Consider the following 57,671-nt stretch of genomic DNA (forward strand, 5'->3'; position numbering starts at 1 on the left):
GTCTGAAAAGACTGGGGTTCTTTTGTTTATAGATACCACGTGTTCGCCATGCGGGCTCGGTTCGTCGCCTTTCTTTGTTAATGTCCATTTCTATTATTTTGGGGCAGTTTTTTTAACGAGATTTTTTTAATTAAATTAGTATTTTAATAGTTTGAGAATTTTATTGACTTGTTTTCATGCTACTAGAATTGTAATGGTTATGTTACCGTTAAATTCATAGGTAAATTTTCCATAGTTAAGTTTTTTCGAAATCAAAAATGTACTTTTGTAAAATTAAAATTTTTATTATGAAAAAAATATTTTTGTTTTGTGTCTTTATTCTTATGTCAAATTTGCAAGCGCAGCAAAGACCCAAATTAGTAGTTGGTATCGTTGTGGATCAAATGAAAATGGAATATTTATATCGTTTTTCGGATGATTTTTCATCAAATGGATTTAAAAGATTAATGGATAAGGGGTACACTTTTCATAACATGCATTATAATTTTGTACCCACCTATACTGCCCCTGGTCATGCCAGTATTTTTACTGGAGCTACACCATCTACTCATGGCATTGTAGGGAATGATTGGTTTAATAAAGCGACAGGAAAGGATTTGTATTGCACTGACGATGCCTCTGTGAAAACAGTTGGGGATGGTTTAGAAAATGAGGGGGCTATGTCTCCAAAAAACCTTTTAAGCACCACCATCACTGATGAATTAAGAATGGCAACAAATTTTGAAGGCAAAGTAATCGGGTTGAGTATCAAAGATCGTGGTGCCATTTTACCAGCAGGTCACTTTGCCAATTGGGCTTTTTGGTACAGTAAAACAGGAGCCTTTATTTCAAGTACTTTTTATGGTTTAGCATTACCGGATTGGGTTACAGAATTCAATGAAGAAAAACGATATATGAATTATATCAATAGAGGCTGGGATTTATTTAAGCCGGTTGCTACTTATAATGAAAGTCTTGCAGATGATAATCCATATGAAGGAAAATTGGATAAAACTAAAAGACCTGTTTTTCCTTATGATTTGAAAGAAATTTATAAAGAAAAAGGGGCTGATATTTTACGTTCTACTCCTTTTGGCAATGATATTTTAGCTGACTTGGCGATGAAAGCTATAGAAAACGAATCCCTCGGAAAAGATGATATAACAGATTTTTTGACTGTTAGTTTCTCTTCTACTGATTATGTTGGTCACACTTTTGGGCCTCGTTCTATGGAGTTGCAAGATACTTATTTACGTTTAGATGAGACTATTGCTCAGTTTTTAACCTACTTAGATAAAACGGTTGGAAAAGATAATTATTTGCTTTTTTTGACTGCTGATCATGCAGGCGCCGAAAATCCAAATTATTTAAAAGATAATAAATACAATGTAAAAAACATACCTTCTAAAGATATTGTTGCAGCATTGAAAAAGTTTTCTAACGAAAGTTTCGGTGCTGATTTAGTTTTGGATTATTCTAATTTTAATCTGTTTTTTAATACAGAAATTATTAATAATAAAGGATTGGATATGAATGTTGTAAAACAAAGTTTTAAGACGTTTTTGATGACACAGGAGCAAGTTAAAAGAGTGTATACTGAGGAAGAAATTTTAGCTTCTTCCGGAGATGATTATTTTTTGAGTTTTATTTCTAAGGGATATGATCCGAGACAAAATGGTGAAATTGTGGTGTTAGATAAGGCGGGTTACATGCAGTATCAAGCTACCGGAACTACGCACGGAACACTTAATAGCTATGATACTCATGTACCGTTGCTTTTTTATGGTTGGAAAGTTCCTAAAGGGGAGTTGCATGCTAAAAAGTACATTACGCAAATTGCTCCTACACTTTCACAAATGCTAAAAATTCCTTTTCCAAATGGTACGGAGTCTGAAGTGTTAGACACACTTTTAGATGACGATAAATAAACCTAAGTCGAGTTTAATAATAAAACGCCCGTCTTTACGATAAAGACGGGCGTTTTTTATTTTACAGGATTTTCAGAGTCTTGTTTAGGCTAAAATTTATTTTGTGAATTGCCTTCAAAAGGATTTAGTACAGTTGCGCCAATTGCAAATAAAGAACCATTCTTGAAAAATTTCCGTCTATTCATTGTTTCTTTTTTTTGTAAGAATTCCAAATGTAAAGAAACTACTTCACGCAGTATGTTAAGGATTGATTATTTTTTTGGAATGAAACAGGTTTCAAATGGCTATGGGTTTAATAATAAAAAAATCCCATTTGCATGGACAAATGGGATTCCTATTTTAGACTGTCGCTGCTATGGGTAACGGAATCTGGTTTTTAAGTAAATCTTCAAAACTTTCGTGGGCACGGATTAAATGGCCTTCTCCATTTAGCCATAAAACCTCTGCAGGCTTGTATCTGGAGTTGTAATTTGATGCCATTGAGAAGCAGTAGGCTCCGGCGTTTCTAAAACATAAAATATCCCCTTCTTTGATTTCTGAAATCCTTCTGTTGTTTGCAAAAGTATCCGTTTCACAAATGTATCCTACTACGGAGTAAAAACGTTCTTTTCCTTTGGGGTTAGAGATGTTTTCGATATGATGTTGCGATCCGTACAACATTGGTCTGATAAGGTGATTAAAACCACTGTCTATTCCAGCAAAAACAGTCGAAGTGGTTTGTTTTACTACATTAACTTTAGCTAAAAAGAAGCCAGCCTCGCTAACTAAAAATTTGCCGGGCTCAAATATCAAGGTTAATTCTTTTCCATATTCAGTACAAAACGCATTGAATCTTTTGGATAGTTTTTTGCCTAATTCTTCGATGTCCGTTTCGATATCGTCTTTTTTATATGGCACTTTAAATCCACTTCCAAAGTCTAGGAATTCAAGATTTTTGAAGTTTTTAGCCGCATCAAATAATATTTCGGCAGCATATAAAAAGACTTCGATGTCTAAAATATCAGAACCAGTGTGCATGTGAATGCCTACTATATTCATTTTGGTGTTTTCTACAATACGAACAAGGTGTGGCAATTGATGAATCGAGATTCCAAATTTACTATCGATATGTCCTACAGAAATATTTGTATTTCCACCAGCCATTACGTGTGGATTGATTCGAATACAAACAGGTACGTTAGGATGTTTAGTCCCAAATTGTTCTAATATTGATAAATTATCAATATTTATTTGAACTCCCATCGCGTTAACTTCTTCAATTTCTTCGAGAGAAACTCCGTTTGGAGTATAAAATATTTTTTCGGGTGCATAACCGGCATGAAGGCCTAATAGCACTTCTTGAATAGAAACGGTATCTAGACCAGCTCCCATATCCTTTAATAATTGGAGTATTGCAACATTTGACAATGCTTTCATGGCATAATTGATGCGTAATGTATCTACTTTAGAAAAAGCTTTAGTTAATCTATTGTATTGAGATTGTATTTTTTCGGCATCATAAACGTATATTGGACTGCCAAATTGTTCTGCTAATTGTAGTAAGTCTTTTGATTGCATGGTTATTAATTTTCAGCAAATTTATTACTCTTTATTTAGTCCTACAAGCTAATAACTGAATTCTAACAAATTATAACAAAAAGTTATAATTTGAACATCTATTGTTGATTTAAAAAAAAATAACCCTTGACAAATTTTTCTGTCAAGGGTTACAAAATGGTAGCAAGAATTATAAGTTGGGTAAATCACCATTTCCTTTGGTAGGTAAATTGGTATACCCCATCAAGTATTTATCGACTTCTCTGGCTGCCTCACGACCTTCAGATATTGCCCATACAATTAAAGATTGTCCTCTTCGCATGTCACCTGCAGTAAATATATGAGGAACATTCGTTTGATAATTTGTTGCTTTATAATTGCTTCTCATATCAGTTTCTAATCCTAATTGATCACTTAATGTTTTTTCAGGACCCGTAAATCCGAGTGCCAATAAAGCTAAATCACATGGCCAAATTTTTTCTGAACCTTCTTTTTCTATCAATTCAGGTCTTTGTCCCGCTGTCATTTTCCAAGCCACTTCAACGGTTTTTAAACCTACAAGTTGGCCGCTTTCATTAGAAATGAATTCTTTGGTATTGATCAACCAGTTTCTATTACACCCTTCTTCATGAGAAGAGGACGTTTTTAATTGCAATGGCCAAAACGGCCAAGGGGTAGTTTCACTTCTTCCAACGGGTGGTTTAGGTAAAATCTCAAAATTAGTCACTGATTTAGCTCCATGTCTGTTTGATGTTCCCACACAATCAGAACCAGTATCTCCGCCACCTATAACGATCACATCCTTACCGGTAGCCATTATTTGACCTGGAATTACTTCACCATATAGTGATTTAGTTTGTTGTGTCAAGAAAGTCATTGCCTGCACCACTCCTTGACTTTCTATTCCTTTGGTAGGCAAACTTCTTCTTTCTGTGGCGCCACCGCATAATACGATTGAATCAAAAGCGTTCAATTCTTCAACACTATAGTTTACGCCAACATTTATATTCGTTTTAAAAGTGATTCCTTCAGCTTCTAAAACAGCAACACGTCTGTCGATAATTCCTTTTTCTAATTTGAAATTTGGAATTCCGTATCGTAGTAATCCACCAATGGCGTTGTCTCTTTCAAAAACGGTAACGGTGTGTCCTGCACGATTTAACTGTTGTGCTGCTGCTAATCCAGCAGGACCGGAGCCAATAACGGCGACTGTTTTTCCTGTTCTAACTTCTGGAGGTTGTGGTTTGATCCAACCTTCAGCAAAACCTCTTTCGATAATATTTTTTTCAATATTTTCAATTGCTACTGGCTCACTTATAATTCCTAACACACATGACTTTTCACATGGAGCGGGGCATAAACGACCCGTAAATTCAGGAAAATTATTGGTTGATTGTAATATTTTCAAGGCACCTTCCCATTCTTCCTGATGCACCATATCGTTAAAATCAGGAATTAAATTTCCCAACGGACAGGCGCTGTGGCAAAAAGGAATCCCACAATCCATGCACCTGGATCCTTGTTCTTTAATTTTATCTTTTTCTAACTGAATTGTAAACTCATTGTAATTTGATACACGCTCTTCAACTAGTACAGTGCTTTCATCTGTTCTATTATATTCTTTAAATCCTCCTATCTTTCCCATAACTATAGTGCTAGTAGTTCTTCAATTTTTTTTTCTTCGGCTAATCTTTCTAATGCCTTTTTGTAATCAGTAGGCATCACTTTGACAAAATGGTTGAGTTGGTTTTCCCAATCTTCTAAAATTCTTTTTGCAAGTGGACTATTGGTGTACAATGAATGATTTTTTATTAAACGTCTCAGTTTAGTAAAGTCATCATCTTCTAATGTTTCAAAAGCGACCATTTCCATATTACAAAGAGTAGCGTCGAATTTTTTATTTGGATCAAAAACATACGCAATGCCACCGCTCATTCCTGCTGCAAAATTTCTTCCTGTTTTGCCAAGGATCACCACTGTTCCGCCTGTCATATACTCACATCCATGATCTCCAATTCCTTCAACAACAGCTGTTGCTCCCGAGTTTCGAACACAAAAACGTTCTCCCGCCATACCGTTAATATAGGCTTCGCCACTAATAGCGCCATACAGTGCTACATTACCAATAATGATGTTTTCTTCTGGTTTAAAAGTAGCAGTAGGAGGAACTTTAATAATTAGTTTTGCACCAGAAAGTCCTTTTCCTAAATAATCATTACAGTTTCCATGTATTTTAAAGGACAAGCCATTAGTTGCAAAAGCACCAAAACTTTGACCTGCTGAACCTGTGAAATCTACCAATATGGTATCATCTGGTAATCCTTGTGCACCATATATTTTTGAAATTTCATTACTCAATATAGCGCCAACGGAACGATCTGTATTTTTAATATCAAATGTAACTCTCGTTTTCTCTTTCCTGTAAATGGATGGAATAGCGGCTTTTATGATGTCAAAGTCAAGCACGTGTTCTAGTGCGTGATCTTGTGTTGTAGTATTGTGGTTTGGAACCTCTTTTGCTTTTTCAGGTTTGTACAAAATAGCCGATAAATCTAATCCGCTGGCTTTATAATGCTTGATGGCTTTATTGACATTTAATTTTTGAGATTGACCCACCATTTCCTTTAAGGTTCTGTATCCAAGTTGCGCCATGATTTCTCTTAACTCCTCAGCAATAAAATACATAAAGTTAATAATATGTTCCGGTGTTCCTTTGAAATTTTTTCTCAGTTCTGGATCTTGTGTCGCAATACCTACGGGGCAGGTGTTCAAGTGACAGGCTCTCATCATAATACAACCGGATGCGACTAAAGGAGCAGTCGCAAATCCAAATTCTTCAGCTCCAAGTAAAGCTGCAATAGCTACATCACGTCCTGTTTTCAATTGTCCGTCACATTCTAATACGACACGGCTTCTTAAATCATTCAAGATTAAGGTCTGTTGTGCTTCGGCAAGGCCAAGTTCCCATGGAATACCGGTGTGTTGTAGTGAAGTTAATGGTGCAGCTCCAGTTCCTCCATCGTATCCTGAAATCAAAATCACATCGGCTTTTGCTTTGGCAACACCGGCAGCGATCGTTCCAACGCCCACTTCTGAAACTAATTTTACATTAATTCTGGCTTCACGATTGGCATTTTTTAGATCAAAAATTAATTGGGATAAATCTTCAATAGAATAAATATCGTGGTGTGGCGGCGGTGAAATTAATCCAACATAAGGCGTAGAATTTCGTACTTCGGCAATCCAAGGCACTACTTTTTCGCCGGGTAATTGACCACCCTCTCCGGGCTTTGCCCCTTGAGCCATTTTTATTTGAATCTCTTTGGCATTCGTCAAATAGTTGATAGACACTCCAAATCTTCCGGAGGCAACTTGCTTGATAGCACTATTTCTAGAATCTCCATTTAAGTCTTTTTGGAATCGTTTTGGATCTTCTCCACCTTCTCCAGAGTTGCTTTTTCCACCAATTCTATTCATAGCAATTGCTAGATTTTCATGGGCTTCCTGACTGATTGAACCATAGGACATGGCTCCAGTTTTGAATTTTTTTACAATTTCGGTCCAAGGTTCGACTTCATCAATTGAAATAGGATCCAGATTATTGAACTCAAACAAACCTCTAATTGTCATTAGATTTTCACTTTGGTCATTAACCATGTCAGAGTATTCCTTATAACTTTCAGGACTATTTAAACGTACCGCTTGTTGTAATTTAGAAATCGTTGTTGGATTAAACATGTGTTTTTCTCCTGATCTTCTCCATCTGTAAATTCCGCCAATTTCCAGAGGCAGTAAATTACTCACTTTCGAATTTGGAAAAGCTTTCTGGTATCTTTTTTTGATTTCTTTTTCGATTTCCATTAGACCAATTCCTTCAATTCTGGAAGGAGTGTAGGGAAAATATTTAGAAGTGAATGTTTTATTTAATCCCAAAATTTCAAATATCTGTGCTGCTCTGTACGAATGTAGCGTAGAGATACCAATTTTATTCATGATTTTCAGGATCCCTTTTGCAATCGCCTTATTGTAATTTTTAATGGCGTAATCTGCTTTAATACCAGTAATGAAACCTTCATTTACCTGGTTGTGAATAATTTCATTCACCATATAAGGATTGATTGCACTGGCACCATAACCAAATAATAAGGCAAAATGATGCGGCTCTCGTGGTTCTGCAGATTCAATGATGATTCCAAACTTAGAACGAGATTTCAGGATGTTCATCGAATGATGAATATAGGAACAAGCCAATAGCATTGGGATTGGAGCCATTTTTTCGCTTACTCCTCTATCCGAAATGATTACAATATTACACCCTTCAGAAACGGCTTTGAAAGTAGCTTGAACTGCTCTTTCTAAAGCGCGTTCTAAACCATTTACTCCTTTTTCGATGTCGTATAAAGTTGTAATTGTTACTGATTTGAAATCAGCATGATCAATATTTTTTACTTTATCTAAATCCTCATTTGAGATTACTGGATTTTGAATTTTTAGTTTCTTACAATGTTTTGGAACAATGTCAAATATGTTATAATCTCCCCCAATAGCCAGGCTAATATCAGTAATGATTTCTTCGCGAATACCATCTAATGGTGGATTGGTAACCTGAGCAAATAACTGTTTGAAATAGTTGTACAAAAGCTGTGGCTGATCTGACAAAACCGCTAAAGGAGTATCATTTCCCATAGAACTTAATGCCTCTGCCCCTTGGATTCCCATAGGATTTATGATGGTCTTTAAGTCTTCTAGTGTATATCCAAAGAGTCTTTGTCTGGTCTCAAAATCAATATTTTCTACAGGAATTTGATTATGAGTATACGGTATTTGAGATAATTGTACTAAATTTTCATCCAGCCATTGCTGATAAGGACGTTTTGTGACAATTGCATTTTTGATCTCGTCATCTTCTATAATCCGGCCTTCATTCATGTCCACGAGAAACATTTTTCCGGGTTCTAAACGACCATGTTGCACTACATCTTCGGGTTTAATATCAAGAACACCAATTTCTGAAGACATAATTACGAAACCACTTTTAGTCAATGTATAACGAGAAGGACGCAATCCATTTCTATCTAACAAAGCACCAATAACATTACCATCAGTAAAAGGAATAGAGGCTGGGCCATCCCAAGGTTCCATGATGCAAGCATTGTATTCGTAAAAAGCTTTTTTATCGGCGGACATCGTCTGGTGTTTTTCCCACGCTTCAGGGACAACCATCATCATAGCTTCCGGCAAGGAGCGGCCTGTCATCAATAACAGTTCAATTACCATATCCATTGAAGCAGAATCTGATTTTCCTTCTAAAATGATTGGAAATAATTTTTTGATATCGTCACCAAAAACATCACTTTTCATCAATTCCTCACGAGCACGCATGCGACTAATATTTCCACGTAGTGTATTGATCTCACCATTGTGGCACATGTAACGGAACGGTTGCGCTAATTCCCAAGATGGGAATGTGTTGGTAGAAAAACGTTGATGAACCAAAGCTAATCGGGTTACCAAATCGTCATCTAATAAATCCGTATAATACCTACTGATGTCTTCCGGCATCAATAATCCTTTATAGATGATTGTGGTGGTGGAACAACTGGAAAAATAGAACATGTGGCTTTCTGAAATCCTTGAATTTTGGATCGCATGTTCTGCAATTTTTCTCGCTGCAAATAATTTAGCATTAAATTGTTGTTCCGTTAGGTCTAAGCCTTTTTTACCCACAAACACTTGTTTCACGGTTGGTTCTTTCTCACCGGCAATTCGTCCTAAATTAGTGGCATCAACCGGTACGTCTCTCCATCCTAATATTTCTAAATTTTGATCGCGTATCGAAGTTTCGAAAGTCGTTTTACAAAAAACAACTTGGTTTTTACTTTTGGGCATAAAGACCATTCCTACGGCATATTGTTTTGTCTCGGGGATTTCAAAATCACAAACTTTCTTAAAAAAATCATGAGGGATATCAAATAATATTCCCGCTCCATCTCCCGTTCTGCCATCTGAACTCACCGCACCCCGATGTTCTAATTTGATTAGAATATCCAATGCTTTGTGTATAATATCATTTGATTTGATTCCATTTAGATTACAAATGAATCCTGCTCCGCAATTGTCGTGTTCAAATTCGGGCAAATAAAGGCCTTGTTCTTTAACTTTCATGCTTAATATTTTTTATACAAAATTAAAGATTTAGTAACATATAATAGGTGTAAAAGTTAAAAACGGCTTGTTTTTACAGTTATAGTAGAAAAAGGTTAAATAAAACATAATAATAGGATTTTAACGCATTCGATTTGATTTTTCTACAACGAGAAAACCAAATAGAAGCCGATGGATTGATAGTTTTGAAAGAAATATTTTACTGATCATTTTGCTTTTGAATTTATAACAAATTTGGAGTTAATCTTTATATTTTTTTATTTTGAAAGGAGTTGTAGTTTTGTTTGGACTATTGAAATTTAGACACCATTTAAATCAAAAAAAAAATAACAGTTACGTTTAATTTTGCTATTTTTGTGGCACTTTTATTCTGGAATAAATTCAGAATCCAGACAAATTCTATATTATGAACATACACGAATATCAAGGAAAAGAGATTTTAGCTAGTTACGGGGTTCGCATTCAACGCGGAATCGTTGCTAATAGTCCAGTAGAAGCGGTTGCTGCTGCTAAACAATTAACTACCGAAACTGGTACAAGTTGGTATGTTGTAAAAGCCCAAGTTCATGCAGGTGGACGCGGAAAAGGTGGTGGAGTTAAACTAGCAAAAAACTTACAACAAGTAGAAGAAATTGCAGAACAAATCATCGGGATGCAATTGATTACACCTCAAACTTCTGCGGAAGGTAAGAAAGTACATAAAGTTTTAATCGCTGAAGATGTTTATTATCCTGGTGAAAGTGAAACTTCTGAGTTTTATGTTTCTGTTTTATTGAATAGAGCTACAGGTCGTAACATGATTATGTATTCTACTGAAGGTGGAATGGATATTGAAGAAGTTGCGGAGCACACCCCACATTTAATTTTTACCGAAGAAGTGGATCCTTCTGTTGGACTGCAAGGTTTTCAAGCCAGAAGAATTGCTTTTAACTTAGGTCTTTCTGGAAATGCTTTCAAAGAAATGGTTAAATTCATCGATTCTTTGTACAATGCGTACATAGGTTCTGATGCGTCGATGTTTGAAATCAATCCGGTTTTGAAAACATCTGACAATAAAATTATGGCTGTAGATGCTAAAGTAAATATCGATGATAATGCTTTATACAGACAAAAGAAATATGCTGATATGCGTGACGTTCGTGAGGAAAACCCAATCGAAGTGGAAGCAAAAGAAGTAGGTTTGAACTATGTAGATCTTGACGGTACAGTAGGATGTATGGTGAACGGAGCTGGTTTAGCGATGGCAACTATGGATTTAATTAAATATGCTGGTTTTGAACCTGCTAATTTCCTTGACGTAGGTGGAACTGCTGATGCAAAACGTGTTGAAACTGCTTTCCGTATTATCTTAAAAGATCCAAATGTAAAAGCTATTTTGATTAATATTTTTGGTGGAATCGTTCGTTGTGACCGTGTGGCGCAAGGAGTTGTTGATGCATACAAAAATATGGGAGATGCCATTAAAGTGCCTATCATTGTTCGTTTACAAGGTACCAATGCAGCTATTGCAAAAGAATTAATTGATAATTCAGGAATGCCAATTTTATCTGCTGTTGAATTTCAAGAGGCTGCAGATCAAGTAAAAGCTGCACTTTCTTAATTAGAAAATTGTTATATATTGAAAAATCCTGTTTGCTGCGGCAAACAGGATTTTTTTTGGATTAATTTTTAATTATTTTGACCGAACAAATCATAATAATAATCGAAAGTGCAAAGTTTTCTGGCTTATAACAATTATCTTTGTTTTTAATGTTTTTTAGTATTATGAAACTCCACATAAAAAATAATTTCACTTCTGAATTGCCGGCTGACCCCATTGAAATCAATACACCAAGACAGGTTCAGCAATCGGCATATTCGTATGTGTTGCCCAAAAAACCATCCAACCCATCACTAATTCATGCTTCTAATGAAGTGGCTCATGCCATTGGCATTTCTGATGAAGACCTACTTTCAGCTGATTTTTTGGACATTTTTTCAGGAAGCACCGTTTATCCGGAAACAAATCCTTTTGCCTTGTGTTATGCCGGACATCAATTTGGGAATTGGGCCGGACAATTGGGAGATGGTCGCGCCATCAATCTCACCGAAGTTATTCATGAAAATAAGATATATACTTTACAACTAAAAGGAGCAGGTCCAACTCCATATTCCAGAACTGCAGATGGTTTTGCGGTATTGCGTTCTTCCATACGGGAACATTTATGCGCTGAAGCCATGCATTATTTAGGTGTTCCCACAACACGTTCGCTATCGCTTATGCTTTCTGGTGATCAGGTATTGCGCGATGTAATGTATAATGGAAATCCTGCCTATGAAAAAGGCGCTATCGTTTGCAGAGTGGCTCCGTCATTTACCCGTTTTGGTAGTTTCGAAATGTTTGCTTCTCGAGAAGATTATGTTAATCTCAAATTACTGGCTGATTTTACGATCAAACATCATTTTCCTCACATTCAAGGAGAAGGTATCGAAAAATATCTCGCCTTTTTTCAGGAAGTAACCCGAACTACACTTAAAATGATTGTACACTGGCAACGCGTTGGTTTCGTTCATGGCGTTATGAATACTGATAATATGTCTATTCACGGGATCACGATTGATTATGGGCCTTACGGTTGGTTGGAAGATTATAATTCCGGCTGGACACCTAATACAACGGACAGTCAACATAAAAGATACCGTTTTGGCAATCAACCTGAAATTGCACTCTGGAATTTGTATCAATTGGCGAATGCGTTGTATCCTTTAATTCATGAGGCCAAACCACTTGAAACTATTTTGGACGCTTTTAGTACGGAATACGAAAAGGAGTATTTGGATATGATGCGAAATAAACTCGGTTTCCAAATTAAAAAAGAATCCGATATTGTTTTGATTCAGAGTTTGACCCAATTGCTGGAACGGGTAGAAACAGATATGACGATTTTCTTTAGAAATCTGAGTGATGTTACTAAAGCTGATCTTGCAATTACCGCTTTCGATTCAATAAAAGACGCTTTTTACAATGAAAAGGATTTGGATGAAACGGTGTTGAAAGATTGGTACGATTGGTTGGAGAAATACAGCATTCGAATCAATGAAGAAATACTTTTGGATACAGAAAGAAAAAATCAAATGAATGCCGTGAACCCAAAATATGTATTGCGGAATTATATGGCACAATTGTGTATTGATGACGCGGATAAAGGAGATTATTCGTTGCTAAACGAATTATTCGAAATGCTTAAAAAGCCGTATGATGAACAACCAAATTTTCAAAAGTGGTTTGCCAAAAGACCCGATTGGGCCAGAGATAAAGTGGGGTGTTCTATGTTAAGCTGTAGTTCTTAAAAAGGGATTTGAAAAATATTAAATAGGTGTCCGTTCGTTGCATCAAGCTACATTTTATGAATAAAATTAATTACATTGGTATTCACAAAGCACAGTCATTTAATATTTTTTTTTAAAATCTATTTAACACCAATTATCTCTTGACCTCTTATTAAAATATTATTTTTATTATCTAAATTTTCTTTGGTTTTTCCCAAAATGTTTATAATGTCAAATTTGGTGTCACTTTTTCTTAGATTGTAATGTGCTTCTGTATTGGTGACTTCAACTTCTAAAATATAGTTTCGGTCTAATTTGAAAGTATCAGTATTGTCTTTTATTAGTGTTCCGTTTACCATATAAATGACATCATTACTTTTGATTTTTGTGAATTCAGATTTAATTTGGTCTAAACCTATAAAATCATATTTCTTGGGGTTTTTAGAAGCAATATAAAGTTGGCCATGATACAAAACAGCATTTATTGTAGTGTCTTTTTTGATTACATTCACAGATTCAATTTCATTTGGGTCAAAATATTCCATCATATTTACAGGCATTAAAATTGAATCAAAAAACATAGCTGCATCTGAATTTTTAGTGTTTTGTCCAAAAAATAATGTTGTAATAAATAATATAGAAAAGGTTAGGAGCTGTTTCATTTTGATGACGTAAATTCATTAAGATGAACTAAATATACAAAAAATCCTGAATTCTCGTTCAGGATTTTATAATTTAATATAGTAGAGGATATAAATCTTTACTACTTATGATTTTTTATTTTTTCCGAAATTAAATTTCACTTTCTCCACTATTTGGACTTTTGAATTTCCTTTTGGATACTGTTTTTTAGAAGTATTTTTTGTAGCAGGTCTTGATTTTGATGGTGCTTCGTCGCCTCTTGATTTTTCTTCGTCTCTTGGTTTTGCCTTAAACTCGGGTCTATCTTTAGCTCCTTCTTTTGCAGGAATTTGAGCTTTGTGCTTGGCTAAAACATCATTTGGGTTTTTTGGATTTTCTTTGGTTCCACGCAAGTGAATAACCAATGCATTTAGAAAATTACGCAACACCTGATCACCACATTCTATGTAATTTTCATGTTTTTCATCGCGAAAAAATGCACCCAATTCGGATTTAGTGATTCTAAAATCTACCAATTCCAATATTTCAACTATTTGATCGTCACGCAGCATTAAAGCGACGCGAAGTTTTTTAAAGATATCGTTGTTTGTCATCATATTCTAATTTTTTACAAAGGTACGGTTTAAAAGCAATTGCAACACAATTTTAGATTTAGAATTGGTTGCAATTCAAAATCTGAATTAGAGTATCTAAATCTTCTTTCCTATGATTGGCAGTAATTACAATTCTATTTAAATTCTGAGTATCTGTCAAGTATTTAAAATTGGTCACTATGATCTTATTTGCAGTCAAAATTTCAGTAAGTCCAATGATTTTCGGATAAATAAGCGGATACTTGGGGTCAAAATGAATGGTTTTGTTTTTAATTAAATGAGCATCTATATACTGAATGTTTTCTTTTAGTTTTTGATGCTGTTGCAAATAAATTGCTGCTGCATCTGTCATAGTTTGTACAAATGCGGCATTCATTCCGGCACTGGAAATATAAGTATCGTAAGTTTTTATCTGATTAATAAATTCAGAATCACTGGCAATTACGCCACCCGTTAATCCAAAGGCTTTCCCTAAAGAGGCCACCATGATTTTTCTTTTGATGTTAGGAAGATTGATGGTCGAATAAATTCCGCAACCATTTGTTCCCAAAATTCCAAGCGAATGCGATTCGTCAATAACCAAAGTGATTTCTTTATTGGACGGAATCGAATTTAAAATCGAAAGATCGATTGGTCTTATCTGAAAGGATGGAACAGAATCCGTTAGAATCGTAATTTTTTCAGTTGCGGTATCCAGCAAACGAGGATTTAATTCATTTTCAATAAAAACCGGTAAGCTGTTAGGAGCTTTGATGGCGCTGTGTGTGCCTGGAAAATGAAAAAAACAATCGGTTTGCGACTCGAGTATTTCAACAACTATTTTCCCTGCCAGCATACCGGATGAAAGCGTAAGTGCAGCATCTGCTTTGATAAAATGGGCTATAAAGCGTTCTCCGTTTTCGTAGGCAGTCAGTTGAATATTGGCACTTCTAGAACTTCCGTACGCCGTTCCCCATTGCAAAATATTTTTGATAATTAAGTTTTGAAATTCGGAATGTGTAGGCAAACCCAAATAAGCTGTTCCGCCAAAATAAAGATATTCTTCATTTTCTACTTCAATTATTCGATCTGGAAATTGATTGACTTTCATTTAAAACTACATTAAAGTTACACCGGTTCCGTTCAAGTCAGAATAGCTTATTTTGCCGAAATCAATGGTAATACCTGTGGCAATATCCTCGGATAATAATAGTGCGCCATCCATATCTACATAATCCAGTTGCGGTAATAAATGCGCAATTGCGGATATTCCAACTGTTGATTCGGTCATGCAGCCCACCATGGTTTTTAACCCTAATTTCTTGGCTTCCTGAATCATTCGTCTTCCGGGAGTTAGTCCGCCACATTTTACTAATTTGACATTTATCCCATGAAAATGATTGTGACATTTGGCTACATCTTCTTCTATAATACAACTTTCGTCGGCTATAATTGGTAAAACAGAATGTTTGAAAACTTCCTTGTGTCCTTCCCAATTGCCTGCCTTCATGGGTTGTTCCAAAAACTCGACACCTAATTTTTTTAGTTCAACGGCATTGTTTATGGTTTCTGCTACACCCCAGCCGCAGTTGGCATCAATTCTAAAAACAGCATCAGTATGTTTCCTAAGTTCAGTAACAATGGCAATATCTTCCTTTGTACCTAATTTTATTTTATAAATTGGCCAAGGTAATTCTTTCATTTTAGCCACCATTTTTTCTATCGATGCGATTCCTATTGTGTAATCCGTCAATGGATTTTTATCGGTAGTGTAATTCCACAATTGGTACAGTTTTTTTTCTTTTTTACGAGCATACAAATCCGTAAAGGCCATATCCAAAGCGCATAAGGCAAACATATTGTCTTTTAAATACGGATGAATCGCAGCCCAAAATTCTTCAGGGGTTTCATTTGTTGTAGTTTCAATTACAGATCGAATTTTTTCCAAGTCCTGCATCATCACCGGAACAGTTGTCTTGTAGTACGGATTAGAAGTTGCCTCGCCAAAACCTGAATAACCATCACTTTGTAATTCCACAATCAAAGAAGGCTGAAAGTCTATAGATTCTCTCGAAATCGTGAATGTATGTTTCAGTTTAAGGTTGTATGCTCTTAAGATTAGTTCCATAAGGAATGTGATTTTAATGTTTGTTGTGTTTACTTGCAGCAGAATAATTTAGTAACCAAGCCATAAAACAGCTTTTACAAAACCATCACGCCATAATTTTTCATTGTGTTGTCCGCCTTTTACAATTTTCTTTTCATTCAAATTAAGGCAGGAACATCTATTGGAATTCAGTAAATATTCCATTTTATTCAAATCGGTCACCATATCTTCACTTTCATTGTCTCCACATAGAAAATAGATTTTAGACTTTATTTTTTTAGACTTTTCAGTCAGATCATAAATATCTTTGGTAAACCAAAAGGAAGGGGAAAATACTCCCGCTTTTCCAAATATCTCTGGGTATTTTAAAACAGCGTAATACGAAGTAAGACCGCCAAGGGAACTTCCCATGATGATAGTGTTTTTCTTGCCGGTTTTGGTTCTGAACGTTTTATCGATGTGCGGTTTTAAGGTTTTTACGATAAATTCTAAATAACGGTCTGCTTTTCCTCCTCCATATTTCTCGTTTTTAAAAGGCGTCAGTTCATCAATGCGTTTTTCATTTCCATGTTCAACTCCTATAACAATAACGGGTGCTTTTAGGCTATCCAATTTTTCGTCTATATTCCATTCACCTGAATAAGAAGTTGTAGCGTCAAATAAATTTTGAGCATCATGCATGTAAATTACGGATAATTTTCTTTTGGATGTGGCATAATTTTGGGGTAAATACACCCAAATTTTCTTTGTCGATTGAAGCTGTGGAGCCTCGATAGTAAAAGTGGAAACTTGTTTTGATGCCGTACGCTGCTTCGAAGTTCTAACTGAAGGTCTTGGCTCTTGAGCGTTGATTTCTGGTATCAAAAAAAGGATAAACAGCAATAATAGGTATCGTTGAATCATTAGTTCGTTTTGTAATTCAATTTAAAAACAATATTTTAGCTAAAAATAATAATTTGATGGATACATTCGAAGAAAAGAGAAGTTTACTTTTGGAGATGATTGCTTTTTCTACAGTTGATGGTCATTTACACAAGAAAGAATATGATTTTTTGTTTATTATAGCCAATGAATTGAATATAGAAAAAGGAGGTTTCAATGATTTGTTTCATTTAGAATTGCCCCAGTTGCCCATTAAATCCGAATTTCAGCGGATACAGCAATTTTATAGATTGGCTTTACTGATGCATAGCGACGGAATTTTGCACAAGAAAGAAGCTGTTAACATCCAACAAATAGCAATTGAAATGGGACTTAATCCTGCTGCAACAAAACGAATTCTGAAGCTGATGGATGAAGCGCCAAACGCAATTATTAATTCTGAAGTCTTATTGACTGTTTTTCAAGAGCAACATAATTAAGTTAATTGTTGCTGCAATCTCTTGATGCCATCCCGTAATTTTGCCGCCTGCATAAAGTCCAGATCTTTTGCGGATTTTTCCATCGATTTCCGTTTTTCCCGGATAAGTTTCTCGATTTCCGTTTTTGATAGATATGCAGTTTCCGGTTCTGCTGCGGCATTCAAAGTGAGACCCAATTCATAGTCTACCAAAGGATTTTTGGTAAATGCACTTTCTATTTTTTTGTTTAATGCCTGTGGTGTCTGATTGTTTTCAGTGTTATAATTGATTTGTTTGGTTCTGCGATAATTTGTTTCATCAATGGTTTTTTGCATGCTGGCGGTTATTTTATCCGCATACATAATTGCTTTACCGTTCAGGTTTCTTGCTGCGCGACCAATTGTTTGCGTAAGTGAGCGGTGGCTTCGTAAAAAACCTTCTTTGTCTGCATCTAAAATGGCCACCAAAGAAACTTCCGGTAAATCCAGACCTTCACGAAGTAAATTGACACCAATTAATACATCAAAAATTCCTTTTCGTAAATCTTGCATGATTTCTATTCGTTCCAAAGTGTCGACTTCAGAATGAATATAGCGACAGCGAATATTGACTTTCGTTAAATATTTTGCGAGTTCTTCTGCCATTCTTTTGGTTAAAGTTGTCACTAAAACGCGTTCGTCAATTTCTGCCCGAACCTGAATTTCTTCGATTAAATCATCAATCTGGTTTAAACTTGGTCGGATTTCGATAATGGGATCCAATAATCCTGTCGGACGAATTACCTGTTCCACAACGACACCTTCCGTTTTTTGCAATTCATAATCAGCAGGTGTTGCTGAAACATAAATTACCTGATTTTGCATGGCTTCAAATTCTTCAAACTTCAAAGGACGATTGTCCATTGCTGCAGGAAGTCGGAAACCATATTCCACTAAGTTCTCTTTTCGGCTTCTATCCCCGCCATACATCGCACTGACTTGTGAAAGTGTTACGTGACTTTCATCAACAACCATTAAGAAGTCACTTGGAAAATAATCCAGCAGGCAAAAAGGTCTTGTTCCAGGTAAACGACCATCCAGATAACGAGAATAATTTTCAATTCCGGAGCAATAACCCAGTTCCCGAATCATTTCCAAATCAAAATTGGTACGTTCTTCCAGTCGTTTAGCTTCCAGATGTTTTCCAATTTCCTTAAAATAATCGACTTGTTTTACTAAATCCTGTTGGATTTCCCAAATCGCACCTTGTAAAACATCCGGTGAAGTCACGAACATATTGGCCGGATAAATCGTCAGTTTATCAAATTTTTCAAGTACTTGAGAGTTCTTGGTGTCAAAACTTTCGATTTCCTCGATTTCATCACCAAAGAAATGGATTCGGTAGGCTTCGTCAGCATAACTAGGATACACATCAACGGTGTCTCCTTTTATTCTAAAACTTCCAGGATTAAAATCGGCTTCCGTTCTGGAATATAAACTTTGCACCAGTTGATGTAATAATTTGGTGCGGGAAATAATTTGTCCTTTCTCAATTGGTATCAAGTTTTTCTGAAATTCGACAGGATTTCCAATACCGTACAAACACGAAACGGAGGCCACAACTAAAATGTCTCTTCGTCCAGAAAGCAAGGATGCAGTGGTTGACATTCGCATTTTTTCCAGTTCTTCATTGATGGATAAATCCTTTTCGATGAAAACGCCGGTTACAGGCATAAAAGCTTCGGGTTGGTAATAATCGTAATAGGAAACGAAATATTCCACGGCATTGTTGGGGAAAAACTGCTTGAATTCGGAGTATAATTGTGCCGCCAACGTTTTGTTATGTGCCAAAACTAATGTTGGTCTTTGTACTTCCTGAATCACATTGGCCACCGTAAATGTTTTTCCAGAACCAGTAACTCCTAAAAGAGTTTGGAACTGCTCTCCATCAACTATTCCTTGTGTTAATTTGGCGATGGCTTGTGGTTGGTCGCCCTTTGGCTGATAATCAGATACTACTTGGAAATTCATTTAAAACTAGGGACAAAGGTTAAGAGATACAAAGGTACAAGGTTTGGATTCTTTTTTTTCTAAACTTTTTGCCAAAAAAAAACCATCCCGATGTGACAGGATGGTTTTATTAGAAAAATATAAATTATTAGAAACTGAAGCTTAATCTAGCGAAAAGAAATCTTCCGTTTTGACCAAATTGAGAGGTGTTTCTTGAATATGCAAATTGATTTGCATTAGATAAGTCAATTGTGGATGGTACAGCGGTGTAATCAATTGCTCCACCTACTAATCTAGGTCGGATTGCAGTTTGTGTACCAAGATTTACATCTGGATAAATATCAAAAATGTTATTAGCTCCAATTACAATTTTTGCAGCTCCAGTAATTTTAAAACCAACAGATAAATCAGTGATTATTTTTGCGCCCCAGATTGGATGCTCAATTTCGACTGCTAGACCATTTATTATTGCTCCTTCAACTCTTCCGTCTCTATTTACATCAGCCGTATTTGGATCAGTAACCTGGCCGAAGTAAACATTTCTCAAAAAGAAATCGAATTTTTTATAAGTAAATGAGTTGGTTAAATTTCCTTTAACTCTTGGAATGGCTTCTTCTAGATAGACTCTGCTCATTTCAGAAAAATAGCGGTTGATTTGACCATTAGCAACTAAAGTAGGTGAACCTTTAATCGCGCCCACTTGTCTTGTTTGAGAAAAAGTAGTAGCTAAATCAGATTTGATTACTATGGCTCCTAAATTTAGCTTATGTGTTATAATGATATCAATTCCTTTAGACTCTGTACTAATAGCATTGGCAAAAAAGGTTGCCGCATTTGCTCCAGCGAGATCAAATTGTTGTTGAAGTTCTCTCTGTGGCGTTCCGTCAGCAAACGTTCCCGATGGACGAGAAAATTGATCCGTCAAAGTTACTCTGTCATCTATTCTTACAATATAAGCATCGGCAGTCAAAGTAATGTTTCCTTCTGGAATTTTAGCGGTAAAACCAATACTGGCACTTTTAGATTCTTCTTGTTTCAATTGTGGGATTCCAAGGGCTTGTGCTGCCGGGGAATCATTACTAAATGTGCTTACTTCAAATGGTACACCACCAACAAATTGAGTCGCTGTAGCATTAAAATTGATTTGATGTAAAGAAGGAGCGCGAAAACCTGTGGAAACGGCACCACGCAAATTAATGTTGTCTGTTAGTTTATAACGACTGGCAACTTTAAAATTAGTAGTGTTTCCGAAATCAGAATAGTTTTCAAAACGAACGGCTCCGTTCAATAACCATTTTTCTGTAACATCATATTCAAGATCTCCATAAATAGCGGTACTGTTACGACCTTTGTCAATAGCATTTGTTGGCCTGAAACCCGGAAATACTTGGGAGCCATTCCCTCTAATAGATCCAAAGAAATCAGTTACGATCAGATTAGCGGGGGTTACTCCTGGTAAAGCGACATCACCATTTATATCATATAAATTATATGATTCTGGTTGTCCTGCACTAATACTATAGTTTTCATTTCGGTATTCAGCTCCAAAAGCAACGTTCAAATCACCAAATTTTCGGTTCATGTCGAAATTGGTTGTGTTTTGGCTAAAGGCTAATCCACCAGCGTCAAATTCAGTAGGAGAGTTTTCTCTCATGGAAGAATTGACGGTATTTTCAACGCCATAATCAAATGCATTTCTTCCAAAAGTATTGCTTAAGTCAAAATTCCAATTTTCGAAAATTATACCTCTAAGACCCGCTGCTGCTGAGATATCGTTGATTGTAGAATGTATTTCTGGTAAAAAACCATTTGGATACAATCCGGTATACGATCTAGATTGATTTGGTCTTCTGTAAAAACCGGCGGCTTCACCAGTTCTGTTGCTGTTTCCTCCAAAAGCATACAATTCTAATTTATCAGTTAAAGGATAGGCAGCATTTACAAAGAATTGTGAGCTTTGAAGTGATGATTGACCTACTCGCATATTAAAATCGTTTCGTACTAAGCCTCTAGCACCAAGTTCCTCCGAAGTTACGTCAACTCCTAATAAAGTTCTCATCCCGGATAAATTTCCATTCGATGCGGCAGTTTGAATAGCAGTTTTTGTTGTTGCATCAAAATAACTTACTTGTTGCGCATACGTATTAATTGTGTTCAGCAAACCGTTATAAAAACCAGGGGTAGTGTTTAACGTATTCGCATACAAACTATTAATGTTAATACCTGCTATTCTAGCTCTTTCTTCAACAGCATTGTATCGGTTAAATAAATTTCCTTTAACTTCTTTAGCACGACTTGTTTGACCTCGCAATTGAGCACTTGCCGTAATATTAATGAAACTTTTTTCCTTTCCTAAATTTGTTCCGTAGTTCAAGTCAATTTGAATGTTGTTTCCATCATTTCCACCGGTATGGTCGTTAGCATTTTTAGAAAAATGACTTCCTCCAAAAAGGTTTATTTCTAATTTTTTAGTATCTTTTTTCATGTTGATGTTGATTACACCAGCAATAGCATCTGAGCCATATTGAGCTGAAGCTCCATCTCTTAATACCTCAATTTTTTCGATAGCAAAAGCGGGAATGGAATTCAAGTCGGTACCTACAGCTCCTCTACCAGGGGATCCATTAATATTTACCAAAGAAGAAGTGTGTCTTCTTTTTCCGTTTATTAAAACCAATACTTGGTCTGGTCCTAAACCTCTTAATTGTGCAGGGTCAATGTGATCCGTTCCATCAGCTACAGTGGTTGTATTTGAGGTAAATGATGGTGCAACCATATTTAAAATCTGATTCAAATTCGTTTGAGCACCTTGTGAAGCGATCTCTTTCATAGAAATAACATCAATAGGCACTGCAGATTCCGTTACGGTTCTTGTAGGATTACGGGAGCCCATTATAACTATATTTTGTAATGTTTCGCCACTTCCCGTTAAAGTAATGTTTAGTGTACTTCCTGTGATTTTAACTGATTTTGTTTCTAAACCTACATAGGAGAATTGTAAAATATCTCCAATTTTTGCAGTAATGGTGTATTTACCATCTATATCTGAAGTAGTGCCCTTTGCAATTCCTTTGATCATAATGGTTGTTCCAGGTAAGGTGGCGTTGGAGTCGTCAGTAACAACACCGGAGACTCTAATTTCTTGGGCAGTTATTACTGCTGAAAAAATTAAAGTTAGAATAAAGAAAAGTTTTTTCATTTTTGGTAATTTAATGTTAGAACCGTAAAAATACTACTTAAATGGCGTTAATTAGAATAAAAACAATCAAGATATTTGTTAAATGGCAAATAATTATTATTTACATTTTTTTTTATGAAAAAACTAGTTTGAGTTCTTCTTATTGAACATGTACTATTTTTATTGATAAAGATCTTTCATTTCTAACCAGAATGAGGAGTAATTAGGCTGATTTTTTAAAATTTCCAAGCTTTTTGTTGTGCTTCACTGAGGAAAGTCCAAGCAATAATTCGGCTAGTTTTTTGGCCTTGAGCCATATCGATGGTTTTAATTTCGACCACACTTACTTTGTTTAATGTTTTGTAAAGACTGGAAAGATTCTCTTTTTTAGATACCAAAGTTGTAAACCACAAGCACTGCATCGGATATTTTGCACTTTCGTAAATCATCTGGGTTACAAAACCTAATTCACCGCCTTCACACCACAATTCTGCATTGTGACCACCAAAATTTAAAACAGGTTTAGCGTCACTTCGTTCGGCTGTACCTCGGGTTGTAGTTTTAGCATTTTCTAAATTGTTGATTTTTCGAATCGTGCTTTTCGTGGCTTCATCTTGCGAGGCATGAAAAGGTGGGTTACAAATGGTAAACGTAAATTTGTCTTCGGGAGTGATTATATTTTTAAAAATAAAGCGCGATTCGGTTTGTTGTTGTAAGCTGATAGCGTCAATCAATTTTGGATTTTCTTCAATAATGGCACTGCAATTTTCAATTGCTTTTAAATCGGTATCTGTACCTACAAAACTCCATCCGTACGCTGAATTACCAATTATAGGATAAATGCAATTCGCACCTACGCCTATATCTAAGCCTTGAACGGTTTCTCCTTCAGGAATGATTCCGTTGTTGCTTGAAGCTAATAAATCTGCTATATAATGGATGTAATCCGCTCTTCCGGGAATGGGCGGACAAAGATAATTTTTAGGAATATCCCAGTTTTGAATGTCGTAATGGGACAACAATAATGCTTTGTTAAGCGACTTTACCGCATCGGGATTACTAAAATCAATTGTTTCTTCCAAAGCGTCTGGATTGTGCTTATTGGCGGAAACAAAAGGCTTTAATTCTGGGGATTTTTGAATTAGTTCCTCAAAATCATATCCAAATCTATCCAGATTTCTGGGATGTAAATTAGTCTTTTCGGTAATCGTTTTCGCTTTCATTTTTTTTATTTCGATGCAAATATAGGCATAACTATTTTGTAAAAGTACAAAGACGACTTTGACTCATTAAACAGATGAAAAAATGAACCACATAGAAACATAGAATTTAATTTAATTTTTGATTTAAATCTGTTCCGAACAGTCAAAATTTAGGTGACATAGAAAAAAAGCCAATGCTTTTTTTTCTATTGTGAACTCTTATCACTGTCAAAATTTATTTTTACAGGAATAAACACTATGTTTCTATGTGGTTTAAACTTCAATTTGTTTTAATGCGTTTGATCTGACTATGACCCATTAAACAGATCGAAAATAAATCATAAAATTAGAATATTGCCGTTTTTTAGAACCATAAAAACGGTTACTTTTATAAAAAACACAAATAGTATGACTTTTATACCCGCTACTTTTCATTTCAAAAAGAGATACATAGTTTACAGTTTAATTTTTTTGTATATCGTAATGTGTCAGTCTTGTATGACGATGCGATTTTCGAATAAAGAGACATCAAAATTTTTTGCTCCATCAAAAATAGAATTTCAGGATAAAACAATTGCTTTTGAAGGCTATAAAATACATTATGTAGAAACGGGTAATGCGCAAAATCCGACATTGTTTTTTGTACACGGCTCGCCTGGCAGTTGGAATGCTTTTAAAGAATATTTTCAGGATGCTTTATTGCTTAAAAAATACCGAATGATTGCGATTGACCTATCGGGTTTTGGATTCAGTGATTTTGGCGAGGCACAAAATTTAAGGGTACAATCTCAAAGAATATCGGAGTTTATCAAAAAAATACATGTGATGTAACGATTATTCATGGAACAAAAGATGTTTTGGTGCCGTACAGTAATGTTGCTTTTATGCAAAAAAAGTTTACCAATGCTAAATCAATCGATGCAATAACGATCAAAAAAGCGAATCATTTTATTCCTTGGAATTACTATGAAATTATAAGAAATGTATTGTTGAACATGCAATAAAACTAATCCAGGCATTCCATCATTAATAGATCACCTTCATTATGTTCTATTGTTACGATTCCGTCTTTGAGGACGTGGTTGCTGCTGCCGGTTCTGTAACCAATAGTCAGACTATCATCTTTCAGCGGATAAAATAAATTATCAGAATGAATTCCAGTGACGTGACCTACAGGGATTAATGAAATAGGAGTGTTTGCCGTATACCATTTTTCGAATTTTTTAGGCAAAAGGAATACTTTTGAGTGATCGTCCAGAATGACAATTTTTAATAAATTTCTATATCTCGTAATGTTGGTAATATTGGTTATGGTATGATCAGCTCTTCGTCCGGTGGCCCAAACGACGTTTACAGCAGGAATTTTTCTTTCGATTAAATAGTCAAAAGCTTTTTCTAAATCGGTTTTATTCTGATCCGGAGTATGAATAATTTCGATGGGATATTGAGACGTTTTATAAATTTCTGGGTCAAATCCTCGGTCAAAATCTCCTAAAAGCACATCGACTTTGATGTCTAGTTCCATAACGCGAACCATAGCCGAATCTAATACGACCACGAGTGGTGACCATTCCAGTAATTGACCCAATAGTTCCGGGTTACAGGAAGCGCCATTGGCAATGATTAAAGCAGGTTCTTGGTCGTCGCGAACGATATGATGTGAAGACATTGTGAATTGTGAATTATGAATTATGGTGTAAAAGTAAATAAAAGTTCTCGTTTTATCTCTCACGTACTAGCCCGGATGGCAATGAAAACCAAAACAGGTTGTAAACTTTAGTTTTCCGGCAGTAGAAGAGCGACCAAAGGAAGCTCCTTATACGGTATGGAAAACTGTTTAGAGCCTGTTTTTGGTTGTAATGAACAGCCGGATTAGCTCCTGATTATTCAATCGTGTAACTTCTAACATCAACTTCGCTAAGGGAGAAATAACCCAAAGGATAATTAACCGAATCCGTGGTGTTGATGATGTTTCCTCTTACGGTAGCAGGCGGAGATTGAAACGGTCCGCCACCATTATTTCCTGCAATACTCACTAATACACTCATGTAATTGTAGTATGCTTTTGAAATTCCGAAGTGGATTATTTCAATTTTATCGTCTTTTTTTAAATCATCATTTTGTGACATACTGAAAAATTCGTTTCCGTTGAAAAACTCATCTTGGTCAACATAAAAATTTGATTTTGCTTGGTTTGAATACACATATTTGTATAAGTAATAATTGGTTTCACCCGCTGGATCTTGGTAGAATGTTTTAATTTCAATGTCAGTCCCTGTAAAACCGCCTTGATTGTTTTGAACAATTTTTGTGATTGGCGTAACGGGTTTTAGTGTATCGGTTGCGGTATACGTATTGCCATTGCTGATAACTGTCAGTGTATAGGTTTCGTTGATTACCGGTATAAAAGTAGCGCAAGTATATTCGCCGGTATTTGCAATTTCCGAAAAAGTAAAAACCACATTAGCACTATTTTTTATAGACACTGTTGCTCCGGAAACTTTTGGAATAGTTGTACCGTAAAATCCAGTTGTTGTAGTCAGTTTTATTTTTTGTTGATTTCCCGAAGTTCTTTTTTTCCAATTAATTGCTGCTTCAATTACCAGTTTTGGTGGAGCATTATCTAAATCTACTTCGACAACATCTTCGCAACTTGCCGAAAAAATAGCGATGAGAAGTACCAGATATAGTGTTGTTTTTTTCATGATTTTATTTTTTATTTAGTTGCCTTGTAGAATGCTAAGCTTAAAATTTAAAGTTATAGCTCACCGCTGGAACTACACCAAATATCGAAGTTTTTACAGCTTCATTGATTCCTGTATCTGTATTTTGTCTAAAATTAATAGAAGCGGCATTTTTCCGATTGTACAAATTGTAAATGCTAAAAACCCATTCGCCTTTCCATTGGCGGTCTTTATTGCTTTTAGGAGTCAAAGTAGCGGCAATATCCAGGTGGTGGTAAGCGGGGAGCCGATTTCTATTTCTCAATCCATAACTGGGTAGATTGATGCCTAAGTATTCATATTGTCCAACAGGATATGTTACCGGTTGCCCAGTTTGCAGGGCAAAATTAGCTCCAAAAGACCATTTTTCATTTAGATTGTAGGAACTGGTTATTGCAATATTGTGCAGTTTGTCATATACGGAATTGTACCATTGGCCGTTGTTGATTCCGGTTTCGATTGAGGTTCTTCCAGGAGTTTGTTGCTCGGATTTGGATAATGTATACGATATCCAGCCATTAAATTTTCCTTCGTTTTTTCGGAACATGATTTCTAAACCATAAGATCGTAATTGCCCGTTCAGGATTATTTGTTCAATGGCTTTATTGGCAATCAAATTAGCACCATCAATATAATCCAAGCGGTTTTGCACTTCTTTATAATACGTTTCTACTTCAAGGGAATACATTCCTTCTTGAAAGTTTTTAAAATAACCCAAAGCCACCTGATCTGCAATTTGGGGTTTAATGAAATTATCGCTTGGCGTCCAGACATCAAGTGGAGTTGGCGATGTGGTGTTCGAAATTAATTGTAAATACTGTACCATCCTGTTGTAACTTGCTTTTATGGATTGGTTGTCATTGATTTTGTACGCCAATGAAAAACGAGGTTCCAGATAATTATAGCTTTGGATGACTTTATTTTTGTCGTAAAATTCAGTGTTAATTGGAGTTGCTTTTTCATAAATCTGTAATTCCGAATTGAAGAGAACCGGATTGTCATTTTCATAAATATTCACGGTAGATTGCCCTAAACGGTAAAATATACTGTATCGAAGTCCGTAGGAAAGGGCTATTCTGTCGGATATTTCGTGATCAGCGTTGATGTAAACTGCGGGTTCAAAAGCATATTTTTTATCCAATTGAGCAAAATTTATTCCGGAGTCCGTATCAGATGGCTTGATGGTTCCCGGATTGAATTCGTAATAAATTCCGTTTACTCCGTAATTCAATTTGAATATATCTGAAATATAATTCTTGAAATCGTATTTGATATTGTAATTTTTGATGCCGGAATCCCATTTGAACCCTACAAAATCCAAATCCAAACCGTAATAATAATCGCTGTAAATGAGCGATAAATTAGAAAATAATTTTTCAGAAAACAAGTGATTCCAGCGCAAGTTTAAAGTGGTGTTTCCATAAATATTGGTAAAACTTTTGTTCAGGCTGAAGACATCTCGGCCAAAATAACCCGATAAATACAGACTGTTATTTGTATCTAATTTATAACTCAACTTGGTATTTAGGTCATAAAAATAAGCGGAGTTGTTTTTTTGTTTTTCGGATAGCTTCAGGAATAAATGCGCATAGGAACTTCTGCCACCAATCAGGAAGGAACCTTTGTCTTTTACCAATGGTCCTTCGGCCAAAATGCGACTGGAAATCAATCCGATTCCTCCATTGATATGAAAATTTTTGCTGTTGCCGTCTTTTTGATAAATATCCAACACAGAAGAGGCTCTTCCACCATAACGAGCTGGAATTCCGCCTTTGTACAACTTCAAATCTTTGATGGCATCCGGATTAAAAACAGAGAAAAAACCAAAAACGTGGGAAGAGTTGAATATGGTAGCTTCATCGAGCAGAATTAAATTCTGGTCGGCACCACCACCACGAACATTAAATCCTGAAGCCCCTTCGCCAGCATTTGTAACACCGGGCAGTAATAAAATAGATTTTAAAACATCGACTTCGCCCAGCACAACGGGCATTTTCTTGATCGCTGAAATGGAGAGTTTATTGACGCTCATTTCGGGTTTTTTGATGTCTATTTTGGTTTCATTATCCGTAATAACAACTTCTTTCAAGGCGGTTTCATCACTGAATAAATTAAAATTATTTTTTAGGTTTTGACTCAAGTCGATTAGCTCTTCCTTGGTTTGAAATCCTAAATAGCTAATTTGGACGTTATAGATTCCTTTTGGAACTGTGATGGAGTAAAATCCATATTCATTGGTAGTTACTCCGGTTTTGAGTTCAAGGATTACAATGTTGACGCCTATTAAAGTTTCGTTGCTGTTGGCGTCAATAATAGTTCCGCTTAGCGTAAATTTCTCTTGAGCGAAGCATGAAAAGGAGCATAGTAATACCACTAAAAAGGGAATAATTTTCTTTGGAGTCATTGTTTAAATTTTTCTAAATACAAAAATGCAAATTACATTAAATAGAACAGTATTTGACATATAACAACCGTTAAGGTATTGCTAAGGTAAAAAAAAAGACAACTGTTTCCAGTTGTCTTTTTAATATTATGTAGTAAAAAAATTAAGCTAGTTTAGCATCTAAATTTTCTTGTATCGCTGCTAAGAAAGCCTCGGTAGTCAAGTAATCTGCAGCAGTCAACCCTTCTGGTTTTACTAACATCGCTAAGTCTTTAGTCATTTTTCCGCTTTCAACAGTATCAATGCATACTTGTTCTAGAGTATGACAAAAATCAATTAAAGCTTGATTTTCGTCCAGTTTACCTCTGTGTTCCAATCCTCTTGTCCATGCAAAAATAGAGGCGATTGGGTTTGTTGATGTTGCTTTTCCTTGTTGGTGTTGTCTGTAGTGACGTGTAACTGTTCCGTGAGCCGCTTCTGCTTCTAGAGTTTTTCCATCAGGAGTAACTAATACTGAAGTCATTAATCCTAACGAACCAAAACCTTGTGCAACAGTGTCAGATTGAACATCACCGTCATAGTTTTTACACGCCCAAACAAAACCACCACTCCATTTCATTGCAGAGGCAACCATGTCATCGATCAAACGGTGTTCGTAAGCAATTCCTGCTTCAACGAATTGTGCTTTGTAGGTAGATTGATATACTTCTTCAAAAATATCTTTGAAACGTCCGTCATAGGCTTTCAAAATAGTGTTTTTTGTAGAAAGATATAAAGGCCATTTTTTTGTCAAAGCCATTTGGAAAGAGGAATGTGCAAAACCGTAAATACTTTCATCCGTATTATACATTGCCATTGCGACTCCGTCTCCTTTATAATCGTATACTTCCCAAGTTTGAGTTTCTCCTTCTTCAGGAACAAAAGTCATTGTTAGTTTCCCTTTTCCTTTGATAACAGTATCTGTGGCTTTGTATTGGTCTCCAAAAGCATGACGACCAATAACGATAGGCTGTGTCCAACCCGGTACTAAACGAGGTACGTTTTTCATGATAATTGGTTCACGGAAAACGGTTCCGCCTACAATATTACGGATGGTTCCGTTTGGAGATTTCCACATTTTTTTTAAACCAAATTCGGTAACACGGTCTTCATCAGGAGTAATTGTGGCACATTTAATACCAACATTGTATTTTTTTATTGCCTCAGCAGAGTCAATAGTGATTTGGTCATTACTAGCATCTCTGCTTTCCATTCCTAAATCGTAATATTTAATATCTAAATCTAAATAAGGAAGAATTAATTTTTCCTTGATAAAGGACCAAATAATTCGTGTCATTTCGTCACCATCCAATTCAACTACCGGATTAGCTACTTTAATTTTTGTCATAATGTATTGATATATGTAATTCTTATTTTTTAAATGTAGCTACAAATGTAATAAAACGTTATCGTAAAAGAAAATGCGTTTTCATTTGTTTAAAATGAATTGTCAAATTATTACTTTAGGATGGTCAAAATAAGAATATGGAAAATATATTCCTTATTTCTTGTCAAAAAATAAGTGCTTCAAATGCATTCAATTTTAATAAAATTGGTAGAATAGTATTGAATAGCTTGACTTTAAACCAAAAAAAAATCCTGACAACGTCAGGACTTTTATAATAAAGAGATATTTGACTATCTTCTTTTGTCTTTAATTTTAGCTTTTTTACCAGTAAGTTCTCTGAAGTAGAAAATTCTAGCTCTACGAACTGCACCTTTTTTGTTGATTTCCACTTTTTGTAAAGCTGGTAAGTTTACTGGGAAGATACGCTCTACACCAATAGCACCTGACATTTTGCGAATCGTGAACGTTTCTGTATTAGCAGAACCTCTTCTTTGAATAACAACTCCTTTAAAAAACTGAGTTCTTGTTTTTTCACCCTCTCTAATCTCGTAGTAAACAGTGATAGTATCTCCAGCTGCAAAAACTGGGAAATCTTTTCTTGTTACAAATTCGTCTTGAACGAATTTCATTAAATCTGCCATGATATTTTTTAATTATGGTTTGTATTAAGTCAACATTCACGGATCTCGCCAGAGGTTGAACTAATGTGGGTGCAAAAGTAAATAAAAAAGTTTAAAGTTTAAAGTTTTTCTTGTTTAAAGTTTAGAAGTTCTTGAATACCACCTTTAAACCTTAAACTTCAAACAAATTTTAATCTTCCAACAAATCCGGTCGTCTGTTCTTCGTGTGTTCGTAGGCCATATCCTCGCGCCATTTGTCAATTTTGGCAAAATTCCCGCTGGTCAAAACCTCCGGAACTTTCCATCCGTTGTAATCTGCCGGACGAGTGTATATAGGACCTGATAATAATCCGTCCTGAAAACTATCCGTCAATGCGGAGGTTTCATCACTCAAAACACCAGGAATCAATCGGATCAATGCATCTGATAATACTAATGCTCCTAATTCACCACCACTCAAAACGTAATCACCAATAGAGATTTCCTTGGTAATAAAATGATCGCGTACTCGCTGATCCACTCCTTTATAATGTCCGCAAAGGATAATAATATTTTCATACATTGACATCGTATTGGCCATTTTCTGGTTTAGGGTTTCCCCGTCCGGCGACATGTAAATGATTTCATCGTAGGCTCTCTCGCTTTTCAAATGCGTAATACAGGCGTCGATAGGCTGTACGGTCATCACCATTCCGGCGCCACCGCCATAGGGATAATCATCTACGCTTTTTTGTCTGTTGGTCGTGTAATCCCGCAGATTATGAAAATGAACTTCCACCAGACCTTTGTCAATAGCTCGTTTCATGATCGAAGCCTCAAACGGACTTCGCAATAATTCTGGCAGAACAGTAACAATATCAATGCGCATAATTTTAAATCTTAGTTTGAAAAGGGCAAAGGTACAAAGATGCCAAGGTTTTCAAATAACCATTTAACCAATTCAGCGATTAAACTTTTCTTCAGGAGCTATTTCCAGCTTTACACTGTATCTTTCCTTGCTTAAAGAAAGCAAGAAAAGGATGCCGTTTCAATCTGGGCTAGGTGTTTGTCAAAATAGGATGTTTTAATTAATAATTGTATCAAACAAAGCAGCAGTATTTTTTTATGGTGCTTTCTAAACGCTATCATAAAGGAAATATTTGTTAAACATTGCATTTAAAAGTTTGAAAATGAACGTTTGAAAATGAACGTTTGAATTCGTGTGTTGTAAGCTCTATTTGAAGGGGGTTATTATGCTTTGAATTAGTAAACCCAACGAGTTACTTTTTTGTATCAAATGCTAGCAATTTTAAAACCTGTTATAAAACCAAACTTTATCTTTCAACGTATATAAACTAATATTTAATTATACAGTTTGCGGCGATGGGTAAAAAAATAGATAAATGGATTTATGTTTCTTTAGTTGTATTGTTTTTTACTAAATCATTTTCTCAATATGAATTCAGTAATGGAACTATACCCAAAGAAGTTTCATTGCACAATTACACTACAGTTGCAGATGTTGGTCAAAGAAATCTAGATATTCACTATGTTCTTGCCAACTTTAATTCATTTAATCCTAAAAAACTTCAAACTGAAAATGATGATTTAGGTTTTTCTCAAAATAATTTTTGGTCAAAAACGGAGCTTATAAACGCTAGTGATCGGACTTTGAATTATTATTTAGAAACGGCCAGACCTATAACGGATTTAGTAGAATTGTATTTTATTGATAGCACTTCGGGGAAAATTACCAAAATGGTAAGCGGTGATAATATGCCCTTTTCTGAGCGAAGTTTTGATAATCGTAAAACTATTTTTAAGATTAAAATTTTGCCAAATTCGAGGCAGCAATTATTTTTGCATCTAAAAAGTGATGGTGAAGTTGTCAACATGCCGGTCATGTTGTACTCTTCAGAAAACTTTATAAAGTTGATTTCAAACGAGCAGTTGTTTTTTGGTATATTCTATGGTATTCTGGCCATTGTTTCTATTATTTATTTATTCTTCTATTTTGCCTTACGCCAAAAAGCATTTTTATATTATAGTTTATATGTTGTTTTTATCGGCTTAATGCAGTTCTCTTTAGATGGTTATTTTTATGAGTTAATTACCCCTAAAGGCGGTTGGTTTTCGCTTCGTGCAGTGTTGCTTTTTGCGATGATTGCAGGTTTTTTGCTGGGCAAATACAGTGAAGTTTTTTTGAATATCAAAAAACATAATAAAATACTTTACTTTTTGTTTACTGTTCTTTATTTTTTAGCTTTTGTTTTAATTGTATGTATTTTATTTGTTCCTAAGGCTTTAGCTTTGTGTTATCCATTGGCAAACGTGCTGGGATTGCTGATTCTTATCTTGATTATAAGTTCTGTCGTGTATCTGTATTGTAAAAAAATACATGTAGATGGTTTTTTTACAATGGGTATTTTCTTTTTGGTGCTCGGCTTTGGCATTTTTATTCTCAATAACTTCAGTCAAATTCCCAATTCGTTTCTAACAGATAACAGCTCTAAATTAGGTACTGGTTTGGAAGTTATTTTTCTTTCCCTTTCTATGGCTAATTTGATTCGGAATCTTAAAAATGAAAAAGACAACCTCAATCGTCTTGCTTTGATTCGTTCTGAAGAAATGAATGATTTGAAATCTTATTTTTTATCCAATATTAGTCATGAATTACGTACTCCATTGAATGCTATTATGAATTTGATTGAGTCAATTTCTAATGAAGTTGAAGATGATACGATCAAACATAAATGCAAAATCATAAAGTATTCTTCGTATAGTTTATTGAGTTCGGTCAATGATATTCTTGATTTTTCTAAAATTGAAAAAGGGGAATTAAAACTGGAAAACAATCCATTTGATCCCGTACAGGTTTTAGAGTATTTAAATAATAATGCGATCAATATAGCGAATGAAAAGGGACTTGAGTTTCAATTTTCGAAATCAAAGAATATTCCTGATTTTTTGATTGGAGATGCTAATCGATTGGTTCAGATCGTTAATAATGTATTAAGTAATGCCATTAAATTCACCTTAAAAGGGTGTGTGAAGTTTACTATTGATGCGGAATTATTGCCCGGCAACAGGGCGAGCTTGATATTGACCATTTCAGATTCCGGGGTGGGGATTTCTCCTGATAAAAGGGAACGTATTTTTGATTCTTTTTATCAAAAGAGTAGTGATAATAAGAAAAAATTCAGCGGACTTGGATTAGGACTTTATATCGTGAAAACATTGGTAGATATGCAAAACGGAAGTATTAAAATGGATAGCGTGATTAATGTGGGAACCACCTGTGTTATCACGATTGATTTTGAGGTCTCTGAACAAAAAAAAGGCATAGGAACAACTGCTAAAATGGGAATTGAAAATGATTTAGAAGGGAAATCCATTTTAGTAGTTGAAGACAATCCTATAAACCAGATGGTGATCAAAATGATTACTAAAAAATGGTTGAATACCACAGTTATGTTTGCTAATAATGGTCAGGAAGGGATAATGGCATTGATTAAAAATCAATTTGATATTGTACTGATGGACCTTCAAATGCCAGTGATGGATGGTTATGAAGCTACAATTGCAATAAGAAATGGAGCAGCAGGTATACACAATAGTCATATTCCTATTATTGCTGTAACAGCGGATGTCATGGAGGCCACAAAACAGCGGGTTAAGGAAATAGGAATGAATGATTATTTGTCTAAACCAATCAAAAAAGAAGTGCTATATGAGGCAATCAAAAAATTAGTTAACTAAATCGCAATCGTACATAAACGTGTTTGATTCCTTTTTTATCGGAGTCTCTTTCGTCAATTTCCAGAATATCGGTCAATGATTTCAACATTGGAGTTAATTTAGAAAAGCCATAATTTCTAGGATCAAACTCTGGTTTTTTCTTCACAATAAGATTTCCTACGTCACCGAGAAATGCCCATCCACTGTCATCACCTATGTCTTCAATGGTTGATTCTATTAATTCAATGGTGTGCAAATCAATTTTGTTCAACGTTTTTGGGGCGACTTTTTTAGGATCAGTGGCCGTTGGTTTTTTTGTTTTTTTCTTGATTGCGCCATCCAGAACCTCAATATAGATGAAGCGATCACAGGCAACAATAAATGAATTGGGTGTTTTTTGCTCTCCAATACCAATCACTTTCATACCGGATTCTCTAAGCCTAATTGCTAAACGGGTAAAATCAGAATCACTGGATACAATACAAAAACCATCCACTTTGTCAGAATATAATAGATCCATTGCGTCAATAATCATCGCTGAATCTGAGGAGTTTTTTCCTACAGTATAACTGTATTGTTGAATAGGCGTAATGGCATGCTCTAATAAAACACTTTTCCATCCACCAGCATTAGGTTTCGTCCAATCAGCATAAATACGTTTGGTGGTTGGTGTGCCAAATTTAGCAATTTCTTCCATCATTCCTTTTACATTGCTGTAGGGAACATTATCAGCATCAATTAGAACCGCTAATTTTAACTCTTTTGTGTCCTGTGCCATAAACTTTAGTATTGAAATATTTATTCAAAGATACAATGTTTATTGATAAAACGATTTTGAATCAAAATCGTTTCAAAGTTTTGTGAGATATACTTTTTGTTGTGTTATTAGCAGGAATGAAGCATTTTTTTTTAGATAATGTAACAGATATCGCATATAGTAGGAAATTGTCAGGAATTATCGTTGTAATAAACTAAAAATAAATTTGTTTTCAAGTCCTTTATAAAATATAAATAATTATTTTTGCAACTTCTTAAAAATTAAAATTATTACTTAATATATTATGGTAAAAGATTTATTCGAAAGGATTCAAAACAATAAAGGACCATTAGGAAAATGGGCTTCACAAGCGGAAGGTTATTTTGTTTTTCCTAAATTAGAAGGTGAGTTAGGTCCAAGAATGCAGTTTGATGGGAAAGATATTTTGAATTGGAGTTTAAATGACTACTTGGGTCTTGCTAATCACCCGGAAGTACGGAAGGCAGATGCTGATGCGGCTGCACAATATGGAGCAGCTTACCCTATGGGAGCCCGAATGATGAGTGGACATACCAAATATCATGAGCAATTAGAAAATGAATTAGCTGCTTTTGTAAGCAAAGAGTCAGCATATTTATTGAATTTTGGCTACCAAGGAATTATGTCTACAATTGATGCATTAGTAACTAAAAATGATGTAATTGTGTATGATGTTGATGCACATGCTTGTATTATTGATGGTGTTCGTTTGCACATGGGAAAACGTTTTACATACCGTCATAACGATCTTGCAAGTATGGAAAAAAACCTGCAACGCGCCACAAAATTAGCTAAAGTAACTGGAGGAGGAATCCTTTTTATAACGGAAGGCGTTTTTGGAATGCGTGGACAGCAAGGAAAATTGAGAGAGATTGTGGACATGAAACAAAAATATAATTTCCGTTTGCTTGTTGATGATGCACATGGATTTGGAACACTTGGAAAAACAGGTGCCGGAGCAGGTGAAGAGCAAGGAGTTCAGGATGATATTGATGTTTATTTTTCCACTTTTGCTAAATCAATGGCTAATATTGGTGCTTTTGTAGCTGCGGATAAAGACATTATCGATTATCTTAAATACAACATGCGTTCTCAAATGTTCGCTAAGTCCTTGCCAATGATTCAAACAATTGGTTCTTTGAAACGATTGGAATTGTTGCGTAATCACCCAGAATTGAAAGACAAACTTTGGGAGAATGTTAATGCATTACAAAACGGATTACGAACCAGAAACTTTAATATTGGAGACACAAACACATGTGTTACTCCTGTTTATTTAGAAGGCAGTGTTCCGGAAGCTATGGTTATGGTGAACGATTTGAGAGAGAATTACGGAATTTTCCTTTCGATTGTAATTTATCCTGTTATTCCAAAAGGAATTATCTTATTGAGAATGATACCTACAACCTCACATGAATTATCAGATATTGAGGAAACACTAGTTGCTTTTGAAGCCATTCGTGAAAAATTAGTAAATGGAACCTATAAAGAGATTGCAAGTAAAACAAAAGTTGATTTAGACGCTTAGTCTTATAAAATAAGTTATTCTAATCCATCCTGCTTTCTTTAGCAGGATGGATTTTTTTTATACTTAAAAAGAAGTGATATCTTTATACAACAAAAAACAAAGGGTATGAAAAAAGGGATTGTATTGGGTGTCATTTTTTTTAGTTTTTTAATTTCATGTCATAAAAGTAAACAGCTGGAAGAAGCCGCAAGTCCAAATGTTTCTATAGAAAAGGATGTTAAAGAGTCTATTATGGAAGAATGTTACACCGGTGTTATAAAGAATGATACCATTTCTATGATTTTGAAAATAGAAAATGAGCAATATGTTTCAGGAAAATTAAGGTATAATTTCTATGAAAAAGATAAAAATAATGGGACATTAGTAGGAGAAATAAAAGGAGATACGCTTTATGCAGCGTATACCTTCATGTCCGAAGGGCTTGTGACTGTGCGGCAAGTTGTTTTCTTAAAAAAAGGGAATACTTATGTGGAAGGTTATGGCGATGTGGTTGATAATAAAGGGAAAGTAACGTTTAAAGATAGAAAGCAATTAAAATTTAATGTAAGTGTGGTGTTGTCAAAAGTAAATTGTATCCTTTGATTTATAATTTCCTTTTAAGAATTTAGCATGCAGGCATTTAAAACTAAAAATTCATCAGCAAAACTGATGAATTTTTTTAATTCAATACTTGTCAAATACTACAATTCTAACCGATACGTGCATCTTCGTTTGTGAATTAATGGATTAAAATGTTTCCACAAGTTTAGACTGGGAGCATTATCAGCTAATTCAGGGGTTCTAAAACAATTAACAATCCCTTTTTTTCGGAAAGTTTCATAGTATTCTTTAAAAATAATTGCGGTAACGGCTTTGTTTTGATATTCCGGCAATACGCCTATCAGATAGAAAATGACATCTTTGCTGTATTTTTTTGCCAATAGTAAATGTAGAAATCCAAGCGGGAATAATTTCCCTTTGGATTTTTGTACTGCCTTTGCAAAAGAAGGCATCACAATGCTAAAGGCCACGATGTTATGATCTTTGTCTTCTACAAATTTGATAAATTCAGGATTGATAAAGCTGATGTATTTTTTCTTGAAATACTCTTTTTGAGTGTCGGAAATAGCAACAAATGACGATAGGGAAGCGTAGGATTTATTAAATAAATCAAACATTTTATCCACATGAGGCATGACCTCTTTAGTTGTTTTGAAATTAAGCGGACTTAACTGGTATCTTTTTTTGACTAAATCATTTGCTTTTTCAAAAAATTGTAGTTTTACGTTTTCAAAAGGAAATTTACTCTCAATATATTCTTTCTCTTTTACATAGCCCAATTGCTCAAAATGACGTGCATAATATTCATGGTTGTACCAAGTAATCATGGTTCCTATTTGGTCAAAACCTTCGGTCAGAATACCTACTTTGTCTAGATTTGAAAATCCCATCGGGCCTTCAACATGTTCTAAATTGTTTTTCCGTCCTAATTCATATACTTTTTCTAAAAGGGCTTTAGTTACCTCGATGTCATCAATGACGTCAAACCAGCCAAAACGCACTTTCTTTTTTTGCTGATCATTTACCTCACTCCAATTGATAATTGCCGTAATTCTGCCTACTATTTCGGTATTTCTTTTAGCAACATAAAAATAGGCTTCGGCAGTTTCAAAAGCGGGATTTTTTGTTTTATCAAATCCTTCCAGTTCTTCAGCAATTAATGGCGGAACCCAGTTCTTATTGTTTTTGTATAAAGAAAAAGGGAATTTGATAAAATCAGTTAATTCGCTTTTTGTTTTTGCTTCTTGTATGGTGATCATTGCGTAGGATTGATTCAATGTATAGTTACTGTTTTATTGAGGCACAAAACTACGAATATAATTAACTTATACATGAAAAAGTAAAAAAAGGCCATATTATTCCTTTGTGTGAAGGACTCGTATTTTAGGTTTTTATTGGTAAGGAATATGTCACGGATATTTCTATCACTATTGCTGTATTTGAGTTTGTCGATGAAGAGCTGGTTTTTCCTTGCGGATTGGCGTTGTATAAATAGTTAAAATAGTATATTTATAACTCAAAACTAAAACTAAGATTTTATGGAATTATCCTGGACTGAATTCGAAAAAGTAGAGATGCGTATAGGAACAATTCTGGCAGTGAATGATTTTCCCGAAGCGAGAAAACCAGCGTATCAGCTCACAATAGATTTTGGTTCCGAAATTGGAATCCGAAAAACATCCGCACAAATAACGAAACGGTACCGGAAAGAGGATTTGCTAGACCGACAGATTGTTGCCGTAGTCAATTTTCCTAAAAAACAAATTGGAAAATTTAGTAGTGAATGTTTAATTTTAGGAGCAGTTGGTCAGGAAGGGGACGTGATTTTACTGGCGCCGGATTTCAAAATTCAAAACGGATTGCGAATTGGCTAATTTGTGAAAGGAATTCTTGCAATCAACTGTAAATTAATTTTCTATAACAAAAAAGTCCAAAAATCAGATGGTTTTTGGACTTTTTTATTGGTAAGTAAGGAACTAAATATTAAATATCATCAAATTCTATATCGGTAAAAGTTGATGTTTGCGGTATGATTTCATCTTCTGATTTCTCAGAGGCATATTCTTTTTTGAAATCTTTTTGGTGTCTTTCTGATATTACTTCGTCGCCTTTGTGGTTCAAAACATAAGAAGTCATTTCGCCAAGAATTTCTGCAAAAGCAGCAAAATCTTCTTTGTATAAATAGATTTTATGTTTTTTGAAATGGAAAGATCCATCTTCTTCCGTAAATTTCTTGCTCTCAGTAATGGTAATGTAATAATCATCTGCTTTTGTCGCTCTCACATCAAAGAAATACGTTCTTCTTCCAGCTCTTAAAACTTTAGAAAATATCTCTTCTTTTTCTAACATGTCATGTTCTCTCATAATCCTTTCTGTCAATTTATGGTTGTTAACTAGTATCCAAAAATCTATAAAAAATATGTATTATACAACAATTATAGCATTTCTTTTTCTGAAAGTTGTTTCAAATACAAAGCAGCATAATACCCTTCTTGATTTATCAATTGATTATGAGAGCCTTGTTGGATAATTTGTCCTTTTTCGATAATGATAATTCGATCGGCATTTTTAGCTGATGATACGCGGTGACTCACTATAATAGTTGTTTTGTCCTTGCAGATTTCTTGCAAATTGTTTAATATCGCTTCTTCGGTCTCAGTATCCACTGCTGACAAGCAATCGTCCAAAAGTAAAATAGGGGGATTCTTAATAATTGCTCTGGCAATGGAAACTCTTTGTTTTTGACCTCCGGAAAGTGTAATTCCTCTTTCGCCCAGAACCGTTTCGTATTGTTTGTTGAAGCCCATAATGTTGTCATGTACCACAGCACTTTTGGCAGCAGATTTCACTTCCTCTTCTGAAGCATTTTCTTTCCCAAACATAATATTATTCTTGATACTGTCCGAAAACAAAAAGGCATCTTGTGGCACAATACCAATGCTGTTGCGTAAATCAAACAGATTAATGGTGCTTATTTCATTTCCGTCAATATTTATTTTCCCGGCTGTAACATCATACATTCTGGAAATCAACGATAAAATAGTCGATTTTCCGGAACCTGTTTTTCCTAAAATGGCTAAGGTTTCTCCTTTTTTTACTGTGAACGAAATATTTTGTAACGCTTTGATGTTAGTGTCCTCGTAGGTATAACTTACGTTTTCAAAAGAAATAGAACCTTCAATTATGGATTTGTTTTCGTTTTTGTTTTTTATCTCGGGTTCAATTTTTAAAAATTCATTTAACCTTTTTTGAGAGGCTTCGGCCTCCTGAACCATTGACGAAACCCAACCTAGTGAAGCCACGGGCCAGGTCAGCATGTTGACATATAGGATGAATTCAGCGATGGTTCCAATGCTTTTGATCGTTCCATCAATGTACATCAGACCTCCAAAATAGATGACCACTAAGTTACTGATTCCTATAAGGGCAAGCATTAATGGTCCAAATAAAGATTGTACTTTGGCTAAATTCAAGCTTTTGCTTTTGCTCTCATGGGCTAAATTCACCATGTTTTTTTGGTGTTGATCTTCTAATGAATATGCTTTGATCACTCGGATTCCTGAAAATATCTCCTGCGAAAAACTAGAAACTTTAGATAAATATTGTTGAAAAATGGTGCTTCTTACGTTGATTTCGGAACTAAGTTTAAAAATGGCATAGGACAATAGCGGCAAAGGCAGCAAGGTATACAGAGTCAATCTTGGCGATACGTTATACATATACACAATTACAATAGCAAAACGAATTACGGTATTTATAGTATACATCACCGCAGGACCTACATACATTCGGACCTTGGATACATCTTCGCTGATTCGGTTCATCAAATCGCCGGTACGATTTTGTTTGTAAAAATTTTGAGATAAATTCTCATATTGCCGAAACACTTCGTTTTTTAGATCAAATTCGATGTGGCGCGACATCACGATTAGGGTTTGTCTCATCAAAAAAGTAAGAAAACCAGCAATGATTGTTGTGGCAATAATTAGTAAAATATTCGCAACTAATTCCTCGTGAATGACTGATTTGGCTACGGTTTTATCTTTGGCGAAAGCCTCAATTACCTTAAAAGACTTGCTGATCAGCTTGGGTGTAAAAAGCATAAAGATCTGTGCAATAATGGTAAAAACAATCCCCAGTAAAAAACTGTATTTGTATTTGACGAAATATTTATTTAAATAACGTAATTCTTTCATTTTTATGATATTCTATGTTGAAATAGTTTTATTGATGGTGTAAAATTTTTCTTTTAGTAATTTTAATAATAATTTTTCGATTGTGTAAATTGCTGAATAAACAATTTTTATATAAGATGTTACCGCATATTTATTTTTTGTGTAATTTTGGATCGTCTTTTTGACAAATTCATAATTTTATCATTATAAAAATTTCACACTATGAATGCAGCTTTCACTACTGTAAAGGAACTTCAAAAAATGGATCCCGTTTTTGGTCAATTATCATTTGATGATCATGAACAAATTGTATTTTGCAACGACAAAGATACAGGTTTAAAAGCAATTATTGGTATTCATAATTCGGTTATGGGTCCTGCTTTGGGTGGTACGCGGATGTATAATTACGCGAATGAATGGGAAGCCCTAAACGACGTACTGCGACTTTCACGCGGAATGACTTTTAAAGCAGCAATTACAGGATTGAATATTGGTGGCGGTAAAGCGGTGATTATTGGCGATGCCAAAACACAAAAAACCCCGGAGTTGATGCGTAAATTTGGTGAATTCGTACATTCTTTAAGCGGACGATATATTACTGCTGAAGATGTGGGAATGGAAACTAAAGATATGGATACCGTAAGAGATGTAACGCCGTATGTTACTGGAATTTCTGAATCAAGAGGTGGTTCCGGAAACCCATCACCTGTTACGGCTTACGGAGTATATTTAGGCATGAAAGCGGCTGCAAAACAACAATTTGGGTCGGATGTTTTGAGTGGTAAGAAAGTATTGGTACAAGGAATTGGTCACGTTGGCGAAACATTAGTTGATTACTTGACTAAAGAAGGAGCTATTGTCACCATTGCTGATATCAATGAAGAAAAACTGAATGAAGTAGGAGCGAAGTACCATGCAGCAATTTTCAGAGGAGACGATTTGTACAGTGCTGATGTTGATATTTACGCGCCTTGTGCCATGGGAGCAACTTTAAATGACAATACTGTTTATAAAATTAAAGCCAAAGTTATTGCAGGAGCTGCTAATAATCAATTAGCGGATGAGAATGTTCACGGAGCAATTCTGCAAGAAAGAGGCATTTTATATGCGCCTGATTTTTTGATTAATGCCGGAGGAATTATTAATGTGTATGCTGAATTAGCACATTATGACAAAGCGGAGATCATGCGTAAAACAGAAAATATTTACAACACAACCTTAGAAATATTTGATTTTGCCCTTGCAAACAACATGACAACGCATCATGCGGCTTTGACGATTGCTCAAAATCGCATCTATCAAAGAAAAATAGAAAACAATAAAAAGTAGTTTTCAAGGCTCAGTTTTCAGTATTCAGCGAACATTTTTGTACCATTCACTGAATACTGTTGATTGAATGCAATAAAATAACCGATTATATATTTTATTTTAAAAAATGAAATACTTATTTTTGCACCCTAATTAATAAAAGTTCTTACAAGGTGGTAAATAGAAGACACATTCGCGTCAAGGTTATGCAATCCATTTATGCGATGCATCAAAGCGGTTCAGATAATCTGGAAAAAGAAGAAAAATTCCTTTTTTACAGTATCGACAATATTCAAGATTTATATCTTATAATGCTTTCTTCGCTGATTGAAATTTGCAAAACAGAAACTATTTTTTTGCATAAATCCAGTTTGAAACATCTTGCAACTCCTGAGGAACGTAAACCAAACGAAAAATTCATCAAAAATAGAATTTTTCAAATTCTTTCCGAAAATAATTCATTAAGTATCGCGCTGGAAAACCGTAAAATCAATAATTGGACGTTAAACGACGATTATATTTTATTGCTTTTGAATGATATTAAAGCCAGCACGTTGTATGCACAATACATGAATAATGCGGTGAACACCTTTGAGGAAGATCGACAGTTTATTGTTGATTTATTCATGGATGTAATTGTGCCTAACGAGAAATTGTATGAGTATCTGGAAGATGACAAATTGACTTGGGTGGATGATATTCCGTTAGTAAACACACATATTATCAAGCAATTGAAGGTAATCAAATCTGGTGAAGATGATAATTTCAGAGTGCCAAAGTTATATAAAGACAATGAAGATAAGGATTTCGTGAAAGACTTGTTCCGAAAAACAGTCTTGAATGAAACGGAATTAGCCAAGGAATACGTGGATAAAACGCCCAACTGGGACAGTGATAGGATTGCCGAAATAGATACTATCATTCTAAAAATGGCAATTTGTGAGTTCTTGAAATTCCCGTCTATTCCCGTAAAAGTAACTCTTAACGAATATTTAGAGGTTGCCAAAGAATATTCTACTCCAAAAAGTAGTATTTTTATCAACGGAATTTTAGACAATTTAGTAAAAGAGCTTCAGACCAGCAAAAGAATTATTAAAGCCGGTCGTGGTTTAATGTAATAATTAAAAAATAAAAGTATTATGCAAGAATTTTTGAAGTATTCTCCTTATCTGCTAATGTTTGTGGTGATCTATTTCTTCATGATCAGACCGCAACAAAAAAGAGCGAAAAATGAAAAAGAATTTGAAAGCACACTTAAAGTAGGTGATAAAATTATCACCAAAAGTGGTCTTCACGGAAAAGTTTCTGAACTAGCGGATACAACGGTTGTTGTAGAGACGATGTCAGGAAAATTAAAAATGGAGCGTTCTGCTATTTCTATGGAAATGAGTGCAGTATTGAACAAAAAATAATTTTTGATTTAAGGAATTAAAAAAGTCCCATCCAGTTTCGGATTGGGACTTTTTTGGATAAAAAATAATCGGATTATTTTTTGCTTTTCTTTGCTTTCTTTGCTTTTTTAGATTTTGCTTTGGCTTTCTTGGCTTTTATCTTGGCTTTTACTTTTGCTTTTTTTGCTTTATCCTTTTTTGCTTTTTTTTCCTTTTTTGCTTTCGCTTTCGCTTTTTGCTTTGCTTTCTCTTTTGCGTCAGCTTTTTTAGCCTTTTTCTTGTCTTTGTCTTTCATGTCTTTGTCTTTTATTTTTAACTTCTTTTTAAGATCTTTTGTATCGTCCTTTTTATTTAGAACTTCCACAGTTGTATCGTCTTTGTCTTCTACTGAAATTTCTATGGTTTCTTCTATTGTTTCAGTTATTACTACTTCATTAAGTGGGACTATAGTTTCTTCAGAAGGTTGGATAACTTTGTTTTTGGGTGCCCTTACGGGTTTATCAATTTCAGGTTTTACGGAAGTAGGTACTGTAGGATTTTCTTTTTTTTGTATCATAGTGTGTATTATTAGTGTCGTTTTTGATTTTATTAAAAACTTAAAAAAAATGGCTCAATGTTAATAAATGGTTAAGTAATTGTTAGCAAATATAGTGATTTAATTTATTTTCGAATGTTAAGCTTTTCAATATTCTAAATTGGAAGTTTCAAGTATACCAGAAATAGAGGTAGGAGACAATTGTTGATGAAAGACTATAAGTAAGATTTTAGGGAGATTTACTCTGAATGATTTGTAGTGAATGTTCTTTTCTTAGTGTTTTTTAAATTAAAAAGTCCCACTCTGAGTTCTTAGAAATGGGACTTAATGTCATCCATATTTGTCATTAAGACTAATATTTTCTGATAGTATTCGTATTCTTTTTTCAATACCGGAACGTTTAATTTCGTCTCGTTTTGCTGTTTCAAGATATGCTAAGAATTCGTATTGTTTGCAAGGATAGAATTTCTGAAATACTGCTGCTAATTCTGTTGTGGCAATAATTAATTTGAGAAATTATAATTAGGCATACCAATTATTATTTTTATCCCAAGAATAGGTATTGATTTTTGAATATTCTAAATTAGGCTTATTTTATAATTGAATCTCCTAATGCTGTTAGCTCAGCAATTTTCACGATTACTTCAACTGCTTTTTGCATGCTTTCAGCAGGAACGTATTCGTATTTTCCGTGAAAGTTGTGTCCTCCTGCAAATATATTAGGACATGGTAATCCTTTATAGGATAATTGTGAACCGTCTGTTCCACCACGAATAGGCTTAATAAGCGGTTTGATTCCTATTTCTTTCATTGCTTTTTCAGCAATATCTACAATGTGTTTTACAGGCAGAACCTTTTCTTTCATGTTGTAATATTGATCTTTAATCTCAGTGATAACTATGTCTTCACCAAATTGTTTTGCAAATTTCTTATTGATTTTTCGAACAATTTTCTCGATTAATTCTTTACGCCTTTCGAACTTTTTCTTGTTATGATCCCGAATAATAAGTTCTAAAACGGTTTCTTCGATGCTTCCTGTTATGTGATGTACGTGAAAGAAACCTTCGTATCCTTTAGTTTCTTCAGGTGTTTCTCCGGAGGGGAGTTCATTGATAAAATCATTGGCAATCAGCATAGAGTTGATCATTTTCCCTTTGGCATAACCAGGATGTACGCTTTTGCCTTTGAAATTGATTTTGGCACTAGCTGCATTAAAATTTTCATACTCTAATTCGCCTACCTGGCTACCATCCATAGTATACGCCCATTCAGCTCCAAATTTATCTACATCAAAATGGTGGGCACCACGACCAATTTCTTCGTCTGGTGTGAAGCCAATTCGTATTTTTCCGTGTTTGATTTCCGGGTTATTGATCAGAAACTCCATTGCGGTAACAATCTCTGTAATTCCGGCTTTGTCATCAGCTCCTAGTAATGTTGTGCCATCTGTAGTGATTAGTGTTTGTCCTTTATACTGCAGTAAATCTTTGAAATAACTCGGGGATAATACAATGTTTTTATCTGCATTTAATACAATATCTTTTCCATCATAATTGCGCACAATTTGAGGTTTTACATTGGCTCCACAAAAATCCGGAGAAGTGTCAAAATGAGAAATAAACCCTATGATTGGCACTTCATGAGCCACATTACTGGGCAAAGTAGCCATAATATATGATTTGTCATCTATTGTTACGTCTTGCATTCCTATAGCTTTTAATTCGTCAACCAGTTTATGGGCTAAAGTCCATTGTTTTGGGGTGCTTGGAGTAGTTTCTGAGTTTGAATCAGATTCGGTATCAATAATTACATAACTGATAAAACGGTCTATGATATGTTGCATTTTTCTTTGTTTTATGCAAATATAATCATTTTTTAAGGAGCATTTTTAAGTAAATGTTGGTGTGAATTTTGTTTGATTTAATCTTTTGAAATAACAATGCCTGCACTATTATTTTTGTGTCGGTATAGGCAAATAATTAACGATTACATTTTTGCCATTGGTATATCAGCGTTAAAACAATCGCGGAAAAGTTTCCATTTTCCATTTTTTTTGTCCAAAGTCCCAGTGATTTTCCTCTATCAATATAGGTACTATTTTTATATAAAAGTTGGTGATTCCGTCTTTTATTAAACCACTAAAAATAGGAATTAGATTTTTTCGGACTACTATTGCTTTACTGTCGGGCATCATGAATTAAAAGCATTACAATTTGTAATTCCTGCCGAGTCACCATTTTTAAGCGCATTCATAAACACGATATTTTGTGTTGCTATTTCTTTTTTGGCTGTAGCCAAATAAAATGCAGAGTCACCTGCTTTTTTGGGAGAATCACAGCTTATCGTCAGAAAAGGTAAAATAGAGGTGTTAAGAACCAATAATTTTCTAAAATTGAATAGTTTTTTCATGGATTTTTTTATGATTAATACTCATATAAAAATTGATTGTTTATTTTTATTGATCAGTACCTCTAATACGCGTTGTACTCCCGGATATTTTTAGTAATCAAAATGATTTATATAAATTATTTTCTAAATATTTATTTATCGGTTAGATAATTCTATTTTTGTACTCCATAACAACGCACCCATGTACAAATTACTTTTACGTCCCATACTTTTTTGGTTTGATCCTGAAAAAGTGCACTATTTTACTTTTTCATTAATTCACTTTTTGTCTAAAATCCCAGGGTTTTCTTCTCTTTTTAAATTGCTTTATGAAGTCAAGGATCCCCGATTAGAAACAGAAGTTTTTGGACTAAAATTTAAAAATCCCGTAGGACTTGCGGCTGGATTTGATAAAGACGCCAAGTTGTATAAAGAATTGTCCAGCTTTGGTTTTGGTTTTATCGAAATAGGAACACTTACCCCCAAAGGGCAGGAGGGAAACCCTAAAAAACGCTTGTTTCGTTTGAAAGAAGACAGCGCTATTATTAACCGAATGGGTTTCAACAACAGTGGAGTTCAAGAAGCGGTGGAACGATTAAAAGAAAATAAAGGTATTTTGATAGGTGGAAACATTGGAAAAAATAAGTTGACACCAAACGAAGAAGCGACTTCAGATTATGAAATATGTTTTGACGCTTTATATGATTATGTAGACTATTTTGTAGTGAATGTGAGTTCGCCAAACACGCCAAATCTCCGTGCTTTGCAAGACAAAGAGCCATTGACGCAACTGTTGCAAACGTTGCAGAATAAGAATTTGGCAAAGCCAAAGCCAAAGCCAATTCTACTGAAAATTGCTCCTGATTTGACAGATGAGCAGTTACTTGACATTATTGCTATTATAAAGGAAACTAAAATAGCGGGCGTTATTGCTACTAATACTACAATTTCCCGTGAAGGATTGCAATCCGAAAATAAAGCCGAATTAGGGGGTTTGTCAGGAAAACCATTATCAAAACGGTCTACTGAAGTAATCCGTTTTTTAGCTGAGAAAAGCAATAAAGCCTTCCCGATTATTGGAGTAGGTGGAATTCATTCAGCCGAAGATGCAATAGAAAAATTAGACGCCGGTGCAAGTTTAATTCAGTTGTATACCGGTTTTATTTATGAAGGACCAGCTTTAGTGAAAGCCATAAATATGAAAATTTTAGAAAAATTCTAATATCCCATATTGTACTAAAAGCCCTGTCAATAAAGCAATTCCAAAACTTAATAAGGTTCCGATAAGAACATATTCAGTAAGTTTTCGGTCCTTGGCTTCTTTTAAATCTCCAAAACGAAAGATAGATTTTGCAGCCAATAGAAAACCGATGGCTTCAAAATGGGCACTAATTACAAAGTAAAAGACAAATAAGCGTTCTAATATTCCAATATAATTTCCAGCATTGGATAGAGAATCATCGTTTTTTTTGTTTTCTGGAGTCCAAATCGAAATGATATTTTTTATCAGTATCGATGTAGGTTGTGTCAGTAAAAGTATTCCGGTTGCAAAGATCCAAAATTGATTGTCAAATGATGCAAAATCGATACGTTCGTTATTGTAAAATAGTGTAATTGCTATGAGCACGATAAGATGTAAAAGTTGGTCAATTATGAACCAATTGCGTTTTGTTTTGTCTTTTTGAACGTGTAATTTCATAAAATCAATTCCTCCATGTGTTACCGCTAGTACAGTCGCAAACTAAACAAAATTAGTCTTACCAATTAAAATCCAAGCCAGAAAAAAGTGAATAAACGTGTGGATATAAAGATAAATACTTTTATGTTTCCTGTTTTCTTAATCTAAAACCCAAGATGTGAGTTGCAACAAAAAATCACCAAGTAAATGGGCCAATAGTAGTTTTACAAAAATAATCATACACGGGGGTTTTTAATTTTTTTCCGAAAATGATTATCTAATTCCAATACCAAATCAAATTGTGCTCGTTTTCGTCTCCGACTTACAGCGGCTTGATTGATACCTAATTTCGTGCCTATTTCTTCTTGAGAAAGCATTTTGTTTGCCATAGAAACCACAATAAATTCAGCCGATTGCGCCAGCCAATTGTCCATAAAGGTCAATCCTAAACGCAGCATTAAATTTATTTCAGTATCTAAATCGCTAGTGCCGGAATTAATGGCTAAGGTCGTTTTTAGTTTTTTTAAAGTTTCAAAAAGTTCCCCCGATCGAACGAATGCAGTTCCGTTACTTTCGGAAATTGTTGCTCCAGAATAGGTTTTATCACCAAAACCAATACTCATTCTCGCATCGAGTTTCAGCGTTTTTAGATACGCCTTAATTTGTAAAGCTGTGAGTAGTGCTTCTTCAGGATTTGTAATTTCTATTTGAAATTCGTCACCCCGATAAATTTCCCATTCACTCGGATTTTTACCTTTGGTATTCAATAGCTCTTTCAAGCCGTCAATCCATATTGCAGAAGGTAGTTGTCTCGAATTAATAATGTCTCCTGTGATTATACTTATCATATTTCAACTGTAATTAAAAAATCAAATTCAATTTCAAAAGGTTAGAATTAAATTATTACCAAATTACGTAATATTTTAATTTATTACCAAAATAGGTAATAATGTCAATTTTAGAAATTTTAAAAATCATAATTTAATAATCTTAATTGTTTTTCTATCTTTGGCTTTCTATGGAACCAATAAAAATTATAGAATGTCCACGGGATGCCATGCAAGGCATCAAGCCCTTTATTCCTACGTCAAGAAAAGTGACTTATATTCAGTCTTTGTTGCGTGTGGGTTTTGATACTATAGATTTTGGAAGCTTTGTTTCACCAAAAGCAATTCCGCAAATGCAGGATACAGCAGAAGTTCTGGCACAACTTGATTTATCTCAAACCAAAAGCAAATTATTGGCTATTATTGCCAATACACAAGGAGCAACTCTTGCGGCTGTTCATCCTGAAATACGCTATTTGGGCTTCCCATTTTCGATTTCTGAGAATTTCCAAATGCGGAATACCCACAAAACCATAGCTGAATCGTTAATTACCTTACAAGAAATTCTTGAAATTGCAGCTAAAAGCAACAAAGAAGTCGTGGCGTATTTATCAATGGGTTTTGGAAATCCTTATGGTGATCCATGGAACGTTGAAATTGTTGGTGAATGGACTCAAAAATTGGCCAGTATGGGAGTCAAAATCCTGTCGCTTTCGGACACAGTAGGAAGTTCTGCCCCTGATGTAATCTCGTATTTGTTTTCAAATTTAATTCCACAATATCCAGAAATAGAATTTGGTGCACACCTCCATACCACACCTGATAAATGGTTTGAGAAAATTGATGCCGCTTATAAAGCAGGATGCCGTCGTTTTGATGGTGCCATTCAGGGTTTTGGAGGTTGTCCGATGGCTACTGATGATCTGACTGGGAACATGCCCACGGAGAAATTATTATCATATTTTACTGCCCAAAAAGAATATACGAATATGAGTCCAATGAGTTTTGAAAGTACTTATAATGAGGCTTCTAAGTTGTTTGGAGAGTTTCACTAGAAATAAAAGAAAGGAAACCGTGTGGAACTCTTTTATTTTGGCAATAATAAGTTTATCATTGATGCGTTAAGTATACGAATCAAATTTTTTTCTTTAACGTATCATACCATGAGACTACTGGCTTTCAATAGAGTTATAGGAATACTAATATTGTTGTTGTTCTCTTTTTCATGCGCGAGTGATTTAGATTATGATCAGGTGAACACTTTAAAGTTAGAGCCTGTTTTTGTATCTAATTTAGCATATTTTGATATTCCGGCAAAAGATTTTGTCACCAATGGAGTAGAGCAAATCGTGATCTATGATGCACCCGTATTGGATGTGTTTAATGATGATTTTTTTAGACAGCGATTAAAAAAAGTGGAACTTTCATTTGAAATGGAAAACACCATTAGTAGAGCATATTCAGTGGATCTAGTGTTTTTGGACAAAAATTACCAACGCGTTCACGCTATAAATTTTACTGTTCCGGCTTATACCGGTTCGGAAAACAAAATGACTAAGACAGAAACTTTCGAAAACTCCCAGCTTGATTTATTAAAAAGAACTACCAGAATTGCTTTTACACTGACAATGTCGCCTGGTGCACCATTGAACGAGGATAGTGCTGGGAGTTTGAAACTGCGTTCAGGTGCAACCGCTTATTTAGTGCTGGAATGAGAAAAGTAATCTTAATTTTTATTTTATTTCTAGCTGTAGATTGCTTTTCGCAAAACAAACAAATTTTATATAATTTCACCTCAGTTCCTCAGTCTTTGATGACTAATCCGGGAGCAGATTTCAAATATAATTGGTATTTTGGAGTTCCTTTATTGTCCGGAATTTCTGCAAATGTAGGCTCAAGCGGATTTTCGGCGTATGATTTATTTGCGGATAACGGAGTCGATTTTAATGTAAAATTACGCAATGCAGTATTCTCATCTTCTAGAAAAGACAGGGTAGCAATCAATGAACAAATAGAACTTTTTAACGGAGGTTTTAAAATCAAAGGAGAACAAAATGATTCTTATATTTCGTTTGGGATGTATCAGGAATTTGATATGTTAAGTTATGTTCCTAAAGACATTGCCATTTTAGCTTTAGACGGAAATGAAGGTTATCTGGGTAAAGTTTTTAATTTAGGAGATCTGAATGTCAAAGCAGAATTGCTAACGGTATTTCATGTTGGATTTCATAAAAACATCAATGAAAAGTTTATTTTAGGAGTACGAGGTAAAATTTATTCGAGTATTTACAATGCTAATTCTACCAAGAACTCAGGCTACATTTACACTATTCCTTCCACTACAGGAGCCTATGAACAGATAATTTATTCACAATTACAACTCAATACGTCTGGAATTGCTCAATATAATGATGAGAATTACGAACCTAATGTGGCGAAAGACATTACTAAAAGAGCTTTTTTAGGAGGTAATTTAGGACTGGGATTTGATGCTGGTTTTACCTATTATCCAAAGAAAAACATACAGCTTACGGCCAGTGTTATTGATGTGGGTTTTATTAAACACAGCAAAGAAGTAGAGAGTTTAACATACAAAGGAACCTATAAGTATGAAGGTGTGATTCCGAATTTCAGCTCCGGTAATTCACCAGGAAACGGATACAAGGAATTCAATGATGCCATTCCTTTGGACACCTTATATGCGGATTATACAACTTGGCGCCCGGCAAAATTCAATACTTCGGTTCAGTATTCGTTTGACGAAGAAAGACCAGAAGATTGCAATTGTCTTAATTATGATCCGGAAACTATTTATAAAAGTGCAGTTGGCGCCCAATTATTTGTTATGTCTACACCACGAACTCCACTAGTCGCTTTTACCACCTATTACAGGCGAAAACTCTTCAAGGCATTGCAAATGAAAGCCACGTACACCATAGATTCGTATTCGTATAAGAATATAGGATTGGGATTGTCCAGTCATTTTGGACCAGTAAATTTCTATATTCTTGCTGATAATCTTTTGGAATACCGCGATGTTACCAAGGCAAATAGTCTTTCTTTTCAACTGGGGTTAAATGTTATTTTCAAAAACAGTAAAAGATAAAGTACTATCTAACATTACTTCGTTAGTTTTTAAGTTGCTATTTTTTCATAATTCAAGAGTTGCCGAATGATTGCCCTATTTTATGCCTAGTTGCGTTTTGTTGCCAACAACTATTTCCTCGCTTGAAATTTCAATGATTTAGCCGTTGCAAATGACTTTGCTTTTGGGTCGGGATAATTTTTTAAGGCTTCAATTGCTGTTCTGCTTTTGGATTCCGGATACAGTGAAATAGTTGAAACTAATACAATTGCTACACTCATCAAAATTCAGTTTCCATAATCACTAATAATGAAATAAGCACTAGTTGCGGAGAGTAATAGTAAGAACATTAGTTCCTTTACCATTTCGAATAGGGATTTCAAGAACTGATTTTTATCCTGATTGACTATTGCATTCGAGCCAAATTTTGTTCTCGAAAGTAAAACGGCTTTATTAGAAAGTCCTTTTAATTGGTGTGGGTTTTTGTCATAGCAAAATAAATTAAACCGATTTTCTGGATTGGAAACCAAGGTGTATTTTAGAACCAAAGAATTGACTTTGAACGGCAATTTAATTATTTATTGGAAAATGATAGCGATTTTTTGCTTAAAATTATCTATATTTGCACGCAATTAAACTCCAACTACAATTGCAATGATCGCACACAACTCTAAGATTATCGGTGAAGGATTAACTTACGATGATGTTCTATTAGTTCCCAACTACTCAAATGTGCTTCCTCGCGAAGTGAGTATTCAATCCAAATTTTCAAGAAATATAACGTTAAATGTTCCTATTGTATCCGCTGCTATGGATACCGTAACCGAAAGCGCGATGGCAATTGCGATGGCTCAAGAAGGCGGAATAGGCGTTTTGCATAAAAATATGACCATCGAACAGCAAGCTGCGAAAGTTAGAAAAGTAAAACGAGCCGAATCCGGTATGATTATCGATCCCGTTACTTTGCCATTAACTTCAACAGTAGCAGATGCCAAAAATGCCATGAAAGAATTTGGTATTGGAGGTATTCCAATTGTAGATGAAAATCAAATATTAAAAGGAATCGTTACCAATAGAGATTTACGTTTTGAAAAAAATAGTTCAAGACCTATTGTTGAGGTTATGACCAGTGAAAACTTAGTAACTGTTGCCGAAGGTACATCTCTGGAACAAGCAGAAGTAGTTTTGCAAGGTCATAAAATTGAAAAACTTCCAGTAGTAAATGCTGATTATAAATTAGTGGGCCTGATTACCTTTAGAGACATCACTAAATTGACTCAAAAGCCAAATGCAAACAAAGACAAATACGGACGTTTACGTGTAGCTGCTGCGTTAGGTGTAACTGCCGATGCTGTTGAAAGGGCTACTGCTTTGGTTAATGCCGGAGTAGATGCAGTTATTATCGATACCGCTCATGGACATACGAAAGGAGTTGTCGATGTACTAAAATTAGTTAAAGCGAAATTCCCTAACTTAGACGTTATTGTTGGTAATATTGCCACTGCTGAAGCAGCTAAATATCTAGTTGAGAATGGTGCAGATGGAGTAAAAGTAGGGATTGGTCCAGGGTCTATTTGTACGACTCGTATTGTAGCAGGCGTTGGTTTTCCTCAGTTTTCAGCTGTTCTTGAAGTAGCTGCGGCGATCAAAGGTTCTGGAGTTCCAGTTATTGCTGATGGTGGAATTCGTTACACTGGAGATATTCCAAAAGCTATTGCTGCAGGAGCTGATTGTGTAATGTTAGGATCATTATTAGCAGGTACCATGGAATCTCCAGGAGAAACTATTATTTTCGAAGGCAGAAAATTTAAGTCGTACCGTGGAATGGGTTCTGTTGAAGCAATGCAAGAAGGTTCTAAAGACCGTTATTTTCAAGATGTAGAAGATGATGTAAAAAAGCTGGTTCCGGAAGGAATTGTAGGAAGGGTTCCCTACAAAGGGGAATTGAACGAAAGCATGCAACAATTTATTGGTGGTCTTCGTGCCGGAATGGGGTATTGTGGCTCTAAAGACATTCCAACTTTACAGGAAACCGGTCGTTTTGTTCGCATAACAGCTAGCGGAATCAATGAAAGTCACCCTCATAATGTAACCATTACAAAAGAAGCTCCTAATTATTCAAGATAATTTTTAGTTTTTTTAAACAATAAAAAAGGCATAATTAATTCCGCTTAAGGTCTTAATTATGTCTTTTTTCAGTTTTCGGAAAATCGTTATTCTGTAGTATCTGCTAAGTTGTTTTTCAAATGCTCGCTGTCCCAACTGTGATTGGTGGCTGCAACTTGGGAATAAATATCACTTTTCAACAATTGTTCCTGTAATTCAATTTCTTCTTTTACGGTGATCAGATAGGCCATTTTATCATGACGTTTTTCCGCCAATTTTCGGGTGGTAATTTCATCATATTTTATAAATTGCTGCCCTTGTCTGGTAGCGGTATATTTTCTGTGACCTAATTCTACTAAGGCATCTACCCCCATATTGACCGCACTGTATAACGTTTCCCGATAAATGTGTTCTACTTTATGGTCAATTAATTCATAGGCATCAATTCGGTTTCGGGCACGAGTTAAGATCTTTAAATTTGGGAAGTGTTTTTTTAAGGTTTCAATTACTTGCAAATTTACCGTAGGATTATCAATGGCAGCAATAAAAAGTTTGGCAGTATCACAACCTGCAGCTTTCAATAATTCTAAACGAGTGGCATCTCCATAATATACTTTGAATCCCATTTTTCGTAATACATCTATTCGATCAGAATCATAATCTAGGATCGTTGATTTTACGTTATTGGCTCTTAATAGGCGTCCAACTGTACTCCCAAAATGACCAAAACCAGCTATGATTACAGGATTGTCTTCATCAATATAATCACTGTCTTTTTTTGTTTCCTTTTCTTGAAATTTTGAATTAGGATAAATTAAGCGTTCATTTATTAACAGCAAAAAAGGTGTTGCTATCATACTCATAGCAATAACAGCCATGATTTGATTGGCCAAAATGTTAGGAATGATGTTTAGCTGCATAGAGAAGCTCATGATTACAAAACCAAATTCTCCTGCCTGACTTAACCCAAAAGCAAATAATAGGTTTTGGTCTATTTTCTTTTTATGAAAGCGGCTGATTATAAATAAAACGAAAAACTTAACCAAAGTAAGAATAGCTCCAAAAACAAATATGAAAAGGGGATTGTCAAGAATCAGTTTAAAGTTTATCGATGCGCCTACTCCAAGAAAAAAAAGACCAAGCAGTAATCCTTTAAACGGAGCAATATCCCCTTCCAGCTCATGACGAAATTCAGAGTTGGCCAGTACGACTCCAGCCATAAATGCTCCTAGAGCGGGACTTAACCCAACCAGCTGCATCAAATAAGAAACGCCTACAACTAATAACAATGCCGATGCGGTGAACAATTCCTGCAACCGAGTTTTGGCGATAATATGCAATAGCGGAACAAATAAAAAGCGGCCTGCAAAATATATTGTTGATATACATCCGATGACTATTAAAGTTTGCAACCAGCTGGAGAAACCTGTAATTAGGGATTGTTGAATTTCATTTGTAGTTTCTAGATTTACGGTAGATAAAAGCGGCAAAAATGCTAAAATCGGAATTACGGCGATGTCCTGAAAAAGAAGAACAGCAAATGACGAACGTCCCACGGAAGTATTAGATAATCCTTTTTCTTTTAAAGTTTGCAATACAATGGCCGTAGAGGATAATGCGAGCGCTAAGGAAACGGCCAGTGTGGTTTCCCATTTCCAATCCATAAAATAAAGACATCCAAAAAATAAAAGAAGCGTTGTTCCAACTAATTGTGCGGAACCCATTCCAATAATAAATTTCCTCATTTTCCAAAACTTACTGGGTTCCAGTTCTAAACCAATTAAAAACAACATCATCACAACGCCAAATTCAGCAAAATGCATAATATCCTGGCCTTCCTGACCAATAAACCCCATTACATAAGGGCCTATTATTATGCCGGCAAATAAATAGCCTAAAATAGAACTTAATCCTAATTTTTTAGCAATAGGAACACAAATAACGGCAGCTGATAAATAAATAATAGCCTGAAGTAAAAAATTGGTATCCATGTTATTGTTGTATTGTGGCAAACCATTCGTTCAAATAATGGTACTGCAAAAGTACTTCCGTATCTAAATTATTGTTGTTTATGTAATCTAGAAAATGGCCATACATTAAACCGTTTTGTTTATAATCATCTTTGGACATATTGTGTGTGCCATGCACAACAAAAGGGGGTAAGTAAATCATGTTGCATACTTTTGCGGTTTGGTTAAACGGCTCGAGCAATTCGGGAATACTGTACCGTTCACTGCCGGTTTTGCAATAATTTTCTTTGTCTCCGCCGGTAGTAATTACTTGAAAAATAATTTTATCTTGCAAGGCTTTTCCTTTTTTTCCGTATGCCCAGTTGTGTTCCAGTACCATATCAATCCATTGTTTCATCAATGGCGGACAACTATACCAGTACATGGGATGATGCCAAATGATGATGTCATGCTGACTTAACAAAACCTGTTCGTGTTTTACATCAATATCAAAATCAGGATACTCTTCGTATAAATCATGGAAAGTTATGTTTTCTGATTCTGGAATATTTTCCACCAAGGCTTTATT

General features: G+C 35.0%; 47 protein-coding genes and 1 pseudogene (1 of these 48 running past the window's edge). 17 read left to right on the plus strand and 31 right to left on the minus strand.

From position 1 onward, the window contains the following. Positions 1–287 precede the first annotated feature (287 nt). Positions 288–1,907, plus strand: a complete 1,620-nt coding sequence (pafA, locus tag EKM01_RS11310) for an alkaline phosphatase PafA (RefSeq protein ID WP_126768391.1) — start codon at positions 288–290, stop codon at positions 1,905–1,907. Positions 1,908–2,246: 339 nt separating this feature from the next. Here the strand turns inward: pafA and lysA are convergent, their stop codons facing one another. The 3 genes from lysA to gltB form a co-directional block, all read right to left on the minus strand. Then, positions 2,247–3,464 carry a diaminopimelate decarboxylase gene (gene lysA / locus EKM01_RS11315; RefSeq protein ID WP_126768394.1) on the minus strand — a complete coding sequence of 406 codons (1,218 nt, stop codon included), beginning with the start codon at positions 3,462–3,464 and terminating at the stop codon, positions 2,247–2,249. 169 nt (positions 3,465–3,633) lie between these two features. After that, positions 3,634–5,088: a glutamate synthase subunit beta gene (locus tag EKM01_RS11320; protein ID WP_126768396.1), complete on the minus strand. Its 1,455-nt coding sequence runs from the start codon at positions 5,086–5,088 to the stop codon at positions 3,634–3,636. Between the two features lie 2 nt (positions 5,089–5,090). Further along, positions 5,091–9,608, minus strand: a complete 4,518-nt coding sequence (gene gltB / locus EKM01_RS11325) for a glutamate synthase large subunit (RefSeq protein WP_126768399.1) — start codon at positions 9,606–9,608, stop codon at positions 5,091–5,093. A 406-nt stretch (positions 9,609–10,014) separates the two neighbouring features. Between gltB and sucC the strand changes: the two genes are divergently transcribed. Beyond that, positions 10,015–11,208: an ADP-forming succinate--CoA ligase subunit beta gene (gene sucC, locus EKM01_RS11330; RefSeq protein WP_126460171.1), complete on the plus strand. Its 1,194-nt coding sequence runs from the start codon at positions 10,015–10,017 to the stop codon at positions 11,206–11,208. Between the two features lie 161 nt (positions 11,209–11,369). Continuing rightward, the gene (locus tag EKM01_RS11335; RefSeq protein ID WP_199749427.1) at positions 11,370–12,938 is read left to right on the plus strand and encodes a YdiU family protein; all 1,569 of its coding nucleotides are present in this window, start codon (positions 11,370–11,372) and stop codon (positions 12,936–12,938) included. Positions 12,939–13,057: 119 nt separating this feature from the next. Here EKM01_RS11335 and EKM01_RS11340 read toward each other — a convergent pair whose 3' ends face one another. From EKM01_RS11340 to EKM01_RS11360, 5 genes are all read right to left on the minus strand, one after another. After that, a complete protein-coding gene (locus tag EKM01_RS11340) occupies positions 13,058–13,579 on the minus strand; it encodes a hypothetical protein (protein ID WP_126740503.1) in 522 nt (173 codons plus the stop codon). A gap of 105 nt (positions 13,580–13,684) precedes the next feature. Next, complete coding sequence (locus tag EKM01_RS11345; RefSeq protein WP_126454659.1) at positions 13,685–14,152, minus strand: DUF1456 family protein; 468 nt, start codon at positions 14,150–14,152, stop codon at positions 13,685–13,687. Positions 14,153–14,210: 58 nt separating this feature from the next. Further along, positions 14,211–15,242: an aminotransferase class I/II-fold pyridoxal phosphate-dependent enzyme gene (locus tag EKM01_RS11350; RefSeq protein ID WP_126768401.1), complete on the minus strand. Its 1,032-nt coding sequence runs from the start codon at positions 15,240–15,242 to the stop codon at positions 14,211–14,213. A 6-nt stretch (positions 15,243–15,248) separates the two neighbouring features. Further along, entirely contained in the window at positions 15,249–16,259 is a 1,011-nt protein-coding gene (locus tag EKM01_RS11355) for a dipeptide epimerase (RefSeq protein ID WP_126768404.1), read from the minus strand. A 48-nt stretch (positions 16,260–16,307) separates the two neighbouring features. Next, on the minus strand, positions 16,308–17,141 hold the full coding sequence (locus EKM01_RS11360; RefSeq protein WP_126768407.1) for an alpha/beta hydrolase: 834 nt from the start codon (positions 17,139–17,141) through the stop codon (positions 16,308–16,310). A gap of 56 nt (positions 17,142–17,197) precedes the next feature. On the opposite strand from EKM01_RS11360, the gene EKM01_RS11365 reads away from it, so the two are divergent. Further along, positions 17,198–17,599, plus strand: a complete 402-nt coding sequence (locus EKM01_RS11365) for an excinuclease ABC subunit B (protein ID WP_126561956.1) — start codon at positions 17,198–17,200, stop codon at positions 17,597–17,599. Here EKM01_RS11365 and uvrB read toward each other — a convergent pair. From uvrB to rlmF, 3 genes are all read right to left on the minus strand, one after another. Further along, positions 17,596–19,587, minus strand: a complete 1,992-nt coding sequence (gene uvrB / locus EKM01_RS11370; protein WP_126768410.1) for an excinuclease ABC subunit UvrB — start codon at positions 19,585–19,587, stop codon at positions 17,596–17,598. The genes EKM01_RS11365 and uvrB overlap by 4 nt on opposite strands. A gap of 127 nt (positions 19,588–19,714) precedes the next feature. Continuing rightward, a complete protein-coding gene (locus EKM01_RS11375) occupies positions 19,715–22,765 on the minus strand; it encodes a TonB-dependent receptor domain-containing protein (protein ID WP_126768413.1) in 3,051 nt (1,016 codons plus the stop codon). Positions 22,766–22,980: 215 nt separating this feature from the next. Beyond that, complete coding sequence (gene rlmF, locus EKM01_RS11380; RefSeq protein ID WP_126460196.1) at positions 22,981–23,967, minus strand: 23S rRNA (adenine(1618)-N(6))-methyltransferase RlmF; 987 nt, start codon at positions 23,965–23,967, stop codon at positions 22,981–22,983. 387 nt (positions 23,968–24,354) lie between these two features. Between rlmF and EKM01_RS11385 the strand changes: the two genes are divergently transcribed. Further along, complete coding sequence (locus EKM01_RS11385) at positions 24,355–24,777, plus strand: alpha/beta fold hydrolase (protein ID WP_126768416.1); 423 nt, start codon at positions 24,355–24,357, stop codon at positions 24,775–24,777. Between the two features lie 175 nt (positions 24,778–24,952). Here EKM01_RS11385 and EKM01_RS11390 read toward each other — a convergent pair whose 3' ends face one another. The 6 genes from EKM01_RS11390 to trmD all read right to left on the minus strand — a co-directional run bounded on the left by EKM01_RS11390 (position 24,953) and on the right by trmD (position 31,927). Further along, on the minus strand, positions 24,953–25,615 hold the full coding sequence (locus tag EKM01_RS11390; RefSeq protein WP_126460203.1) for a thiamine diphosphokinase: 663 nt from the start codon (positions 25,613–25,615) through the stop codon (positions 24,953–24,955). Between the two features lie 214 nt (positions 25,616–25,829). Further along, positions 25,830–26,651: a DUF4249 domain-containing protein gene (locus EKM01_RS11395; RefSeq protein WP_126554325.1), complete on the minus strand. Its 822-nt coding sequence runs from the start codon at positions 26,649–26,651 to the stop codon at positions 25,830–25,832. A 40-nt stretch (positions 26,652–26,691) separates the two neighbouring features. Next, on the minus strand, positions 26,692–29,073 hold the full coding sequence (locus tag EKM01_RS11400; RefSeq protein ID WP_126768419.1) for a TonB-dependent receptor: 2,382 nt from the start codon (positions 29,071–29,073) through the stop codon (positions 26,692–26,694). A 142-nt stretch (positions 29,074–29,215) separates the two neighbouring features. After that, complete coding sequence (locus EKM01_RS11405; RefSeq protein ID WP_126460212.1) at positions 29,216–30,439, minus strand: isocitrate dehydrogenase (NADP(+)); 1,224 nt, start codon at positions 30,437–30,439, stop codon at positions 29,216–29,218. A gap of 290 nt (positions 30,440–30,729) precedes the next feature. Next, positions 30,730–31,080, minus strand: a complete 351-nt coding sequence (rplS, locus tag EKM01_RS11410; RefSeq protein WP_126454599.1) for a 50S ribosomal protein L19 — start codon at positions 31,078–31,080, stop codon at positions 30,730–30,732. A 169-nt stretch (positions 31,081–31,249) separates the two neighbouring features. Beyond that, entirely contained in the window at positions 31,250–31,927 is a 678-nt protein-coding gene (gene trmD, locus EKM01_RS11415; protein WP_126460215.1) for a tRNA (guanosine(37)-N1)-methyltransferase TrmD, read from the minus strand. A 494-nt stretch (positions 31,928–32,421) separates the two neighbouring features. Here trmD and EKM01_RS11420 point away from each other — a divergent pair, with 494 nt between their 5' ends. Beyond that, positions 32,422–34,797 carry a hybrid sensor histidine kinase/response regulator gene (locus EKM01_RS11420; protein WP_126768421.1) on the plus strand — a complete coding sequence of 792 codons (2,376 nt, stop codon included), beginning with the start codon at positions 32,422–32,424 and terminating at the stop codon, positions 34,795–34,797. Here the strand turns inward: EKM01_RS11420 and EKM01_RS11425 are convergent. Beyond that, positions 34,790–35,554, minus strand: a complete 765-nt coding sequence (locus EKM01_RS11425) for an NYN domain-containing protein (protein ID WP_126454595.1) — start codon at positions 35,552–35,554, stop codon at positions 34,790–34,792. The genes EKM01_RS11420 and EKM01_RS11425 overlap by 8 nt on opposite strands. 283 nt (positions 35,555–35,837) lie before the next feature. Between EKM01_RS11425 and EKM01_RS11430 the strand changes: the two genes are divergently transcribed. After that, on the plus strand, positions 35,838–37,100 hold the full coding sequence (locus EKM01_RS11430) for a pyridoxal phosphate-dependent aminotransferase family protein (RefSeq protein WP_126460222.1): 1,263 nt from the start codon (positions 35,838–35,840) through the stop codon (positions 37,098–37,100). A 105-nt stretch (positions 37,101–37,205) separates the two neighbouring features. Beyond that, entirely contained in the window at positions 37,206–37,682 is a 477-nt protein-coding gene (locus EKM01_RS11435) for a hypothetical protein (RefSeq protein ID WP_126768424.1), read from the plus strand. Between the two features lie 98 nt (positions 37,683–37,780). Here the strand turns inward: EKM01_RS11435 and EKM01_RS11440 are convergent, their stop codons facing one another. Further along, positions 37,781–38,899 (minus strand): GTP cyclohydrolase, encoded by a 1,119-nt coding sequence (locus EKM01_RS11440; protein WP_126564474.1) that lies wholly within the window; start codon positions 38,897–38,899, stop codon positions 37,781–37,783. Between the two features lie 279 nt (positions 38,900–39,178). Here EKM01_RS11440 and EKM01_RS11445 point away from each other — a divergent pair, with 279 nt between their 5' ends. After that, on the plus strand, positions 39,179–39,514 hold the full coding sequence (locus EKM01_RS11445) for a tRNA-binding protein (protein ID WP_126460231.1): 336 nt from the start codon (positions 39,179–39,181) through the stop codon (positions 39,512–39,514). A 109-nt stretch (positions 39,515–39,623) separates the two neighbouring features. Here the strand turns inward: EKM01_RS11445 and EKM01_RS11450 are convergent, their stop codons facing one another. Together EKM01_RS11450 and EKM01_RS11455 are read right to left on the minus strand one after the other, a co-directional pair. Then, positions 39,624–40,004: a PUR family DNA/RNA-binding protein gene (locus tag EKM01_RS11450; protein ID WP_126460233.1), complete on the minus strand. Its 381-nt coding sequence runs from the start codon at positions 40,002–40,004 to the stop codon at positions 39,624–39,626. 71 nt (positions 40,005–40,075) lie between these two features. Beyond that, positions 40,076–41,836: an ABC transporter ATP-binding protein gene (locus EKM01_RS11455; protein ID WP_126561946.1), complete on the minus strand. Its 1,761-nt coding sequence runs from the start codon at positions 41,834–41,836 to the stop codon at positions 40,076–40,078. A gap of 201 nt (positions 41,837–42,037) precedes the next feature. Between EKM01_RS11455 and EKM01_RS11460 the strand changes: the two genes are divergently transcribed. From EKM01_RS11460 to yajC, 3 genes are all read left to right on the plus strand, one after another. Further along, the gene (locus EKM01_RS11460) at positions 42,038–43,144 is read left to right on the plus strand and encodes a Glu/Leu/Phe/Val dehydrogenase (protein WP_126460240.1); all 1,107 of its coding nucleotides are present in this window, start codon (positions 42,038–42,040) and stop codon (positions 43,142–43,144) included. Positions 43,145–43,329: 185 nt separating this feature from the next. Beyond that, positions 43,330–44,241, plus strand: a complete 912-nt coding sequence (nusB, locus tag EKM01_RS11465; protein ID WP_126564486.1) for a transcription antitermination factor NusB — start codon at positions 43,330–43,332, stop codon at positions 44,239–44,241. Between the two features lie 21 nt (positions 44,242–44,262). Beyond that, entirely contained in the window at positions 44,263–44,535 is a 273-nt protein-coding gene (yajC, locus tag EKM01_RS11470) for a preprotein translocase subunit YajC (RefSeq protein ID WP_126740512.1), read from the plus strand. Positions 44,536–44,608: 73 nt separating this feature from the next. Here the strand turns inward: yajC and EKM01_RS11475 are convergent, their stop codons facing one another. The 4 genes from EKM01_RS11475 to EKM01_RS11490 all read right to left on the minus strand — a co-directional run bounded on the left by EKM01_RS11475 (position 44,609) and on the right by EKM01_RS11490 (position 47,458). Further along, complete coding sequence (locus EKM01_RS11475; protein ID WP_126768427.1) at positions 44,609–45,070, minus strand: hypothetical protein; 462 nt, start codon at positions 45,068–45,070, stop codon at positions 44,609–44,611. A 309-nt stretch (positions 45,071–45,379) separates the two neighbouring features. Further along, the gene (locus tag EKM01_RS15005) at positions 45,380–45,553 is read right to left on the minus strand and encodes a YdeI/OmpD-associated family protein (protein WP_126460868.1); all 174 of its coding nucleotides are present in this window, start codon (positions 45,551–45,553) and stop codon (positions 45,380–45,382) included. Between the two features lie 85 nt (positions 45,554–45,638). Continuing rightward, positions 45,639–46,892 (minus strand): peptidase T, encoded by a 1,254-nt coding sequence (gene pepT, locus EKM01_RS11485; RefSeq protein ID WP_126768430.1) that lies wholly within the window; start codon positions 46,890–46,892, stop codon positions 45,639–45,641. Between the two features lie 347 nt (positions 46,893–47,239). After that, positions 47,240–47,458 carry a hypothetical protein gene (locus EKM01_RS11490; protein WP_126568782.1) on the minus strand — a complete coding sequence of 73 codons (219 nt, stop codon included), beginning with the start codon at positions 47,456–47,458 and terminating at the stop codon, positions 47,240–47,242. Positions 47,459–47,639: 181 nt separating this feature from the next. On the opposite strand from EKM01_RS11490, the gene EKM01_RS11495 reads away from it, so the two are divergent. Further along, complete coding sequence (locus EKM01_RS11495) at positions 47,640–48,659, plus strand: quinone-dependent dihydroorotate dehydrogenase (protein WP_126768433.1); 1,020 nt, start codon at positions 47,640–47,642, stop codon at positions 48,657–48,659. Here EKM01_RS11495 and EKM01_RS11500 read toward each other — a convergent pair. Further along, positions 48,645–49,355 (minus strand): annotated as a pseudogene (locus tag EKM01_RS11500) (DUF3307 domain-containing protein). The gene EKM01_RS11495 and the pseudogene EKM01_RS11500 sit on opposite strands and share 15 nt — an antisense overlap. Then, complete coding sequence (locus EKM01_RS11505) at positions 49,352–49,963, minus strand: hypothetical protein (protein ID WP_126744644.1); 612 nt, start codon at positions 49,961–49,963, stop codon at positions 49,352–49,354. Before EKM01_RS11505 ends, EKM01_RS11500 begins: the two are co-directional and overlap by 4 nt. A gap of 170 nt (positions 49,964–50,133) precedes the next feature. On the opposite strand from EKM01_RS11505, the gene EKM01_RS11510 reads away from it, so the two are divergent. From EKM01_RS11510 to EKM01_RS11520, 3 genes are all read left to right on the plus strand, one after another. Continuing rightward, complete coding sequence (locus EKM01_RS11510) at positions 50,134–50,997, plus strand: hydroxymethylglutaryl-CoA lyase (RefSeq protein ID WP_126561942.1); 864 nt, start codon at positions 50,134–50,136, stop codon at positions 50,995–50,997. Positions 50,998–51,105: 108 nt separating this feature from the next. Beyond that, positions 51,106–51,657 (plus strand): hypothetical protein, encoded by a 552-nt coding sequence (locus EKM01_RS11515; RefSeq protein ID WP_126768436.1) that lies wholly within the window; start codon positions 51,106–51,108, stop codon positions 51,655–51,657. Beyond that, complete coding sequence (locus EKM01_RS11520) at positions 51,654–53,048, plus strand: DUF5723 family protein (protein ID WP_126768439.1); 1,395 nt, start codon at positions 51,654–51,656, stop codon at positions 53,046–53,048. Before EKM01_RS11515 ends, EKM01_RS11520 begins: the two co-directional genes overlap by 4 nt. Before the next feature lie 110 nt (positions 53,049–53,158). Here EKM01_RS11520 and EKM01_RS14590 read toward each other — a convergent pair whose 3' ends face one another. Further along, positions 53,159–53,308 carry a hypothetical protein gene (locus EKM01_RS14590; protein ID WP_158614884.1) on the minus strand — a complete coding sequence of 50 codons (150 nt, stop codon included), beginning with the start codon at positions 53,306–53,308 and terminating at the stop codon, positions 53,159–53,161. A gap of 6 nt (positions 53,309–53,314) precedes the next feature. Beyond that, positions 53,315–53,596 carry a cation-transporting P-type ATPase gene (locus EKM01_RS11525; RefSeq protein ID WP_158616099.1) on the minus strand — a complete coding sequence of 94 codons (282 nt, stop codon included), beginning with the start codon at positions 53,594–53,596 and terminating at the stop codon, positions 53,315–53,317. A gap of 85 nt (positions 53,597–53,681) precedes the next feature. On the opposite strand from EKM01_RS11525, the gene guaB reads away from it, so the two are divergent. Then, entirely contained in the window at positions 53,682–55,154 is a 1,473-nt protein-coding gene (gene guaB, locus EKM01_RS11530; protein WP_126454571.1) for an IMP dehydrogenase, read from the plus strand. Between the two features lie 86 nt (positions 55,155–55,240). On the opposite strand, the gene EKM01_RS11535 is transcribed toward guaB, so the two are convergent. Both EKM01_RS11535 and EKM01_RS11540 read right to left on the minus strand, forming a co-directional pair. Beyond that, positions 55,241–57,124 carry a monovalent cation:proton antiporter-2 (CPA2) family protein gene (locus EKM01_RS11535; protein ID WP_126460265.1) on the minus strand — a complete coding sequence of 628 codons (1,884 nt, stop codon included), beginning with the start codon at positions 57,122–57,124 and terminating at the stop codon, positions 55,241–55,243. Position 57,125: 1 nt separating this feature from the next. Next, a protein-coding gene (locus EKM01_RS11540) for an NAD(P)H-dependent oxidoreductase (protein ID WP_126456328.1) crosses the window boundary here: on the minus strand, positions 57,126–57,671 show its 3' portion. 60 nt of this gene lie beyond the right edge of the window; the window shows 546 of its 606 coding nt (coding positions 61–606); its start codon lies off the right edge, out of view; it ends in the stop codon at positions 57,126–57,128.

The organism is Flavobacterium sp. RSP46, from assembly GCF_003984825.1.
In the GTDB taxonomy this organism is placed as follows: domain Bacteria; phylum Bacteroidota; class Bacteroidia; order Flavobacteriales; family Flavobacteriaceae; genus Flavobacterium.

Excerpts from the sequence above, each read along its gene's own strand:
- pafA (WP_126768391.1), top strand. The coding sequence starts at position 288 with ATGAAAAAAATATTTTTGTTTTGTGTCTTTATTCTTATGTCAAATTTG.
- lysA (WP_126768394.1), bottom strand. The coding sequence starts at position 3,464 with ATGCAATCAAAAGACTTACTACAATTAGCAGAACAATTTGGCAGTCCA.
- EKM01_RS11320 (WP_126768396.1), bottom strand. The coding sequence starts at position 5,088 with ATGGGAAAGATAGGAGGATTTAAAGAATATAATAGAACAGATGAAAGC.
- gltB (WP_126768399.1), bottom strand. The coding sequence starts at position 9,608 with ATGAAAGTTAAAGAACAAGGCCTTTATTTGCCCGAATTTGAACACGAC.
- sucC (WP_126460171.1), top strand. The coding sequence starts at position 10,015 with ATGAACATACACGAATATCAAGGAAAAGAGATTTTAGCTAGTTACGGG.
- EKM01_RS11340 (WP_126740503.1), bottom strand. The coding sequence starts at position 13,579 with ATGAAACAGCTCCTAACCTTTTCTATATTATTTATTACAACATTATTT.
- EKM01_RS11345 (WP_126454659.1), bottom strand. The coding sequence starts at position 14,152 with ATGACAAACAACGATATCTTTAAAAAACTTCGCGTCGCTTTAATGCTG.
- EKM01_RS11350 (WP_126768401.1), bottom strand. The coding sequence starts at position 15,242 with ATGAAAGTCAATCAATTTCCAGATCGAATAATTGAAGTAGAAAATGAA.
- EKM01_RS11355 (WP_126768404.1), bottom strand. The coding sequence starts at position 16,259 with ATGGAACTAATCTTAAGAGCATACAACCTTAAACTGAAACATACATTC.
- EKM01_RS11360 (WP_126768407.1), bottom strand. The coding sequence starts at position 17,141 with ATGATTCAACGATACCTATTATTGCTGTTTATCCTTTTTTTGATACCA.
- EKM01_RS11365 (WP_126561956.1), top strand. The coding sequence starts at position 17,198 with ATGGATACATTCGAAGAAAAGAGAAGTTTACTTTTGGAGATGATTGCT.
- uvrB (WP_126768410.1), bottom strand. The coding sequence starts at position 19,587 with ATGAATTTCCAAGTAGTATCTGATTATCAGCCAAAGGGCGACCAACCA.
- EKM01_RS11375 (WP_126768413.1), bottom strand. The coding sequence starts at position 22,765 with ATGAAAAAACTTTTCTTTATTCTAACTTTAATTTTTTCAGCAGTAATA.
- rlmF (WP_126460196.1), bottom strand. The coding sequence starts at position 23,967 with ATGAAAGCGAAAACGATTACCGAAAAGACTAATTTACATCCCAGAAAT.
- EKM01_RS11385 (WP_126768416.1), top strand. The coding sequence starts at position 24,355 with ATGACTTTTATACCCGCTACTTTTCATTTCAAAAAGAGATACATAGTT.
- EKM01_RS11390 (WP_126460203.1), bottom strand. The coding sequence starts at position 25,615 with ATGTCTTCACATCATATCGTTCGCGACGACCAAGAACCTGCTTTAATC.
- EKM01_RS11395 (WP_126554325.1), bottom strand. The coding sequence starts at position 26,651 with ATGAAAAAAACAACACTATATCTGGTACTTCTCATCGCTATTTTTTCG.
- EKM01_RS11400 (WP_126768419.1), bottom strand. The coding sequence starts at position 29,073 with ATGACTCCAAAGAAAATTATTCCCTTTTTAGTGGTATTACTATGCTCC.
- EKM01_RS11405 (WP_126460212.1), bottom strand. The coding sequence starts at position 30,439 with ATGACAAAAATTAAAGTAGCTAATCCGGTAGTTGAATTGGATGGTGAC.
- rplS (WP_126454599.1), bottom strand. The coding sequence starts at position 31,080 with ATGGCAGATTTAATGAAATTCGTTCAAGACGAATTTGTAACAAGAAAA.
- trmD (WP_126460215.1), bottom strand. The coding sequence starts at position 31,927 with ATGCGCATTGATATTGTTACTGTTCTGCCAGAATTATTGCGAAGTCCG.
- EKM01_RS11420 (WP_126768421.1), top strand. The coding sequence starts at position 32,422 with ATGGGTAAAAAAATAGATAAATGGATTTATGTTTCTTTAGTTGTATTG.
- EKM01_RS11425 (WP_126454595.1), bottom strand. The coding sequence starts at position 35,554 with ATGGCACAGGACACAAAAGAGTTAAAATTAGCGGTTCTAATTGATGCT.
- EKM01_RS11430 (WP_126460222.1), top strand. The coding sequence starts at position 35,838 with ATGGTAAAAGATTTATTCGAAAGGATTCAAAACAATAAAGGACCATTA.
- EKM01_RS11435 (WP_126768424.1), top strand. The coding sequence starts at position 37,206 with ATGAAAAAAGGGATTGTATTGGGTGTCATTTTTTTTAGTTTTTTAATT.
- EKM01_RS11440 (WP_126564474.1), bottom strand. The coding sequence starts at position 38,899 with ATGATCACCATACAAGAAGCAAAAACAAAAAGCGAATTAACTGATTTT.
- EKM01_RS11445 (WP_126460231.1), top strand. The coding sequence starts at position 39,179 with ATGGAATTATCCTGGACTGAATTCGAAAAAGTAGAGATGCGTATAGGA.
- EKM01_RS11450 (WP_126460233.1), bottom strand. The coding sequence starts at position 40,004 with ATGAGAGAACATGACATGTTAGAAAAAGAAGAGATATTTTCTAAAGTT.
- EKM01_RS11455 (WP_126561946.1), bottom strand. The coding sequence starts at position 41,836 with ATGAAAGAATTACGTTATTTAAATAAATATTTCGTCAAATACAAATAC.
- EKM01_RS11460 (WP_126460240.1), top strand. The coding sequence starts at position 42,038 with ATGAATGCAGCTTTCACTACTGTAAAGGAACTTCAAAAAATGGATCCC.
- nusB (WP_126564486.1), top strand. The coding sequence starts at position 43,330 with ATGCAATCCATTTATGCGATGCATCAAAGCGGTTCAGATAATCTGGAA.
- yajC (WP_126740512.1), top strand. The coding sequence starts at position 44,263 with ATGCAAGAATTTTTGAAGTATTCTCCTTATCTGCTAATGTTTGTGGTG.
- EKM01_RS11475 (WP_126768427.1), bottom strand. The coding sequence starts at position 45,070 with ATGATACAAAAAAAAGAAAATCCTACAGTACCTACTTCCGTAAAACCT.
- pepT (WP_126768430.1), bottom strand. The coding sequence starts at position 46,892 with ATGCAACATATCATAGACCGTTTTATCAGTTATGTAATTATTGATACC.
- EKM01_RS11490 (WP_126568782.1), bottom strand. The coding sequence starts at position 47,458 with ATGAAAAAACTATTCAATTTTAGAAAATTATTGGTTCTTAACACCTCT.
- EKM01_RS11495 (WP_126768433.1), top strand. The coding sequence starts at position 47,640 with ATGTACAAATTACTTTTACGTCCCATACTTTTTTGGTTTGATCCTGAA.
- EKM01_RS11505 (WP_126744644.1), bottom strand. The coding sequence starts at position 49,963 with ATGATAAGTATAATCACAGGAGACATTATTAATTCGAGACAACTACCT.
- EKM01_RS11510 (WP_126561942.1), top strand. The coding sequence starts at position 50,134 with ATGGAACCAATAAAAATTATAGAATGTCCACGGGATGCCATGCAAGGC.
- EKM01_RS11515 (WP_126768436.1), top strand. The coding sequence starts at position 51,106 with ATGAGACTACTGGCTTTCAATAGAGTTATAGGAATACTAATATTGTTG.
- EKM01_RS11520 (WP_126768439.1), top strand. The coding sequence starts at position 51,654 with ATGAGAAAAGTAATCTTAATTTTTATTTTATTTCTAGCTGTAGATTGC.
- EKM01_RS14590 (WP_158614884.1), bottom strand. The coding sequence starts at position 53,308 with ATGAGTGTAGCAATTGTATTAGTTTCAACTATTTCACTGTATCCGGAA.
- guaB (WP_126454571.1), top strand. The coding sequence starts at position 53,682 with ATGATCGCACACAACTCTAAGATTATCGGTGAAGGATTAACTTACGAT.
- EKM01_RS11535 (WP_126460265.1), bottom strand. The coding sequence starts at position 57,124 with ATGGATACCAATTTTTTACTTCAGGCTATTATTTATTTATCAGCTGCC.